The sequence below is a fragment of the Pseudoalteromonas sp. TP27 genome (assembly GCF_056470645.1).
In genome coordinates, this window is the sequence record NZ_JARDAK010000015.1 from 57,672 (window position 1) to 104,646 (window position 46,975).

At 38.0% G+C, this 46,975-nt stretch carries 48 protein-coding genes, 2 pseudogenes and 1 riboswitch (1 of these 51 running past the window's edge); of the genes and pseudogenes, 9 read left to right on the forward strand and 41 right to left on the reverse strand.

Annotated elements, in window-relative coordinates; translation table 11 throughout:
- Together PX700_RS16025 and PX700_RS16030 are read right to left on the reverse strand one after the other, a co-directional pair.
- Positions 1-269, reverse strand: partial view of a hypothetical protein gene (locus tag PX700_RS16025; protein WP_479521251.1) — the 5' portion only. 193 nt of this gene lie to the left of the window's left edge; the window shows 269 of its 462 coding nt (coding positions 1-269); it begins with the start codon at positions 267-269; its stop codon lies beyond the left edge, outside the window.
- A gap of 12 nt (positions 270-281) precedes the next feature.
- Positions 282-557: an EF-hand domain-containing protein gene (locus PX700_RS16030; RefSeq protein ID WP_479521252.1), complete on the reverse strand. Its 276-nt coding sequence runs from the start codon at positions 555-557 to the stop codon at positions 282-284.
- 300 nt (positions 558-857) lie between these two features.
- On the opposite strand from PX700_RS16030, the gene PX700_RS16035 reads away from it, so the two are divergent.
- Positions 858-1,715, forward strand: a complete 858-nt coding sequence (locus tag PX700_RS16035; RefSeq protein WP_415638317.1) for a PA4780 family RIO1-like protein kinase — start codon at positions 858-860, stop codon at positions 1,713-1,715.
- Between the two features lie 28 nt (positions 1,716-1,743).
- On the opposite strand, the gene PX700_RS16040 is transcribed toward PX700_RS16035, so the two are convergent.
- The 5 genes and pseudogenes from PX700_RS16040 to PX700_RS16060 all read right to left on the reverse strand — a co-directional run bounded on the left by PX700_RS16040 (position 1,744) and on the right by PX700_RS16060 (position 6,811).
- Entirely contained in the window at positions 1,744-2,418 is a 675-nt protein-coding gene (locus PX700_RS16040) for a response regulator (RefSeq protein WP_479521253.1), read from the reverse strand.
- Between the two features lie 91 nt (positions 2,419-2,509).
- Positions 2,510-3,955: an ATP-binding protein gene (locus tag PX700_RS16045; protein ID WP_479521254.1), complete on the reverse strand. Its 1,446-nt coding sequence runs from the start codon at positions 3,953-3,955 to the stop codon at positions 2,510-2,512.
- Positions 3,955-4,485 carry a hypothetical protein gene (locus tag PX700_RS16050; RefSeq protein ID WP_479521255.1) on the reverse strand — a complete coding sequence of 177 codons (531 nt, stop codon included), beginning with the start codon at positions 4,483-4,485 and terminating at the stop codon, positions 3,955-3,957. The genes PX700_RS16045 and PX700_RS16050 overlap by 1 nt, the downstream gene beginning before the upstream one ends.
- Positions 4,486-4,494: 9 nt before the next feature.
- Complete coding sequence (locus PX700_RS16055; protein ID WP_479521256.1) at positions 4,495-6,168, reverse strand: YHYH protein; 1,674 nt, start codon at positions 6,166-6,168, stop codon at positions 4,495-4,497.
- 33 nt (positions 6,169-6,201) lie between these two features.
- Positions 6,202-6,811 (reverse strand): annotated as a pseudogene (locus PX700_RS16060) (flavin reductase family protein).
- Between the two features lie 87 nt (positions 6,812-6,898).
- Here PX700_RS16060 and PX700_RS16065 point away from each other — a divergent pair.
- From PX700_RS16065 to PX700_RS16075, 3 genes are all read left to right on the forward strand, one after another.
- Entirely contained in the window at positions 6,899-8,440 is a 1,542-nt protein-coding gene (locus PX700_RS16065) for a cryptochrome/deoxyribodipyrimidine photo-lyase family protein (RefSeq protein ID WP_479521257.1), read from the forward strand.
- 2 nt (positions 8,441-8,442) lie between these two features.
- Positions 8,443-8,580, forward strand: coding sequence for a DUF2256 domain-containing protein (locus PX700_RS16070; protein ID WP_415638310.1), 138 nt, complete (start codon positions 8,443-8,445; stop codon positions 8,578-8,580).
- A 127-nt stretch (positions 8,581-8,707) separates the two neighbouring features.
- A complete protein-coding gene (locus PX700_RS16075) occupies positions 8,708-9,145 on the forward strand; it encodes an OsmC family protein (protein WP_415638365.1) in 438 nt (145 codons plus the stop codon).
- Positions 9,146-9,217: 72 nt separating this feature from the next.
- On the opposite strand, the gene PX700_RS16080 is transcribed toward PX700_RS16075, so the two are convergent.
- Positions 9,218-9,403 (reverse strand): 2TM domain-containing protein, encoded by a 186-nt coding sequence (locus PX700_RS16080; protein WP_415638309.1) that lies wholly within the window; start codon positions 9,401-9,403, stop codon positions 9,218-9,220.
- 218 nt (positions 9,404-9,621) lie between these two features.
- Between PX700_RS16080 and PX700_RS16085 the strand changes: the two genes are divergently transcribed.
- Positions 9,622-10,395, forward strand: a complete 774-nt coding sequence (locus PX700_RS16085) for an EAL domain-containing protein (protein ID WP_479521258.1) — start codon at positions 9,622-9,624, stop codon at positions 10,393-10,395.
- A 45-nt stretch (positions 10,396-10,440) separates the two neighbouring features.
- Here PX700_RS16085 and PX700_RS16090 read toward each other — a convergent pair whose 3' ends face one another.
- Positions 10,441-11,928, reverse strand: coding sequence for a dipeptidase (locus tag PX700_RS16090; RefSeq protein WP_479521259.1), 1,488 nt, complete (start codon positions 11,926-11,928; stop codon positions 10,441-10,443).
- A gap of 137 nt (positions 11,929-12,065) precedes the next feature.
- Here PX700_RS16090 and PX700_RS16095 point away from each other — a divergent pair, with 137 nt between their 5' ends.
- Complete coding sequence (locus tag PX700_RS16095; protein ID WP_415638306.1) at positions 12,066-12,257, forward strand: DUF2986 domain-containing protein; 192 nt, start codon at positions 12,066-12,068, stop codon at positions 12,255-12,257.
- Between the two features lie 2 nt (positions 12,258-12,259).
- Here the strand turns inward: PX700_RS16095 and PX700_RS16100 are convergent, their stop codons facing one another.
- The 3 genes from PX700_RS16100 to PX700_RS16110 form a co-directional block, all read right to left on the reverse strand.
- Positions 12,260-13,222, reverse strand: a complete 963-nt coding sequence (locus PX700_RS16100; protein ID WP_479521260.1) for a TDT family transporter — start codon at positions 13,220-13,222, stop codon at positions 12,260-12,262.
- 193 nt (positions 13,223-13,415) lie between these two features.
- Positions 13,416-15,572 carry a TonB-dependent receptor gene (locus PX700_RS16105; protein ID WP_479521261.1) on the reverse strand — a complete coding sequence of 719 codons (2,157 nt, stop codon included), beginning with the start codon at positions 15,570-15,572 and terminating at the stop codon, positions 13,416-13,418.
- A 133-nt stretch (positions 15,573-15,705) separates the two neighbouring features.
- On the reverse strand, positions 15,706-17,004 hold the full coding sequence (locus tag PX700_RS16110) for a methyl-accepting chemotaxis protein (protein WP_415638303.1): 1,299 nt from the start codon (positions 17,002-17,004) through the stop codon (positions 15,706-15,708).
- Between the two features lie 374 nt (positions 17,005-17,378).
- Between PX700_RS16110 and PX700_RS16115 the strand changes: the two genes are divergently transcribed.
- On the forward strand, positions 17,379-18,569 hold the full coding sequence (locus PX700_RS16115) for an MFS transporter (protein WP_415638302.1): 1,191 nt from the start codon (positions 17,379-17,381) through the stop codon (positions 18,567-18,569).
- Between the two features lie 66 nt (positions 18,570-18,635).
- Here PX700_RS16115 and PX700_RS16120 read toward each other — a convergent pair whose 3' ends face one another.
- The 3 genes and pseudogenes from PX700_RS16120 to PX700_RS16130 all read right to left on the reverse strand — a co-directional run.
- Positions 18,636-19,682 (reverse strand): NAD(P)-dependent alcohol dehydrogenase, encoded by a 1,047-nt coding sequence (locus PX700_RS16120; RefSeq protein WP_479521262.1) that lies wholly within the window; start codon positions 19,680-19,682, stop codon positions 18,636-18,638.
- Between the two features lie 139 nt (positions 19,683-19,821).
- Positions 19,822-20,535, reverse strand: a complete 714-nt coding sequence (locus tag PX700_RS16125; protein ID WP_479521263.1) for a DUF1499 domain-containing protein — start codon at positions 20,533-20,535, stop codon at positions 19,822-19,824.
- Between the two features lie 108 nt (positions 20,536-20,643).
- Positions 20,644-21,530, reverse strand: a pseudogene (locus tag PX700_RS16130) (DUF1501 domain-containing protein); the annotation flags it as partial.
- Between PX700_RS16130 and PX700_RS16135 the strand changes: the two are divergent.
- Positions 21,531-21,662 carry a hypothetical protein gene (locus PX700_RS16135; protein WP_415638366.1) on the forward strand — a complete coding sequence of 44 codons (132 nt, stop codon included), beginning with the start codon at positions 21,531-21,533 and terminating at the stop codon, positions 21,660-21,662.
- Positions 21,663-21,836: 174 nt separating this feature from the next.
- Positions 21,837-22,052, forward strand: coding sequence for a hypothetical protein (locus PX700_RS16140; protein WP_415638299.1), 216 nt, complete (start codon positions 21,837-21,839; stop codon positions 22,050-22,052).
- 113 nt (positions 22,053-22,165) lie between these two features.
- On the opposite strand, the gene PX700_RS16145 is transcribed toward PX700_RS16140, so the two are convergent.
- The 26 genes from PX700_RS16145 to fliD form a co-directional block, all read right to left on the reverse strand.
- Complete coding sequence (locus PX700_RS16145) at positions 22,166-22,630, reverse strand: nuclear transport factor 2 family protein (protein WP_479521264.1); 465 nt, start codon at positions 22,628-22,630, stop codon at positions 22,166-22,168.
- Between the two features lie 257 nt (positions 22,631-22,887).
- On the reverse strand, positions 22,888-25,314 hold the full coding sequence (gene hrpB / locus PX700_RS16150; protein ID WP_479521265.1) for an ATP-dependent helicase HrpB: 2,427 nt from the start codon (positions 25,312-25,314) through the stop codon (positions 22,888-22,890).
- A gap of 117 nt (positions 25,315-25,431) precedes the next feature.
- Positions 25,432-25,848, reverse strand: a complete 417-nt coding sequence (locus PX700_RS16155; RefSeq protein WP_415638296.1) for a hypothetical protein — start codon at positions 25,846-25,848, stop codon at positions 25,432-25,434.
- Entirely contained in the window at positions 25,838-27,190 is a 1,353-nt protein-coding gene (locus tag PX700_RS16160; RefSeq protein WP_415638295.1) for a FliI/YscN family ATPase, read from the reverse strand. Before PX700_RS16160 ends, PX700_RS16155 begins: the two co-directional genes overlap by 11 nt.
- Complete coding sequence (locus PX700_RS16165; protein ID WP_415638294.1) at positions 27,180-27,815, reverse strand: FliH/SctL family protein; 636 nt, start codon at positions 27,813-27,815, stop codon at positions 27,180-27,182. The genes PX700_RS16160 and PX700_RS16165 overlap by 11 nt, the downstream gene beginning before the upstream one ends.
- 2 nt (positions 27,816-27,817) lie before the next feature.
- Positions 27,818-28,837 carry a FliG C-terminal domain-containing protein gene (locus PX700_RS16170; protein ID WP_166378728.1) on the reverse strand — a complete coding sequence of 340 codons (1,020 nt, stop codon included), beginning with the start codon at positions 28,835-28,837 and terminating at the stop codon, positions 27,818-27,820.
- On the reverse strand, positions 28,818-30,554 hold the full coding sequence (fliF, locus tag PX700_RS16175) for a flagellar basal-body MS-ring/collar protein FliF (RefSeq protein WP_479521266.1): 1,737 nt from the start codon (positions 30,552-30,554) through the stop codon (positions 28,818-28,820). Before fliF ends, PX700_RS16170 begins: the two co-directional genes overlap by 20 nt.
- A 9-nt stretch (positions 30,555-30,563) precedes the next feature.
- Positions 30,564-30,887, reverse strand: coding sequence for a flagellar hook-basal body complex protein FliE (fliE, locus tag PX700_RS16180; RefSeq protein ID WP_479521267.1), 324 nt, complete (start codon positions 30,885-30,887; stop codon positions 30,564-30,566).
- 16 nt (positions 30,888-30,903) lie between these two features.
- Positions 30,904-32,217 carry a sigma-54 interaction domain-containing protein gene (locus PX700_RS16185; RefSeq protein WP_479521268.1) on the reverse strand — a complete coding sequence of 438 codons (1,314 nt, stop codon included), beginning with the start codon at positions 32,215-32,217 and terminating at the stop codon, positions 30,904-30,906.
- A 20-nt stretch (positions 32,218-32,237) separates the two neighbouring features.
- Complete coding sequence (locus PX700_RS16190) at positions 32,238-33,116, reverse strand: OmpA family protein (RefSeq protein ID WP_479521269.1); 879 nt, start codon at positions 33,114-33,116, stop codon at positions 32,238-32,240.
- A 101-nt stretch (positions 33,117-33,217) separates the two neighbouring features.
- Positions 33,218-33,299, reverse strand: a riboswitch (cyclic di-GMP riboswitch).
- A 147-nt stretch (positions 33,300-33,446) separates the two neighbouring features.
- On the reverse strand, positions 33,447-35,522 hold the full coding sequence (gene flhA / locus PX700_RS16195) for a flagellar biosynthesis protein FlhA (RefSeq protein WP_479521270.1): 2,076 nt from the start codon (positions 35,520-35,522) through the stop codon (positions 33,447-33,449).
- 16 nt (positions 35,523-35,538) lie between these two features.
- The gene (gene flhB / locus PX700_RS16200) at positions 35,539-36,669 is read right to left on the reverse strand and encodes a flagellar biosynthesis protein FlhB (RefSeq protein ID WP_479521271.1); all 1,131 of its coding nucleotides are present in this window, start codon (positions 36,667-36,669) and stop codon (positions 35,539-35,541) included.
- A gap of 3 nt (positions 36,670-36,672) precedes the next feature.
- A complete protein-coding gene (gene fliR / locus PX700_RS16205) occupies positions 36,673-37,452 on the reverse strand; it encodes a flagellar biosynthetic protein FliR (protein ID WP_197192685.1) in 780 nt (259 codons plus the stop codon).
- On the reverse strand, positions 37,449-37,718 hold the full coding sequence (locus PX700_RS16210; RefSeq protein WP_166378744.1) for a flagellar biosynthetic protein FliQ: 270 nt from the start codon (positions 37,716-37,718) through the stop codon (positions 37,449-37,451). The genes fliR and PX700_RS16210 overlap by 4 nt, the downstream gene beginning before the upstream one ends.
- Positions 37,715-38,467, reverse strand: coding sequence for a flagellar type III secretion system pore protein FliP (gene fliP / locus PX700_RS16215; RefSeq protein WP_166378746.1), 753 nt, complete (start codon positions 38,465-38,467; stop codon positions 37,715-37,717). Before fliP ends, PX700_RS16210 begins: the two co-directional genes overlap by 4 nt.
- A gap of 3 nt (positions 38,468-38,470) precedes the next feature.
- Positions 38,471-38,809: a FliM/FliN family flagellar motor switch protein gene (locus PX700_RS16220; protein ID WP_479521272.1), complete on the reverse strand. Its 339-nt coding sequence runs from the start codon at positions 38,807-38,809 to the stop codon at positions 38,471-38,473.
- Positions 38,802-39,725: a FliM/FliN family flagellar motor switch protein gene (locus PX700_RS16225; RefSeq protein WP_479521273.1), complete on the reverse strand. Its 924-nt coding sequence runs from the start codon at positions 39,723-39,725 to the stop codon at positions 38,802-38,804. Before PX700_RS16225 ends, PX700_RS16220 begins: the two co-directional genes overlap by 8 nt.
- Positions 39,726-39,752: 27 nt before the next feature.
- Positions 39,753-40,151: a PilZ domain-containing protein gene (locus PX700_RS16230; protein WP_479521274.1), complete on the reverse strand. Its 399-nt coding sequence runs from the start codon at positions 40,149-40,151 to the stop codon at positions 39,753-39,755.
- Entirely contained in the window at positions 40,144-41,136 is a 993-nt protein-coding gene (locus PX700_RS16235; protein WP_479521275.1) for a flagellar motor protein MotB, read from the reverse strand. The genes PX700_RS16230 and PX700_RS16235 overlap by 8 nt, the downstream gene beginning before the upstream one ends.
- Positions 41,137-41,138: 2 nt before the next feature.
- Positions 41,139-42,002: a flagellar motor stator protein MotA gene (gene motA / locus PX700_RS16240; RefSeq protein WP_166378756.1), complete on the reverse strand. Its 864-nt coding sequence runs from the start codon at positions 42,000-42,002 to the stop codon at positions 41,139-41,141.
- Between the two features lie 17 nt (positions 42,003-42,019).
- A complete protein-coding gene (locus PX700_RS16245; protein ID WP_479521276.1) occupies positions 42,020-42,742 on the reverse strand; it encodes a FliA/WhiG family RNA polymerase sigma factor in 723 nt (240 codons plus the stop codon).
- A gap of 12 nt (positions 42,743-42,754) precedes the next feature.
- A complete protein-coding gene (locus PX700_RS16250) occupies positions 42,755-43,204 on the reverse strand; it encodes a flagellar basal body-associated FliL family protein (protein ID WP_479521277.1) in 450 nt (149 codons plus the stop codon).
- A 26-nt stretch (positions 43,205-43,230) separates the two neighbouring features.
- The gene (locus PX700_RS16255; RefSeq protein ID WP_479521278.1) at positions 43,231-44,580 is read right to left on the reverse strand and encodes a flagellar hook-length control protein FliK; all 1,350 of its coding nucleotides are present in this window, start codon (positions 44,578-44,580) and stop codon (positions 43,231-43,233) included.
- Positions 44,577-44,894: a hypothetical protein gene (locus tag PX700_RS16260; RefSeq protein ID WP_479521279.1), complete on the reverse strand. Its 318-nt coding sequence runs from the start codon at positions 44,892-44,894 to the stop codon at positions 44,577-44,579. Before PX700_RS16260 ends, PX700_RS16255 begins: the two co-directional genes overlap by 4 nt.
- A gap of 217 nt (positions 44,895-45,111) precedes the next feature.
- Complete coding sequence (fliS, locus tag PX700_RS16265) at positions 45,112-45,504, reverse strand: flagellar export chaperone FliS (RefSeq protein WP_479521280.1); 393 nt, start codon at positions 45,502-45,504, stop codon at positions 45,112-45,114.
- 9 nt (positions 45,505-45,513) lie between these two features.
- A complete protein-coding gene (gene fliD, locus PX700_RS16270; protein ID WP_479521281.1) occupies positions 45,514-46,812 on the reverse strand; it encodes a flagellar filament capping protein FliD in 1,299 nt (432 codons plus the stop codon).
- Positions 46,813-46,975 lie beyond the last annotated feature (163 nt).

Below are 46,975 nucleotides of genomic sequence, written 5' to 3' on the forward strand. Positions count from 1 at the left end.
GGTCTTTGACCTTCTACTCGTCCTGCATCACCAATACTTTTAGCATCAAACTCAAGTTCGCCCATTAAATCAGCAAGCTCTTTTGTTGGTTCTATACCTTGTTCTTTAAACGCAGCTTGAATACTTTGCGCATCGTCGCTAGTTAAGTTTTCTGCATCAAACTCTGCAAGCGTTTCTTTAATAAAGTCGCTTTGCTCTGTTGTTAGTTTTGCAGCTTGGCTATTTTGCTGTGGCATATAGTTTGCTGAACTACTGATATTGTTAATCATTTTAGTATCCTTTCAACGTTCACGACGAGGTGGTTTATGTTCACTTAGCTCTTGCTCACTAATTTCGCCATTGCCATCAGCATCTATAGAATCAAAAATAGTTTGTGCATCACCGTGTGGTGGTTTTTTAGCGTTAAATTCTTCAAAGCTAATTACGCCATCGCCATCAGTATCAATACTTGAAAAGTCAGGTTTTTCAGGAGGATTATCACCGCCTCGTGCAGCAACATTAGCTGAAAAAGCAATAGATAATATTGCCACTGTGGCAAGGGTTGAAAAATGCTTCATAGTAATAACCTCGTATTTAAGAATTAAATTAAGATTACCCTTTAAAAATGCAAACAATGTGCAAATAATAAGGAAGTAATAAATTATTTTTAATAAAAACTGATGATTCAAAAAAGTTCTGGTTGATTGGTTTGCAATCAATATATAAGCTAATAAAAAATACAATTAATAACTCTCAAGCAGTTGCGTTACTGCCCTTAATTCTCAAAGCTGATATACTGCTTGAGCCAATTAAACAAACAAATACAGAGCACTTTCATAAATAATGATTAATAACCAACCCTACTTAGCAGGCAATCTGTGAAAATACCTAAACGCCTACAACCCCTTGTTGATGATGGCCTTATTGACGAAGTTATAAGCCGACTAATGAGCGGTAAAGAAGCCGATGTATTTATTGTGCGCTGTGGTGAACATATTCGCTGCGCAAAAGTGTATAAAGATGCGGTTAAACGTAGCTTTAAAAAAGCAGCACAATACCAAGAAGGCAGAAAAGTACGTGGCGGTCGCCAAGCGCGTGCCATGGGTAAACGTTCTAGCTATGGCCGTCAATTAGAAGAAGAAATTTGGCAAAATGCTGAAGTAGATGCTTTATCTCGCTTAGCCGGTGTAGGTGTACGTGTTCCTGATACTTACTTTTGTATTGATGGCGTGTTACTTATGGAGTTAGTGTCGGGTGAAGACGGTAATGTAGCTCCTCAGCTTGGGCATGTAGTTTTTAGCGAAGAGCAAGCTATTGAGCAACATAAACTCATGATGCATTACATTAAGCTTATGCTTTGCGCAGGTATAATACACGGTGACTTATCTGAATTTAATGTACTTGTAGATAATAATGGCCCTGTAATTATAGATTTACCGCAAGCAGTTAACGCTTCAGCAAATAACAGTGCACAAGCTATGTTTGCACGCGATGTAAATAACATCCGTCGCTATTATGGCGAATTTGCGCCAAGCATACTAAAAACTCAATACGCTAAAGAAATGTGGGCATTATTTGAAGAGGCAAATTTAACGCCTAATTCAACACTTACAGGTGAATTTGAAGACAGCGACGAACTTGCTGATGTAGATTCTATTCTTGATGAAATTCAGGCGGCAGAATACGAAGAGTTTGATCGTTTAGAACGAATTAAAAATGCTGACGACGATGAGTAGATCATCGTCATAGCTTACTAAAGCTCCTTTACTGCGGATACACAAATCGGTAGCCAACGCCATAAACAGACTGAATAACACTTTCAGTTTGTGTTACTTCATCTAGTTTTTTACGCAACTTTTTAATATGGCTATCAATAGTACGGTGGCTTACAATACGCTGATCGCCGTACATTGTATCCATCAAGCTATCGCGCGAATAAATACGGTTAGGGTTATTAAACAAAGGCTTAAATAACTGGAATTCAAAGTTCGTTAGCTCTATGCTGCTTGATTTGTATTTTACGCTGTAGGTGCTCTCGTCAAGCTTCATTGTTGACTCTGTAACATCACTTGCGCTACTTAATCGCCTTAATATAGCTTTAACTCGCGCCACCAGCTCAGCATAGCTAAATGGCTTACAAATATAATCATCTGCACCCAATTCAAGCCCAAGTAATCTATCTATTTCTTCTACTTTTGCCGATACCATAATAATAGGCACATTTGAAAAGCGCCTGATTGCTTTACACAATTCAATACCACTTTGACCTGGTAACATTATGTCGAGCAAAATCACACTAGGTCTGTTCACTTCAAGCCAAGGTAATACTTCATTTCCGTGATGTATTTGATGAGTTACAAAATGATGACTACTTAAAAAGTCACTCATTAAGGTAGCCAGCTTTACTTCATCTTCTACAATCAGTATTTGTTCGCTCATAGAGTTCTCTGTTACTAGTAATCCAAACTTAGGATAAAAATACCATATCAAACAAAGTTCAAGTTACGTACTTTTTATGAATCAACTAAAGCTAAATAGTTGGTAGCCTAATAATAATAGCAAGGCCGCCTAAACTGGCTTTTTCAGCGGCTATTTCACCTTTGTGTCCTTTAACTATGTGCTGACAAATCGACAAACCTAAGCCCGAACCGCCCTCTTGGCGATTACGCGAGCTATCTACTCGATATAAATACTCAAACAAATGCGATAAATGCGACTGTTCTACACCTACGCCATTATCTTCAATTATAAGCTCTAAGTAGGTTTGCCCTTTAATCCTTATATTTTTAGCCGTTAATGAAATAGTTGTGCATTGAGCATAATGTACCGCGTTCATTAAAATATTATCGAGTAGCTGTAAAAGGCGCGTTTTATCTGCTTGTACAGTTATATGTTTAGCGCTATTTAGTAGATAAATTTTTATATTATGTTGTTCAAGTATAGCTTGATACTTTTGCTCTACAGTGCTTAATAGTAACGCCATGTCAGTAGGTTGCATAGTGTAGTGCATGCCACCTAACTCTGCGCTATTGAGCATATGTAAGTCGTCTATTAAGCGTTTTAAATGCAAAGCTTCATCGTTAGCTGAACTGATATTTTTTGTATTCGGTTCGCGTATGCCAAGTAGCATAGCTTCAAGTTCACCGAGTAAAATGCTCATTGGCGTCCTAAGCTCATGAGAAATATTAGCAAGCCAGCGTTTACGTACTTGCTCGTCTTTAGCGAGTGTAAATGCAAGCGTATTAAAATCTTCGCTTAATTGGCCTAATTCGTCTTTTCGCTCAAGCGTAAGTTTGGTCTCGTAATTCCCTTGCGTTAAACGATGCATACCGTTTGCAATTTGTTTTACTGGACTAACTAAATGGCGAGACAATAAAAAGGTAACCAGTAACGTAAGCAGTACCGCAGCTAATGCAATAAACCATAAATAGTTAGTTTGCTGTTGTAAAAAATCAAGCTCATAGCCATCAACCAAGCTATCTCTTTTGGAAACCGCTAAGTAACCTACTATTTTATCGCCCACTGTAATTTCGGTTGTTATATAGTTTAGGTCGTTGAGGTATCTACCCACTACTCGTTGTTTATTTTCGTCAAGCAAAGCGTAGTGAGCAATATTTTCAGGTGGTAGGCGGCGCTCTCCCCCTAAACGAATATGATCGGGTGGCGGCCGTCGCATCATTCCCCCTCTGGGGCCTGGACCTTCTTGTAGTTTAGGTAAAAACTGGCTATTTTCTAATTGAGATTCAATAAGTGCTCTAAAATTTTCACCATCACTAACAATACGCTTCCACGACGGTGTTTTCTCGTATTGTTTAGATAGTTGCACAACAAGTGGCTCAAGTGCTTTGATCTCTTTTGCATTAACAAAATCAATTACGCCTTGACCAATACTCCATTGTATAAGTACCACTAGCCCTGCAATAACACTAAAGGTAAAACTAAATAGTATTAAAAAAAGTTTATTATGAATTTTCATTAGTGTGTGTTTTCAACCTTGCTAGGAAAGCTTTCAAATCGGTATGTTATAAACTCTTTGGTTTGGTCGTTAACATACAACGTAGCCACTATTTTTTTGCCTTGAGCGGTCCAATACATATGACCATGATTATTTAAAGTAACCGATATGGTATTTATACCACTTTTAAATAAATTAGCAGGTAAATGCAATGCATGTCCGTAAATTCGCTGTATTTTAACCCCGTTAATATATAAATGAGCATGACCCTGTAAAAAACCGGTACTGTCGTTTGTAGCCGCACTCATCATTTGTTGCATGTTCATTGCGCCCTCAGGAGGCACAGATAAATCATAACGCTGTGTATCCAACATTAAGTTGTAACCAGACATACTATCTTTTAATAACTCAAGACTTAATGCCGGAGTTAGTGCATCGCTTGGCACTGCGATAGGCATGTGACTATGATCCATTATTTCCTGCTGCGCAAAGAGCTTAAAGCTCAATAGCGCAGCAGTAGTTAGGAGCAGTGCGTATTTAAAATAACGCATAGTTACTCCTTACATTCCCGGTGGTGGACCCATTGTTTCGCCAGTATCACAGCGACCAATTGAGTTATCGGCTAATTGGCCTTTAAAGCGCGGCCCAATTTGATATGGGAACGAAGGTTGTAATTTACCATCGCTGTCTAGCGTTAGTGTTATATGGTAATGATACCCTTTGCCGTCATTAGTGTCGTGTCCGTTATGCTCATCTAATTGTGCACCAGTAACTGTTTTTTGTGCATAATAAAAATCTTCAAAATAATAACCGTCATCAGCGTTTAGTGTATTACCAGAAAGCGTCGTTACTTCTGCGCCAATAGCGGGGCCTGCATCACTTATTTGCGTACCTTGGCTTATATCGTATTGGTTTACTAAGGTACAGCTTCGCTCACCCTCAGTACCACAACCCCCTTCGCTTGTTGCTGCGCCATAATCACGCATTTCCCAGCCGCTTAGCGCAAGTTGTCCGTTACTTTCATAAGGACCGTAAAGCGGGTAGCCATCAGCTGCAAACCCATAAATAGGTGAATGTGCATCGCCATCATCTTCAAGTAAATCAGCTAAACAGCTCGTGTAAAAATGGTGATGATATTCACCGTTAGCAGCGTGGCCACCACATACATCAACATCGTATTGCTCAGCAATTGGCGCTAATGTATACCAAATATTATTACCGTAACTCATGCCATCGCCCCAGTTAAATATACTGGTGCCATTAACCATTAAGCCCACTGTACCTAAACCTGTTTCACAGGTTTCAGTGTCCGATAAGTCGGTAGGTGTTATGGGAAAATACGCCTCAACAGTTTGTTCTGTCGGGCAGCCTGGTCCCGGAGGCCAATAGCCTGCACCACCTGTGTCATCACAGTTTTCAGTACTGCTGTTATAGCCAATATCTTCACCAAACGAAATTATTTGCCCAACTTCTGCTGAAGTTACACCGTTATAAAAATCGGAAGCTGCACGCGGGCGGTTATTTAACGCGTCTACTTGGTCTTGTGTAAGCGTTACGTCATATTTAGGAATGTCGGTTGTTTGCACATACATGTATTCAACATCGGTATCGTCTTGTGCAACAGTAACAACCTCAACCGATTGCACGTCCTCAACCACTGCACCATTGTTTTGTATGTAAGTAGAGGTTGTATCGTTGTTAATTAACCAGCTGGTAAGTTTTGCACTATTATCAACTGCACCACTATCTGAGTCTGAGTCTGAGTCTGATGAAGCAATAACATTAACTATAACGGTATCTAAAACAACATCGTTTGTGCCGTCATCTGCACTGATTTCAAATACAAGTGCTTCATCGGTTAAAACTTCAGGTGCAACAAACTCAGTAGACGTTGCAGTACTTGAAGATAAGCTAACCGTAGTGCCCGATGTTTGTGACCAGCTAACAGATACGTCACCATCATCTTCAACCGTTGAACTTAAATAAACGGTATCACCCGCATTAACGGTTTGATCAATACCGGCATCAACTGCTGGAGCTATATTACTGACTGTTTCGCCTTCAGTCGTTGTGCTTGTTGAATCGCTGTTACATGCGCTTAGGGCGATACAAAGTGCACTTAATGCGAATAACTTAGCTACATTAGAAGTTTTTGTTTTAGAGAGTGTTTTCAATATTTGAACCTTTACATTAACGTTTAATAAAATAAAGTTAACAAGTAAAAGTGTAAACAATGTGCACAAACTAAGGAAGAATCACCATTAAGATTACAACAGCGGCCTTTTAAGCAAAAACTTATCTTTGGTTGTACTAAAGTAATCGCCGCCCATTTTGCCCACTGCGTTTAATAATTCAGGGTCAATATAGCCATTACTCATCACGCCATCGTTTATACAAATACCTACTACATCCAACAACATCATTTTTCCGCCGCCAGGCTCATTGGAAATACTAATAACCTCGCGTAGCTTACATTCAAACCGCACTTTTGAATCGGCAACACTTGGCGCGTTCACTAACTGACTTTTAGTTTGTGTGATATTTGCAGCATCAAACTCACTTACATCGCTTGGATAATTTGCACAACTTTGATTCATTTTTTCAACTAGTTCTTCACTTACAATATTAACCACACACTCTTTAGTTGCTAGTAAGTTACTGAGCGTATCTTTATTCTTTTTTATCACTTGGGTTTACTTGCGTAACACTTAAAACAGGTGGCTTGCAGCTAGCAACAGTAAAAAATGAATAAGGAGCGATATTTGCGATACCTTCACTATTTAATGTGCTTATCCACGCGATAGGTCGAGGGCTTATACCGCCTACTAAGTAAGAGTAAACATTTTGGTTGGTATTTTCGGTTAAATCTAAAAACATATTTTTCCTTTATTAAAAGTTACGCTGCAAATCTTAAAATAAGTTTATTACGTACAACATTCTAAAGCAGCAGCCATTTTTTAAAATATGCATGAAAAAATAAACATAGTCTGGTTTAAGCGCGATTTACGTCTTAGTGATCATCAACCATTAAAAAGTGCATTTAGTAATGGTTTACCTACCCTACTACTTTACAATTTTGAGCCATTACTACTTGAAGATGCCCACTACAATGAGCGGCATTGGCGCTTTGTATATCAATCAATAGTTGAATTAAATAATCAGCTAGCGCGTTTTAATGCACGCGTTTATATCTTTAATTTAGCTATGAGTGATTTACTTGAGTCGTTAAAAGCGCAGTTTGAAATAGTGAATATATTTAGCCATCAAGAAATAGGTTTAAACAACACCTTTGAGCGCGATAAAACAATAAAATTGTGGTGCCAGCATAACCACATAAACTGGCAAGAATCACAAACAGGCGCAGTTATTCGAGGCAAAAAAAATCGCGATAATTGGAATGAGCGCTGGCAGCAAACAATGCAAGCACCAATTGCAGTACCTGATTGGAAGAATATAAAAACAATTACCCTCAATAACTATCAAGCACCTGAGCTGCCAAGCGCTTACACGCAAGATCACGACAGCTTTCAGCAAGGCGGCCCTTTGCAAGCACGCACTGTAATGCAGAGCTTTTTTGCCGAACGGGGTAAAGGTTATCAAAAAGGAATATCAAGCCCAAGTTTAAGCCAAACTCATTGCTCTCGACTTTCGCCGTATTTAGCGTGGGGGAATATTAGCCTTAGGCAAGTGTATCAAATGGCAATAGATGAATATCATTCAAAACATCCTGATAAAAGAGGTTGGAAGCGCCCGCTTGCTGCGTTTGTATCTCGTTTGCACTGGCATTGCCACTTTATGCAAAAGTTTGAAAGCGAATGCTCTATGGAGTTTTTAGCCCTTAATTCGGGTTATCATGTATTTCCGTATCGCGATGATGAACATGTTAAAAACGATATTGAACGCTGGGCGCAAGGTCAAACAGGTATTCCAATTATTGACGCTTGCATGCGCTGTTTGAAAGCCACCGGCTACATAAACTTTAGAATGCGCGCGATGCTTGTGAGCTTTGTAACGCATCATTTAAATATAAGTTGGCAGCAAGCGAGCTTCCCTCTCGCTAATTACTTTTTAGATTTTGAACCAGGTATTCACTACCCGCAAATTCAAATGCAAGCCTCAGTAACCGGCATTAATACCATTAGGCATTACAACCCAATTAAGCAGTCGGAAGATCAAGACCCAACAGGATCCTTTATTAAAAAGTGGTGCCCCGAACTTGAAAAACTCCCTATTGAATACTTACATCAGCCGTGGCAGCAAACTCCGATGGAAGCGCTATTTAACGACTTTAAATTAGGCGAGGATTACCCAGAACCCATGCTTGATTTAACTGCAGCTTCAAAAGAAGCACGCGAGCGCTTATGGCAATACCGTGAGCGAGCTGACGTAAAACGCGCCATAGGGAAAATTCTTAGAAAGCACGTTGCAATTACACCAAAAACAAGCCAAGCAAAAAATAAAAACAACACTAAAAGTATTACTGAAAGTAACAATAAGGCTAAGTAAGTATGGCGCACAAAAAACTAAACTTGCCTCAAAAAATATGCCCTATTTGTAATAAACCTTTCGCGTGGCGTAAAAAATGGCAGCGCGACTGGGATAACGTTATTTATTGCTCAGAGCGCTGTAAGCGCAATAAACAGTAATCGAAATTAACTGGCGTCTATTTTGCAACATCATCTGTAATTAGTGCTTTTTCAGTCTTTATTTAAGCTTTTTTGTAAATAACGCTTATCTAATCTGAAAAGCTTACATTCAAGCAAGGAGAAGATGATGACGATTAAAAAAACGGCAAGTTCAACATGGTCTGGCGACATTAAAACAGGCAAAGGTAGCATATCAACTCAAAGTGGCGCGCTTAATAAACAACCTTATGGTTTTAATACCCGCTTTGAAGATGAAGCAGGCTCAAACCCTGAAGAACTAGTAGGTGCAGCGCACAGTGCATGTTTTAGTATGGCGCTTTCACTTGCATTAGGTGATGCAGGCTTTACTGCAGATAAAATTGATACTAAAGCCACTGTAAGCCTTGATGAAGTAGATGACGGTTTTTCGGTAACGCATATTGCTCTTGAGGTAAAAGCACGTATTGATGATATTCAAAATGAGCAGTTTCAGGCCCTATGTGAGCAAACCAAAAAGAGCTGCCCTATTTCAAAACTCCTAAATACCGAAATATCTCTGGATGCGGAACTTCAATCAACATTTTAACTATTTAGATTTAACTATGTAGATAGCCCTTTATAATAAACAAGCCAAGTAAGTTATTACTTGGCTTGTTTATTATAAAGAATTATTTTTAGGTTTATTCCTACTCAAAGTACTTACTAATAGCCCAATTCCCATCCCAAACGCTGGCCATACTACCCACATATAACTAGGTGAAGTCAGTAAATTTATAACGGTTAGTAAAGTTAAAATAAGTAAATATGTTTTAATTTTTTTGCCTAATGTAATTGTGCTGCTCATTTTTATTCTCCAAATAATGTATGCCACTATTATTGTTTTAATCAGCACCGTGCACAGCTGCTAAATGTCACTAAGTAATCTGACATTAGTCATCACTTTTCATTTAATTACATAGTTGTTTATTATGTATAAAAACATAAAAAACAATACTTTAATCTATTTGTGTTAGGATCTAATCTCAACTAACCTAAACAAACAAACATAAAAGGATGAGCTAAATGAGCGAAAAATCAAAAGATTGCGAAAAAGTGACATGTAGTAACTGTGCTGACGCTAACGATCTCGAATTTGATTTTTCTATGGCTTTTCAACCGATTATAAACTGTAAAACTAATCTTATTTATGGCTATGAAGCGCTGGTTAGAGGTTTAAATGGTGAGTCTGCTTATTCTATTATTTCAAAGGTGAATCAAGACAACCGCTATGCGTTTGATCAGCTTTGTCGTATTAAAGCCATTCAACTTGCTGCAAAGCTAGGCATAACATCAGTGCTAAGCATTAACTTTTTACCAAACGCTATTTATAAACCTGAGCGATGTATACGCACCACGCTAGAAGCTGCAAAAAAGTATAACTTCCCTATACAAAATATTATGTTTGAATTTACCGAAGTAGAAAAAATAGAAGACACCGCACACATAAAGCGCGTTGTTGATTACTATCAATCTCTTGGGTTTAAAACCGCGACTGACGACTTTGGCGCTGGTTATTCTGGTTTAAATCTACTGGCTGACTTTCAAACGGATATTATCAAGCTTGATATGGCGCTAATACGCGATATAAGCAACGATAAAAAACGCCAATTAATAGTAACTCATTGCTTAAATATGTTTCGCGACTTAAACATAACGGCACTGGCTGAAGGGATTGAAACCGTAGAAGAGTATATATGGCTTAAAAACGCAGGTGTTGAGCTTATGCAGGGGTATTTATTTGCTAGACCAAGCTTTGAAAACTTACCTGAGGTAAATTTTGGGGGACATAGGTGCTGATTAATACCCAGCACCTATTTTAAAGTTTATTGAAACTTAAGTAACTTACATATTACCCAGCTCTATCATCATCGCTGTGTACATGCGTAAATTAAGCTCTAGTTGCTCAATGGTCATAAATTCATGCTCTGAGTGACCCGTGTAACGCTTACCTGGCATTGAAGGACCAAACGATACTGCGTTATCAAACAGCTTTGCGTTAGTGCCACCACCAATTGATACAAAGTCAGCTTTTTCGTCGCCCGTAAAATGTTTGAAAATATCAAGCAGCTTTTGCGCATGCGGCGCGCCATCAAGTAGCATTGGTGTGCCAATAATTGTTTCTATGTTAGCAAGCGTTACATTGTTAGTGGCCTGCCAGTTAGCAAGTGCATCGTCAATTTGCTTTTGTAGTACAGCTTCGTCTTTACCCATAGGGCGACGCGCATTTACAGCAAGTGTTAGTGCATTCCCATCGCGCTCAATAACAGTCGGTGCTACCGTCATCGGGCCCATAAAGTCGTGCTTATAGGCTATTTCGCCAAACTGTTTACCGTGAATATCTAAACCAATTAATTGATTTACAAAGTCGATTAGCTCGCCGTCGCTATTATTTTCAAGCTCCACACCTTTAAATAACTCAGCTAAATAGGCAATCGCATTTATACCCGACTCTGGCTCTGATGAATGCGCAGACATACCTTTAACACTTATTGCTAAGCCATCACTTTTTTCACTAAAGTTAAACTCAACTTTATTTAATACTTTAGCTTTTGCTTTTAATGTATTAATAAGTGCAGCATCTGCATTATGCAGTACTAAGCTTGCATCTTCTGGAATTTGGCTTCTAAACGCACCGCCAGTTACATTTTTTACATACACACCCGTTTGTGGTGATGTTGCTGTAAATGTAGGGGCTATTAAGCTCCAACCTTTCTCTGCAACTACTACAGGGTATGATGCATCAATCGTTACTGCATATTTTGGTTGCTCATACGTTTTCATAAACTCCGTAAGCGGGCCCCAATCAGACTCCTCAGCCAAATAAATCATCAGCTCTATACGGTTATTAAGCGTTATGCCTTTATCTTTAATTGCCTTCATGGCGTAAAGCGCTGTCGCTATTGCGCCTTTATCGTCCTCAGTACCACGACCAACTAATTTACCAGGCTCAGACGTATCAATAATAAAAGGGCTTTGCTTCCATTTGCTAGCATTTGCAGGTTGCACATCGCCATGCGTTACTACCGTTACTTTTTCGCTTTGCTCGCCCATACCAATTAATACGGTGTACCCTAAATCTTGGTAGTCAAAGCCAAGCTCTGCGGCTTTCATTTTCAAAAGTGCTTTAAAGCCAATAAAATCTTGGTTTTGTGGCGTTTTTATATTCGCTTTATTAACCGTAGGAAAGGCAACTAAATTGGTAAGAGTGTGTATTTGAGCATTTTGGTAGGTATCTACTGCGTAATCGGCAACGCTATCAATATTTTTATTTAATTGCGCGTGAGCACCAAACGCAAATAAAGCAATACTGGCTAAAGCTAACTTTTTCAAAACAATTCCCATTTAATTAATAACTAAGAGTGGGAATTATAACGCTATGAGTTACTTACTTATAGCTCTTTACGCCAAACGCGCAGATTACTTAAGGTAAATATTTATATAGCAGCTTTTATGAGGATGACTGTATAATGCGCGACTTAAAATTAACAGGGCATTTAATTGTGAATCGTCGTAAAAAAATCGTCACTAAATTTCAAAAGAAAGATAAACGCACTAACGCTAAACTACACAAAAGCAACAAACCTGGTTATGTGTCAAAAGCTGAGCGCGAAAAACTAGCTGAACAAGAAAGTAATGAGCCACAGGTAATTCAAGAGTAACTTTACGTTACCTGTTGCTTTGATATTTTAAAATGGCAAAAGTACCGACCACTTATATAAACGACTACTGCTGTGGCAACTATAAGTTCAAACGTAGCTAAGTAATTAACTGCATCTACATATGGTATTAATAGGTTTATACTCTGCATCCAATCTGCCATTTTAAATAATGCAGTTGCCCCAATAACCATTGGAAACGTAAAAGCAGCGTAGCTAGGCGTAAAAGGTCTGCGTAATAATTTTATAAATAGCACATAAACAATCAGTGTTTTTATTATAGCTAATGTAAACACCCCCCCTACTATAGTTAGTGATGGGTTAGCTACTATATGAAAATATCCCGCTAACGTTAAACTGGCAGGCGCGGCTAAAATGGCAAGTGTTGGCTGTATTTCGTAGTCACTTTTTAATGCTAATAAAAAGCGATAAAACATAATTGGCAGCATAATACTGTACGTTGATATGCCAATAACCAACGCGCTATAAGCCAACCACGCTAATGTTGTATTGCCCGAAAAAGTAACATCTGCAATAATTATTCCCACCGGTGGCACGAACCAACTAGGCGCCATATCTTCAAAGTTAAACTTTTTTGCTCGCTGATATAAAAAGCTCACTAAAAACATGAGATGCAGCACAAAAGCTAAAACCCACATAATGTCGCCAGCTAAAGGATTAAATTGCCCCACTGAGTTTGAAATAACAAGATTTGCCATTGCAAATGTCGGGATCACACTTCCTGCAACGGGATGTGCTAAATCGGCTTTTAATAAATGAGGGTGTAGTAAAAACTTGGCTGTTAAAAGTAAAACTAATACAGAGGCGAGTAGCGCTCCCAAAAATTGCCCGTGATTATTTAAGTTAAAAACGTTTTCCCATGCCCACCCCATACTGGCAATGCCCAAAGCTAAACCGGCCATAGCTGTTGGCGCACCCATAACTTTATTTTTAAACTGTTTAAACACTGTATTTCCTAACCATTGGGTGATGAACAAGTTACTGCTTTGTTGTAAAATTAGTACAAGCTTTCCCAATAGAACGCTTTTTGCATACAAATATTTCATAAAATAAGTTTACGGCTTACATTATTAAAGCACATAAAAAAGCCATAACATGGTTATGGCTTTCGCTTTATTTTAAATTTGAATATGAGGTTATTTAAAACGCATAGCTAGCACTTATATTAAACGAGCGCCCCTGCCCTGCAAGCTGTTCAAACCCGTTGCTGCTATCTTGTTTAAGCGCTGCAATACTTACACCTCCAAGTGGGAGCTGGTAATATTCATCAAACACATTACTTATTTCAGCGTTTAGCGTTAATGCGTTCCATGTTGCTTTAGAGCTTAAATTTACCAAGCTATAACTGCCTGTCTGGTTTTCAAAACGATTATTGTCTACACGGCTTTTTGTATCTACCCACTGCCAAGACAATACATTTTCAAATCGACCTATTTGCTGGCTAATATCTAACTGAGTTTGCAATGGCTTAATTTGGTAAAGCGGTTGGTTAGTATCGTCTCGCTTGCCTCTGGTATTAGTAACATTAGCGTGTAACTGCCAATTACCTAAATTCTTAGATTCATAAATGTTGGCTGTTAAGTCTACCTTTGCACCATACAAAATCGCATCGACATTAGTAAACTGCAAAATGTTACGCGCTGTATTGTCCAAGTCATAACTATTAAAGCTTCTTACACTATCAGCATCAATATAATTGTTCACATCGGTATACCAAACATTGGTGCTTAACCGCCAACGCTCATCTTTAGCCGATTTAATATACGTGGCACTTATAGTATGGGCTGTTTCAACATCTAAATCGGGGTTACCAATATAACCGTTACCATCACCGTACCAGCCAATCATGGTGGTTGCCATAGTACTTACACCCCAACTGTATCGCTCATATAAATTAGGGGCGCGGTTTTTACGGGCAAGGCCAAATTGTAGCTCATCATAATTTGTTATTTGGTAGTTAATTAATAAATTAGCGTCAACTACAGTGTCGGTTTTATCTCTGTCGCCAGCATTAAAACTCTCAGCAGCAATTGTGTTATCTGTAGAAGTATCGCTCATAGCCATACCGCTCATGCTACTCATATCGTCCATATCCATCATGCTCATGCCATCGTTATAAGGCTGAACCTCACCTACTTGGGTATTAACACTTTCAATACGTACGCCTGCGTTTAACCACAGTTTTGTATTTATTTGGCTCTCGTATTCAGCAAATGCCGCTATGCGCTCTCGTTTGCCGTTATTTATATTTACGTAATCGTTTGGTCCCATCATGGTTGAGCCTTCAATACCTGGCCACCAATCATCAATGCTGTAATTAAAGTATTCTTGACCGAGTAAAATACTACTGTTTTTATCAAGGGCAATACGCCACTTTAGCTGTGTGCTTATATCTTGTGCATCGGTTTTCATTGGCATCATGCCTGTTTTTTCTTTACTGAAAAAACCCATTTCGTGCTTTACACTGTGCCAGTTAACCTGCCCTTCAAGCTCGCTGTTTTCAAAGGATCGTTTGTATTGAGCAATCGCACCGTAGCTGGTGTTATCGGTCATATCCATATATTGATTTGCAAACCCCTGATACGGAATTTTTTGGTGCGTTAGCTTTATAACTAATTGCTGTTTATCATCACGCATAGCTGCGGTTAAGCTGTGATTTTGTGCACGATACAACGTATCAAGCACTACATCGCCGTTACCATCTTCATAACTATCTGCATCGTTAAACGAGCCTTGATAGTTAAAACTAAACGTATCGCTTGCTAAACGAGCGCCTACGCCAAGTTTACGTCCGTTATCAACACTACTGTGTTTTGCCGACACATAACCCGAGTGCCATCTTAATTCACTGCTATCGCTGTACTGTGGTGAAATAGAATTAACGCTTATTACACCGGCAATATTATCGCCGCCCGCGCTTACTGGCGACACGCCGGCAACTACCTTGTAAGACGTAATTTGATTAGCCGATATATACGACAGCGGCGGGTTCATATGATTAGCACACGCAGCAGTTACATCCGCGCCATCAATTAACACTTTTACTCTATCGCCCATTAAACCATTTAAAACAGGTAAATTAGATACGCCACCCGCAGCCGAAAAATCGACACCTAAATCACTTAATAGCGATTCTGACGAACCAAGTGCTAAATGCTTATTTTGAGCATGTCCGTGAACTTCTATCACTTCTAAAGGTGTGTCGTCGGCAAATGCTAAAGGAGATAGCACGCTACTAATAAAAAATGCGACAGGGGTAAGTAAATATGTTTTTTGAGTTTTGCTTTTATAAACCATTGTTAATTTATGCCACTGTAATAATTGGCGTAATTATAGTATGAACTGCAAAAGCAAAAGCGCGACATATTGTCGCACTTTATCAATTTAGAATGATGTTAGATGTGTGTAATCGAAGAAGTTTTATAATAAACTAAACATTTAACTTTGCTACCGTTTGAGAAACAATATTTGCTCCGCGCTCAATTTCTTTAATAACCTCTGACACGTTAGCAATAAGCTCTCGCCCTTGCTCTGAAGAATCTGAAACAGATGTTATTTGCCTGGATATATCGTTAGTAAGCTCTTGGTTATTTTTAACAACTGTTGCTATTTCATTAGTTGAACTACTCGTACTGGCTGCGAGCTGCCTTACTTCATCAGCTACTACAGCAAAACCACGGCCGTACTCCCCAGCGCGTGCAGCTTCTATTGCAGCATTAAGTGCCAGTAAATTAGTTTGATCAGCAATACTGCTGATTGTAGAAACAATGGAACCTATTACAGCTGATTGTTCATTAAGGTTTTTAATTAAATCTACCGACTTAAGTACTTGGCTTACAATGGCATCGGAGTTTGCAACAGAACTTTGTAGTATTTCAGAGCCTTTTTTAGCTGTTTGCGCAGTAGCTAACGCCGATTCATACGCTATTGCAGCTGCCTCTGTTACTGCACTGTTATTATTAATTCGATCGGTAATATTTGATGCAAACTTAATTATTTTAATTACATTACCTTTGCTATCTAATATTGGATTGTAAGTAGCCTCAAGCCAAATTTCTGAACCATCGGCGGCAATACGTTTAAATTTTCCTGACTTAAACTGCCCCTCGGCTAACTCATTCCAAAAGCGTGGGTTTTTCTCATAAAACACTTTAGTACAAAACATTTTATGATGCTTACCTACAATATCTTTTAAGCTATACCCGATTGTTGTTAAAAAGTTTTGGTTTGCGCTTAAAATATTTCCTTCAGGAGTAAACTCTATCGTAGCTAACGCTTTATCAAGTGCACTAGCGATAGCTTCTTGCGCCTTTCGTTGTATGTAAGCTGCTGTAATATCAGAGGCTATTTTAATAACCTTAGTAACTACGCCGTACTCTTCTACCGGGAAGTAAGTCGCTTCAAGCCAGAGTTTATCGCCATTCGCTTTATATCTTAAAAACGATCCTGCTTTAGAGTTACCTGCCTTTAATTCTTGCCAAAATTTACTGTATTCGTTCGAGCCTGCATACTCACTTTCGCAAAACATACGATGATGCTTACCAATTATTTGCTCTTTGCTGTAACCAATGGTTTTTAAAAACAATTGGTTTGCGTCTAATATTATTCCTTCAGGTGTAAATTCTATATAAGCAACATGCTTATTAATTGCAGATAAAACAGACTGCTTTTGAATTAATTGAAGCTCCATTTCTTCAATTTTTGCGTTTCTTTTAGAAATACCAAACATATAAAAACCTTAAGGAGTAAATTAGCACTAGGGTTGTTGACCTAAAATTAGCAAATTAATGTAACATCAATATGTAATTATACTGTAAATATGAGCTTTAAATAGCCTTTCTGATAACATTTAATATCTTATAGGCGTCTGCTTTATAAATAGTTTTTTTATTTTATAAATGTTAAGTAGTATTTTATTCTAATTAACATTTTAAAAAGCTAACAAAACCACTAATTTATGCATGACTCTGTACTTTTTTTAACTTAAAATAACGCCCTCACAGATTACTCTCTCACACCAAAATTTAAGCATACACATGATATTTCCTATTCAGGATTTATTGTGCAATTTCATTTTTAAAATTAAACCTTAAGGGATCATCTATGACATCAGATGTAGCGTCGGCATCTAGTCAACTTAACAGAATCGCTATTTTACTTGTATTAGCGCTTGGCACATTTATTTTAGGATTATCTGAATTTTCGATGATGCCTATGCTGCCACTAATTAGCGAAACATTTGACTCAACGCCATCACAAAGTGGCTATGCAATTAGTGCTTACGCCATTGGTGTTGTTGTGGGTGCGCCTATTTTAATGCTCACTACTGCCAATATGAGAAAGCGAAAAGCATTGCTCATATTTATAAGCTTAATGTTTGTCTCAAACGGGTTAAGTGCGATGGCAACGTCGCTTGAGCAGCTGGTAATATTTAGATTTTTAAGTGGCTTACCACACGGTGCTTATTTTGGTGCGGCTATATTGTTAGCGTCGGATATTGCTCCAGAAGGTAAGCGTGCTAGCTTTATGTCAAAGGTGTTTATGGGCTTAACGGTGGCCACCATTGTGGGTGTACCAGTTGTAACACTTGTTGGTCAAAACCTGAGCTGGCGGTACTGTTTAGCTGGTGCTGCGGTACTGGCTTTAATTGCTTTTATTTTTGTTTATAAAGTAGTTCCAAATATTGATAATGCTAAACCATCTAACTTACTAAGTGAGTTTGGCGTACTTAAAAACAAACTGGTTTGGTCTATTTTGGGCATTGTAATTATTGGCTTTGGCGGTGTATTTTGTATTTATACCTACATTGCCGATACCATATTAGTAGTAACAAAAACAGCGCCTTATACTATTTCTATTGCTATGGTGATGTTTGGTATTGGTTGTACACTCGGTAACTATGTACTGGGTAAAGCTGCCGATAAATCTGCAATTAAAACCACTGGCCTTGCGCTTGTATGTACCATTGTATTTGCTTTTGCTTATGTAACAGCAAGCCACAATATTTGGATGCTTTACGCTGTTATCTTTTTTATTGGCTGCAGTGTAGGTTTAGCAACACTTATTCAAACACTATTAATGGATGTTGCTCCAGAAGGTCACGCTATGATCGGTGCTCTTGTACAGTGCGCATTTAATACTGCCAATGCTATAGGCCCTTGGGTCGGTGGAATTGCAATAGCACAGGGTGCTGCACCTAATCAAACAGGTTACGTAGCAGCTGCATTATTTTTAGGTGGTTTGGGTATGTGGCTACTAAGTTACTTACAACTAAACAAACCGCTGGTTAACTGAGTTCGGGTTAATTTAAAATAAAAAAGAGCCGCTAATTTGCGGCTCTTTTATTTTTTACAACTACAGTTAAGCGCTTAACGATGCCATATCAATAACAAAACGGTATCGTACGTCAGAGCGTTCCATTCGCTCATAAGCGGTATTAATTTCGTCAATGTTGATCATTTCGCACTCTGGTAGCACGTTATTTTCACCACAAAAGTCGAGCATTTGCTGTGTTTCTGCAATACCACCAATAAGTGAGCCTGCAATACGACGGCGACCCATTAACAGCGGCACCGTGTTTAGCTCTTCTACAGGGCCAACCTGTCCAACGATGATTAGTGCGCCGTCTATGTCTAATAAAGGGGTGTAGATTGAAAGGTCATGCTTAACAGGCACTGTATCAATAATTACATCAAAAGCCGACTGCGACTTTTTCATTTCATCATCGTTTGTTGAAACTAAGTAATGCTGGGCACCCAATTTAACGGCATCCTCTTTTTTAGATTCGCTACGCCCAACAACAGTAACAGTTGCACCCATCGCTACGGCATTTTTAACCGCCATGTGTCCTAAGCCACCGAGGCCAACAACTGCAACACGGCTGCCTTTTTTAACGCCCCATTTATGAAGTGGAGAATACGTAGTAATACCTGCACATAATAGAGGTGCAACGCGTGAAAGCTCTAAACTCTCTGGAATTGAAAGTACGAACTCTTCTCGTACAACCACACTTTTAGAATAACCGCCTTGGGTCATTTCGCCGGTTTCTCTATCCTTACCGGCATAAGTGCCAACCATACCCTCTCGGCAAAATTGCTCTTCGTTGTTGTCGCACTGATCGCAACTTTTGCATGAATCAACCATGCAGCCCACGCCAACAGAATCACCTTGCTTATATTTTTTAACGTCGCTGCCTACCGACATAACTTTACCAACAATTTCGTGCCCGGGTACTAGTGGATAGTCACTGCCACCCCAATCATTTCGTACGGCGTGTAAATCTGAATGGCACACACCACAGTATAAAATTTCAATTTCTACATCGTTATTTCGTAACTCGCGGCGCTCAAAAGAAAATTCAGTCAGCTCAGAACCTTGGCTTTTTGCTGCATATCCTACTGTTTTCATAATAACTCCATAGTTTGTAAAAATTTAAGTCAAGTTCACATTAACGTACAAGCCGTGAATACAAACTGACGCTAAAAACAAAAAAGCCCAACAATGTTGGGCTTTAATACGCTAATAACTTAATACAGGTTAAATCGTTTTATTTTTCAAGTAAGGTGTTTAGTTCATTAATAATTGAATGAATACGCTCAGCATTTTTACCTAAATCACTGCGCCCTACTCGTGATTTACTACGAATATCAACAAAACGTTGGCTGCCTTCATCTTTAATACGAATGACTACATCGTCTTTAAAACCAAACCATGTTGTTGTATCAGTCGCCTCAACAATACCCGTAGCCGTATTTGTACTTACTACAGCAAAACCAAGATTTTTAACTGCTTGCTCACTTGCTGTCATTAAATCAGCTTTAGATTGTGCAAAGCTTAACGTTGTCAGCTCAGGGTATGCTTTGCGTTGCTGTGCTGCAATTTCTTCACCCGCGTATTCTACTGGGTTAGATGCATTTGCACGTAGTGGCGCAATTGCTACAAATTTTGGTGGGTTAACTAAATCGGTTGAAATGTCATGAATTGCAGGTACGTCTTTAGCTTTGTTCATCATGTTAAGTGGCATAGCAATAGCCACAACCGAAAACACAAGTGCAATAACACCACTGCTTAGCGTTAATGTTTTACGCATAAATAACACTTGTACTATAAGTAGCACCAATGCAGCGCCACCAGCATAAACGCCAAATTTAAAACCCGCAAATGCAGTGCTAAGTTCAACAATTCCAAATTTATACAAAGGCCCTGGCAGTAGTACGAGTAAAAAAGCGATTAAACTAACTAAGCTCACTAAAATTTTCATTTTATGATTCCTATATTGTGTGTGATTTTTATTATTAAAACAGATAAGCACTATTAACGAGTAGCTTATACTGCTAACAAGTGCTTTTAGATTACTATTAGCGACTAATTACACAAAAAAGTCCAATGTTGTGTGATCAAAGTTACTCAAGCTTGGAAATATATCAACAAGCTCCGAGCTTGGCACACCAAACCACTGGGCTAATGTGGCAAAGTATTGCTCATTAGCAACACTTGGTATTAAACGTCCGCCACCGGTATCTTGTGGGCCGTCTAAATGTTGGCTTAGTAGCTCACCATATATATTGCCACCTTTTACAGCGCCGCCCATTACTATTTGATTTCCTGCCCAACCATGGTCAGTGCCATTGCCATTTGAGGTAAGCGTACGACCAAAATCAGACATAGTAAATGCAGTCACTTTATCAGCCATATCAAGCTCTTTCATTGCACTATCAAACTCACTTAACCCTTGAGCTAGCGTATTTAATAAAGCTGGATGCGTTGTTAATTGGTTGTCGTGCGTATCAAACCCACCCATAGAAACAAAAAACACTTGGCGCAGAGTACTCAATTTTGCCTGTACGCTAATTGTTTTAGCAACCGCTGCAAATTGCTCACTAAGGCTATTATCGCTAAATGGGGTAATAATAACGTGCTGTTCATTGCTTGAGTGTTATTTATCGCACTTGTTAAACCATTCGCGTAAGCAGTACTTAACGGATGACTCGTATTGCCTAGTAAACGGTTCATAATAGAAGTTACATGTTCACTACGTGGTTGATACCCGCCAAACGCGTTAATACTACTAATGCCACTTTTGTTAAGTGCAAATTCATCCTGTAATTCTAAGCGTTCTAAAAGCCGTGCACCCCAGCTACTGTTAAGCGATTGTTTTTCTCAGCCATACATCCAAGCAACTTGTTGATCGTTATGCGAAAATAAATGCTTAGGCAAACCTATTGTTTTATTTTTGTAGTCACTTAATGATGTAGGATGTCGCTAGGAATATCAGCGACTGACAAAATGGGGATTTTATTTCCGTTAACGGTTGGCGTATCATCTGAGCCTGAACCACCACAAGCGCTTAGTATAAAAACCGAGCTTGCGATCAGATCAAATTTATAATGCTGTAAAGTCGTCATCATTTGTTAATTAAGGTACGTTAGTGTGTACCGAGTTTAATGCATTTATTGAAACACAAAATTTACAATTTAACTCTTTATTTTTTGTAACCGAATCATGAACGCCCCATTAATAATGCATTAGCTGCAGGGGTAAACAGCCAGAGCTTTATTATTTATGAAAACAGAAATTCGCTATCGTTTTGAATATTCACAAGTTGCTAACCGGTTTTTACACGAGCTAAAAAACTGGCCAGTAAACGATGTGAAAACGCGGCTTTTTAATGGCGGCGACAGTGTAAAAGTAACATACGAATACGACGAAAGTGGTTTTGATTACACCTCAGCCGAGCTCGACGACCTAGCAGAAAAGCATGGCGGAAAAGAAGTTTAAATCCAATAATAACAAGGTATGGAGCCATTTTTCTTGGCGAACGCCGCTAAACATCAATATTGATAATGCGATCAGTAAATGTTTCATAAATATATCTTTATTGGCTTTATTAGTTATTCGTGATATTTGCGGATCATCGCCACTTTGCCGTTTTCAATTTCGATTACTTCCATCATTACTGATGTATATTCTATTGGTTGCTGATTTTGCGGATGAACACCTTTTACATCGTTTTTATAACGAATAGCAAAGCCTGTATCGTTAAACACAAATGTATTAAGCAGTGTGCTTTCAAACAATGTGTGCGCACCTAAGTAAAAGCTCATGCCTTTGCGCATTTGCTTTTTACCATCAGGAGTACGTGAGTCATCGGGTTGATAAGGAATATGCTGATTACCAATATCATCAGTTAACAATGCAAGATAAGCCTCAAGCTCTTTAGTACCTGCATTAGATGCTTGTGTAGCGGTCATTTTTTTATAGTACTGCTGCGCAAACGCATTTAAGTCGAGTGGCTTTTCAGCATAAGCCGAAAAAGCAGTTACCAAAGCCAAACCTAACGTTAAAAGTAGCCTCATTACTAATTCCCTGTAGTTAAAAGTATTGATTCATTTATAGGTACATTATATTAATATGTTCAATAATAAAACAAATAACTTTAAGTAATTAATACCAATTGCATTAAATTAGTGTTCATTATAGCGCTAAGAAAATAGCGTAATAACAAGGCAAAAATTACGACATATAGTTGTTCTATATGAATAATTTTTAACGCAGTGAGTGCGCTATTTAATACGATAAAATGATCATGCTTTTAATAAAATTGGTATAATATCTACATTTTGCTCTTTACTCTATTCGTTGCAACGCTGTTGGCTGGGTCGTCTGGCCAAAAATGTTTAGGGTAGCGGCCTTTCATTTCTTTTTGCACATCGCGATAACTGCTAGCCCAAAAATGCGCTAAGTCTTGAGTAAGTTGCAGTGAGCGTTTACCTGGCGATTGTAATTCCATAAGCAGTGGCAGTTTACCGTTGGCAAGCATAGGCGTACTCGTCAAACCATATACTTCTTGCATGCGAACGCTCAGTTTTGCGGGGCCATCAAGCTGATATTCTATTTTTACATTTGAGCCACTTGGCACCTTTAAACGCAGTGGCAGCAGAGCTTTTAACGTCGTTTGTTGCTGCCAATCAAAGCAGTTTTGTAATGCCTCAAAGTAGTTAAACTTTTTAAGCTGCGTGAGTGTTTTAATATCTTCTAAAAACACGCCTAGCCACTGCGCTGCATTTTGAATAAGTTGTTGCTCGCTTATTTGTGGAAATTTATCGGGCAATAACTTACTTGCCAAGCTCATGCGTATTAGTAATTGCTGGGCATCAGCTTGCTCGTTAAATAATGCAAAGCCTTGCTTTGCAAATAAGTTAAGCCACGCTTTGGCACGCTCGCTTTTGTCTAATTTGTGTTTACTAGGCTGACTGGTAAGCGTTATAGCACCAAGCTTTACTTCATCTTGATGAATAAAGCGTGCGGCTTTTTCGTCAAATTCGCAGCGAGTTAGTTCGCTAAATAAATGCGGTAAATAATCTTGTAACTCAAATGGGTTAAGCGCGGTGGCTGCAAATATACGCCCGCCTTTGTGCCCGCCCATAGTTGCAATGGCTAGGTAGTCGTCGTTGTGCCAGTAATCGGCATTTAATTCAGCCCCTGCACCATTGGCAAGTAAGTAACCATTACCGCGCTTTTTAGCAATACGATCGGGATAAGCAAGTGCCACCAGCAAACTTAAATGTTCTGTGTTCAAATCAGCATTTGACTCTTTTACTTTTAAGCGGCTTTGCCAATATTTTAACTGCTGCTTAAATACCGGATGCGGTCGTTGCTGTTGGCTATGAAGCGCTAAACTCAACTCGTTTGCACTGTTTACTCTACTCTCAAGTAATGACACTAAATAAATAGCAAGGCGATAAATACCTGTTAACTGCGTATCAAGCATATGGGCTTTTAGTAGCATATGCGCCAAGCGAATATCAGCACCAAAACCTAACATTTTACTGCCAAGTGGTGTGAGCTTGCATTTGCTATCAATAGCTTCAAGCATGTTAAGCAAGTTGCTTGCCTGTACACATTGCTGCTCAGTAGGTTTATCGAGCAAAGTTAATTCATCAATACTGGCACCCCACTGCTTTGCCTCAAGCATAAGTTGGCTAATGTCTGATGTTAGTATTTCGGGGTTGTCGTGGCTATTGCGCCGCTCAAAGGTTTGCTTTGAGCCAATTCGATAAACAATGCCTGGCTCTATTCTCCCTGCACGTCCTGCGCGCTGCACAGCAGAGGAGCGCGATATACTTTGTGTTGTGAGATCAGTAACCCCTGTTTTTAAATTAAAGGTCGCTGCACGGCGCTTACCGCTGTCAATTACAATGCGTATGCCTTCAATTGTTAAACTGGTTTCGGCTACATTGGTGGTAAGCACGACCTTGCGCATACCATTTGGCGCGGGAGCAATAGCGGCTTGCTGATTGGCTTTATCTTGCTCGCCAAATAACGTTGCTACTGTGCAGTTACCGGGTAAATCGTTAAGTGCTTGCTGCACCCGTAGTATTTCAAATTGCCCAGGTAAAAACACCAATGCGCTGCCTGTTTGCTCATTAAGTGCTTGTTTTATTATGCTAGGAATTGCATCAAGCCAGCGGCTTTCATCTTTTATGGGTATGTATACTTCGTCTATTGGGTAGCTGCGACCATTGGATTGAATTACAGGGCAATCAAAAAAAGCAGTGTAACGCTCAGTATCAAGCGTTGCCGACATAAGCATGATGGTTAAATCTTCACGCAGTGCACTTTGAGTTTCTAAAGCAAAGGCAAGTGAGGTATCGGCTGCAATTGAACGTTCATGAAATTCATCAAATATAAGTAAATCTATATCGCTTAATTCGGGGTCGTTTTGCAGCATGCGCGTTAGCATGCCTTCGGTGACTATTTCGAGGCGCGTATTAGCGCTTACTTTACTCTCGCCCCTAATTCGCAAGCCCACACTTTGCCCTACACTCTCGTTTTGGCACTTTGCTAAATAACTGGCAATATTACGTGCAGCTAAACGACGCGGCTCTAGCATTACAATACGTTTAAAATGCCCATCGCGCATAAGTTGTAGTGGTAACCACGTAGATTTACCCGCACCAGGCGGCGCTTGTAATAACGTAATAGGATTACTTTGTAATGTAGTAACGAGTTGTTGATATATGTCTTGAACCGGCAGCACAGCTATTTACCCTAAATTGCTTTGCAGGCATTGTAACAAAAAAAGGTATTAGTAGAGGGGAGAATGATAATGCTCCCGAAAAACAATTAAATAAATGAGTATAAAAATAATGCTAAACTACTCATAACGTTGGCGGATATAAGCCTGGCTAACCATCTCATCCAATACTTTTTCTTCTTGTTTATTGGTATAGCTTTGTTTAATCGAAACTCTATTTTTTACTATTCCTTCAATTCCTTTATTGAAGGTCATTTGCTTTAAACAAGCTTGTTGCTGTCGCAGCTCATCCTGTTGAGAATCCTTCAAGCGTGTACTTTGTTGATTAGACAAACCACTAAGAATCCCTTTCATTCCAGATAGGTTTTGTAAACTAATAGCTGATTTCATCTGTCTGCTTTTGTCCATACTATTAATATGCAATTGCAGTTGAGCTAATCGTTGTTGTTCTTCTAAACTTTTTAACTGCAATTGAGTTTGTTTAGCGAGCATAAGATCGAGTTTATCTTTTTGTATAACTAAGTACTTATTTAACATTCAGCTTACTCATCACTTCATTTAATTGTGTACATGATTGAATAAAGTCTACTTTTTCATTAAGACCTTGGCACAAAAATGATTCAATTTCAGGGTAAAGTGCAACAGCACTATCAAGCTCAGGATCTTTACCCGCTTGATAAGCACCCAGAGGAATTAGCTCATGTACTTGCATATACCGACTATATAATTTTTTTAACTTATAGCAGTATTCAAGTTGTTCTGGTGTAACAATATTGGGCATAACACGGCTAATAGATGCCCCTATATTTATTGCTGGGTAATGACCTTTTTCAGCTAATGTTCGATCAAGTACTATATGGCCGTCGAGTATTGCGCGAGCATTATCGGCAATTGGATCTTGTTGATCATCTCCCTCAGCAAGTACGGTATAAATCGCCGTCATTGACCCTTTGCTTTTTTCGCTATTACCTGAGCTCTCAACAAGTTGTGTAAGCTTGCTAAATACCGAAGGTGGGTAACCTTTTGAAGCAGGTAATTCACCTACTGATAAACCAATCTCGCGTTGAGCCTGTGCATACCTTGTTAGAGAATCCATTAACAACAATACATTTAAATTTTTATCTCTAAAAAAAGCAGCAAGACGATGACTTAACTCAGCAGCTTTAATACGCAATAAAGGCGAATCATCCGCTGGGGAAGCAATAACAATCGCCTTTTTTAAGCCTTCTTTACCTAAACTTTGTTCAATGAATTCTTTAACTTCCCAGCCACGCTCACCTACTAAGCTAACGATAACAACATCAGCCGATGTATATCGTGTCATCATACCTAAAAGCTTACTTTTACCAACACCAGAGCCTGCAAATAAACCTAACCGCTGCCCTTTTCCCACACTAAACAAACTATTTATTGCTCTTATGCCAACATCTAAAGGCTCGGTTACACCTTTACGCTCTAAAGGTGTTAGTGAATAATCTTTCGGTAATTTAGATAAATTAACGCTCTCGTCTTTATCTAAATCGCCTAAGTTGTCGATTGGTTGCATTTGCGCATCAACAACACGGCCAAGTAGCTTTTCAGAAATAGCGATTGTAGAAACTTTAGCAGCAGGACGTACTCGCCCCCCAGAGCATAAATTTTGCGCCTTTTTCAAAGGCATTAAATACGCTTCGTCTTGGTTAAAACCAATAACCTCTGCGTCATACCAAATCCCATCCACGCTCTCAACTTGGTACTTTTCGCCAATAGCAAATTGGCCGCCTGTGGCAGTTAAAGTTAAACCATTAACTCGAATGAGGCGACCATAGCTTTGAATTAAAGGGGGTGGTGTAAGTATGTCTAAGGCTGATTTTAAACGGGAATTTAAATCACTGTTCATCTGAATCATTTCTTAGTATTTCAGGGATAATAGTATCGAGCAAACTTTGTAAACGCTGAGAAAAAGAAAAACTATGGGTTTGCTGTTCAGCAATTAACTCGACATCTCCAGAGGTAAGTTCATCATCAAATTGAATCGGTATTGCAAAGTTTTTTAATACAGCTGAATCTAGCCATTCTTTATCCGCTGAAGAAAAAACGATCTTTGTAACAACATCTCTATCTGAAAGAAGTTCTATCGCTTTCTCTACTAATTTCAGTCTTATTTCAGGCTGTATTTTAAGCTCATTATCAATGACAAACTCAGCTAACTTAGTAATTATTTGAGTAATATCATTTTTTAAATCAGTAGAAAGTGCTAATAGTTCGTTATTAGTTTTTTCAAAAATCACATTAAAGTGATCTACTAATATTTTTTTTTCAGACTCTAAGCGCTCATTGACCAAAGTTTCAACCTTGGTCTCAATTTGTTGTTCTAAATTATTTTGTTTATCTAACGCGCCCTGCTCAAGCCCTTTTTCATATCCACTTTGCCAACCAGCACGTTCAGCAGCTTCCAAACGCTCATGGAGCGTTTTTTGCTGCTCTATTTTGTTTAAAACAGGAAAACGAAATGCTTCAGTCATAATTATCCTGCAGTTTCTTCTTGATACAAGCGGTATTCTATTTCCCCTCGCTTAGTCATATCTCTTACTATTGACATGATCTCTTTTCGGGCTGCTCTAACTTTACTTACAGGCTGAGATGTCAAACCTTCAATCTGCTGCTGGTAAACTTGAGCCAGTCGCTTAGGTAAAGAACCTAAAACTCTTTCAAGAAGCTCACTCTCAGCACCTTTTAATGACATAACCCATAACTCATCTGGAATATCATTTAACAACTGAGTTAATGTTTCATCTGTTTGTTTCGCCAAACTATCGAAGTCATACATTTTCTCTTGAACTTCGTCAGCAACAGTACTGTTGTGCTTTTTCATCATTTCGATAATTTGACTCTTATTACCGTTATAACGATTCATAATTTCAACAGCTTTATCTACGCCGTTAACTTGAGCTCCCACTTGGCGCCCAACGAATTCAATACATGCCTCTAGAGTTAAACGAACATCATCAATTACATGTTCGCTAACTTCCCTTAAGCTGGCAATCCTGTAAAGTAGATCGTCATGCTTCGATTCAGGAAATAAAGCGATAATGGCAGAGGCTTGCTCTGGCGGTAAAAAAGCTAAAAATAAAGCCTGCATTTGCACATGCTCTTGTTCAAGAAAACGAACAATAAGCTCAGGAGGGATCCACTCTAAACGACGTAAATCGTCGTTCATAGCTCCACCATAAATATCATCAAGCATTGTTTTGGCTAATTTTCGACCGACTGCTTTATCCAATGCTTTTTCTAAATAAGCCCTAGATGCACCATTAACACCGCTTTCATTTCGGTAGCAATCAAAAAATTCACCTAAGGTAGAGGCAACTTCTTTTTGAGTAACGTTAGAAATTTTAGCCATTCTTTCTGAAATAGCTTGAACTTCCCTACGACCGAGCTTGCGAATAACACTGGCTGCATTTTCTTCGCCCATGCTTAACAATAAAATTGCCGCTCTGTCTAATGCCGGTAACGGTGTTACCTTATCAAGCTTTTCTTGATTCAATTTCAACCCCTTGCTCTACCCAATATTTTATCACTGATGTAACACGCTCAGTCTCTCTACTCGCTAAAAGCTGCATGTGAGCAATCTGCTCTTCAAAATCATTACCTATTTGAGGAAGTGATATAGCCGAGTGTTCAACATTTGAGTCTTTAGAGCCTAAACTATTTACTTTTGCACTAGAGCTAATTGCGTCATCAAGTGGAGTAATTTTCCTATCTGTAACATCATTAGGTCTTACATTATTTAAGTCTTGAGCTGGCGATGCTGCCAATTCAGACGCACTCTTACCTTTAATCAAGTGGTTAACTAAAGGACGAACACCAAATAGAATAAGTAAAAGACTAATTAATGTACCGAAAATATAGCGAGCATACTCTCTGAATTCTGGCATTTGCCACCATTCAAGTCCTTCACCAGGGGCTAATACTTTTTCTTGCACAAACGCAAAGCTAGTTATATTAAACTGATCCCCTCTAGCCTCGTTATAACCCGTCGCCTTTTTAACCATTTCACCTAATGATGCTAAACGTTCATCTGTCCAGCCTGCATCTTCTAAAGATGCACCTTCATTAATAAGTACAGACAAGCTCATTGATTTAACTCGTCCTACTTCAAATTGTGTATGAGTAACAGAACGTCCATTTTCAAATTGTCTATTACTCTCACTTCTTTCTGAAGTTCGCTCGTTATCCTCACCTTCGGCTTGTGCATTTGGCACCGGAGGCTCATTTGCTAGAGAGCCAGGAATACCAGCTGCAAATTGGTCTAAGGTTGTATCTGACTTTACAAATTCTTGTTTTAACACATTTTGAGGATCGACAAGCTCTTTGGTTTCCTCTACGACACTAAAATCTACATCCGTGGAAACTTGAATTCTAAAGTTATTCTCACCCAATATAGGCAATAACATTATTGATGCTCTTTGCTCAATATTTCGTTCAACCTTCTGTGTAAATGCTAACTTTTTATCTGTTTCTTTGCCCACTGGGCTATTATCAAATAAATCACCACTTAACAATTTTCCACGTTGATCAACCACTGATACCGATTTAGGATTTAAACCAGGAACACTGCCTATCACTAAAGCGATTATTGCCTCTACTTGCTCCGGTTTAAGCTCATGTCCAGGCGCTAAATCAACCATAACTGAAGCGGCGGTTTTTTGTTCAGCGCGCCCAACAAATAGACTGCGTTTTGGAACAGCTAAATGCACTCGGGCATTTCGAATGCCTTGCATATTAATTATTGTTCGAGCGAGTTCACCCTCTAATGCATGCTGATACTGCATTGATTCAATAAATTGACTAGTTCCCATTGAAACTTTATCACTAATGTTTTCCATACCTTCTGGCATAGAAGCTTTTATACCCCTTGCCGCAAGAGTAATCCTTGCATCAGCCAACTTCTCTTGCGGAACCAAAATATTGCCGCTATCAGTATCAATACGAAATGTTATTTCTTCAGTATCTAAAATCTCAAGAATATTAGCTTTATCATAACTCTCTTGGTTACCGTAAAGAGGTACGTAATTTTTTGCTGATGTCCATAATATTAATACGATTGTCGCTGCTACAAGCGTTGCTAATAATGCTATTGTTGCAATGCTTCTATCACTACCAGCATTGAAGTTTAATTTATTAGAGAAGTTCACGACTTTTTCTTTTAACTTCATGTCGTTGTTATCTAATTCTGGAACTTTAGTTAATTCGCCCTTCATCATCAGCCTCTAGAGTGACATTCGCATTACATCATCAATACCATTGAGCACTTTATTTCGCATTTCCATAAGCATCGAAAAGCTTAAGCTTGCTTTTTGACTTGCGATCATAGCACCAACAACATCTTCACTTTGTCCCGTATCAACGGCTTTCATCATATCTCCAGCGATATTTTGCTGTTCATTTATTGATCGAACTACATGTTTAAAATCTTCACCTATATTTACATTTTCATTGGGGATTATATTAGGCTCAATTCGATCAGGTGCAGCTAACTGCTGCATTTCCATCATTTTACCAAGCATCAATCGTTGACTTTCAATTGGGGACATTAGAGTTTCCTTTAAATTATGCTATTGCATCTATATCAATGCCGTATTCACGCATAGCGGCAAGTTTGTATCTTAATGCTCGAGTACTCACTCCAAGCGCGTCAGCTGTTTGAGTTCTATGTCCTTTAAAGCGACTTAGTAAACTATAAATATAATCAAACTCAGCTTGTTTCTTATTTTCTTTTAATTGAGATGAGCAAAATGTAGCGGCAGCAGGTAAACAGTGAGGTAAGTTGAGATCGTCAGATTGAATCTCTGCACCACGAGCCATAACGAGTGCTCTTTGCATAACATTTTCAAGCTCTCGTACGTTTCCAGGCCAGTTGTAACAAAGCATAAGATCTTCAGCTTGTTTACTAATATGATACTCAGACGACCCGTATTTCTTAATGAAATAATGAGCCAAAGGTAAAATATCGTCTGTTCTATCACGAAGTGCTGGCCAACTAAGGGGTAGTACATCTAATCGATAAAATAAATCTTCTCTGAAATACCCTTTTTCTACTTGCTCTCTTAGTACTTTATTAGAAGCAGCAATAATCCGTATATCTAGATTAACTTTTTGATGACTTCCTAACCTTTCAACTTCACGTTCTTGTAAAACACGCAGTAACTTTGCCTGTAAATCAAGTGGTAGCTCAGTTATTTCATCAAGTAGTATTGTTCCTCCATTTGCAAGTTCAAATTTACCTGCTTGGGAGTTAACTGCTCCTGTGAATGCGCCTTTATTATATCCAAATAACATTGACTCAAGCATGTTCTCTGGTATCGCTGCACAATTGACAGCTACAAAAGGTTTATCTTTACGTTCTGAAGCTTTATGAATGAAATTGGCTAACTTTTCTTTACCAGTGCCTGACTCTCCACTAATCAATACACTTGCTGATGTTTGTGCCGCTCGATTAGCTAAGCGTAGAACTTGTTGCGACCTCGTCGATACAGCAATTAAATCTTCAACGCCGTGCTTCATTGAATTAGCATTACGGATTGTATTTTTCAGTTGTTGCTCAAAAAAAGGCTTTAATAAATAATCAACTGCGCCACCAATATTTATAGTTTTCGACGCAATTTGGCTCTGCGAAGAATCAACAAGAGAGACGACTTGAGTAATTGGACACGTTTTACGGATAAGTTTAATTAACTCAACTAATTCAATGTTTTTAATATCCGCGTCAACAAAAATAAGCTCTGGTTTAATACTAATACAATGGCTTACTGCTTCAGCAATAGAATTGGTATGCAAAAATCTAAAGTTTTCAGATATAACGGTTTCTATAAACTCAATATTCGGCTGCTGTTCACTTATCCATAAAAGGTACTTTTGGCTCATTTTATCTCCTACAAAACACATTAATTTGAATGTCGAAACAAACGAATCAAAACACGACGATTGGACGCTAATCCTTTTTCTGAATTTTCGACAATAGGATAACGTTGACCATGAGCGCGCACTTCTAACATACTTTTAGGCAAACCAAATTCTACTAATCTTGAGGCTACATCATCAGCTCTTTCTTTTGAAAGTAGACGATTCGCTAAAGGAGAACCAACATTATCAGTGTGCCCATCAACCATCACTTTAGTTACATCTTTATCTAGCGAAACGTAACGAACAAGATCCTTTAAAAAATCTAAATCGTCTTGCTGATAAACCGTACGTTTACCTGTTTTAAAGTGAATTTCATGATCTCTTGCCTGCTTCCAAGACAAAGGCGATAGGTTAGTTAAACAATGTTGATATTGCTCAATAACATCACTGCTGAAAATATTTGTAAATATAAGGCGTAATTGTTCATCTCCAAAACCTATAATACTATCAAGCCAACCACCTTGTTTTATTACTCTTAGTAAGGTGCTTTCGTTAATATCGAATGTAGCCGTATTATTTGTAATATCCGAAGTGAATAAATTAAGTTGCGGAGGGGAAATATTTTTCGACTGCCAATCAGCTTTTTTAGAGTAGACTTGGACATCAGTTACCGTTTTATCTGGTATTAGCCATTTAACAACTAGTTTTTGGGGTTCTGCAGGAACACGAACAATTTCTACAGATGCGAAGTTGTCAAAAGTTTGACCCAAGCGACAAGAAAAAGAACTTTCTTGTACAGACCATAAACCTTTTTCATAAGTTTGAGTAAAAACTTGTTCTTTTGCTGCAGCTTCATTAATTGTGGCAATAAAAAACAGACAACAAACTAAAAGTTTAATTGATGTGAAAATATGACTCATGAGTATTCCATACAACCTTGAACAGACCGACTAGGCCCTATTTAATATAAACAGCGAAATGTATAAAAATACATTTATAGTATTAAACGATGTCGCTAAGTTAATGTAGCCCCACGATCTTAGTTATCCCTTAGACTGGTGGCTTTGCGTCCTACACTTTCGTGAAGTTTGCTATTTAATTTACTTTATTGCACTTACTAACTGAACACTCAATAGCTTGATGCTAACCCATAAGGGCTACTTAATTTTTTAGGTTATAGTTAATTAGAACTAAATGCAACCATAATTGCATTTAGTTCATTACTTGTTCAGCATAGTCAATAAACGAGATCAACCTAATGACCCGAGAACATTAACTCTCACAAAATCTGGAATTTCGTTATAAGAGAGAACAACTAAACCACCTTTTGTAAAACTTTTCGCATAGCGAGCAAGCAAAGGCCTCAACTGAGGAATAACGATTAAAACAGGAGTAACTCCCCTTGTTTTCATGTCATCAACAAGTAAAGGCATCATCCGTTGAAATTGCCCTAATAAATTAGGATCAACAGGAAAGCTATCTAGTGCCACTTTCCCTGCCTGCATCGCTTGATCTAGTGAACTTTGCATTGTACTTTCAAGCTTTTCATCAAGACTGTAAGCGGCAAGCTCTTCTTTATTACCCATCACCTGTTTAACTAATACATTTTGTAATGCGCAGCGAACATCAGAAACCAATAAAATAGGATCTTTTGTTACTTCAACACTATCAATTAAAGTGCCTGCTATAGTCACAATGTCTTTAATACTAATATGTTCACGTAGTAATAACCGAATAACTTTCAGCTGTAAGTTAGTCGATAATGATTTTTCAAAAGTTTCAGCCAGACTAGGTGAAATTTCTTTCAATCTATCATTTAATCTCTGAACATCTTCGTAACTAAACAGCTCATCTAAGTGTTCTTTAATAATCTTACCTGTATGAGTAGCAATTACCGTACCAAGATCTACAACTGAATAACCCATATTTAAAGCTTTAGCTTTGCTATCATCTTTAATCCAAACTGCTTCTAGTCCGTAAGCCGGATCGGTTGTAATTTCTCCGTCTAGAGTTCCATAAACATCTCCGGTGTTTAAAGCGAGTAGTTCTTTGGCATTTAAAAAACCGTTTGCAACGGGAACGCCAGTTAGGTTAACTTTATATTCTTGAGGATTTAGCTTTAAATTATCTTTAATTCGGATTTCAGGTAATAAAAACCCTAATTGCTCCGACAGGTTTTTTCTTACACCTCGCAGAGTTTTAACCAGTTCCTCGCCTTTATTTTTATCAGCTAAATAAACAAGCCTGAACCCTAACTCCACTGACAATTTATCGACATGAGAAATGTCTCCCCACTCTAAACTGGCTTGTTGTTCACTTAAAATAGAGTCAGTTATTTGTTCAGCTTCGAGCAGATCTGTTGTGGGGAGTGACCTTTGTAATCGCCAAGAAACATAGAGTAAGGGAATTGCAAAACCCAAAAACGCCACAGTAGGCATGCCTGGTACTATGCCCAGGACTACCATAATTAAAGCTGCGGTAAAAATAACTCGTGGAGATGCAAGCAATTGTTTACCAACTGTTTCACTCATATCCCCTTCATCGTTCATTCGCGTAACAATGATAGCCGCCGCTACAGCAAGTAAAAGTGAAGGAATTTGTGCTACAAGGCCATCACCAATAGTAAGTAATGCAAAGCGCTGAAAAGCTTCAGCTAAACTAAGACCATGCTGGAATGCACCAATAGAGACACCACCCAGTAAATTAATTACTAGGATGATTAAGCCTGCAATAGCATCTCCTCGAACAAACTTTGACGCACCATCCATAGAGCCGTAAAAATCGGCTTCTTGGGCAATTGTTGCTCGTCTTTCTTTTGCTTGCTCTGGACCTATTAATCCTGCATTTAAATCGGCATCTATTGCCATTTGTTTACCTGGCATTGCATCTAATGTAAAGCGAGCTGCAACTTCAGATATTCGTTCTCCACCTTTTGTTATTACTACAAAGTTAATTACCATTAAGATGATAAAAACAACAATACCAACAACATAGTTACCGCCTATTACCACTTCACCAAAAGCTTGAATAACCCGGCCAGCTACGTCAGAACCTTCATGTCCATGTAATAACACAACGCGAGTTGAGGCTATGTTTAGGGTTAGCCTCATTAGGGTGGCAACAAGTAAAATAGTAGGGAATACAGAGAAATCTAATGGTCTCTTTGAGGATACGGCTACCAGAAGAACAATAACTGATAGCACAATATTGAATGTAAATAATGCATCTAATAGCCATGCTGGCAATGGTAAAATAACCATTGATAGTATAGCCAAAAGTATTAAAGGAATGGCTGTATAAGGCCGAGTAAAACTGCGCCAGTTCAAATTAAGACTCCAACATCTAAGATTTTTGTAAATTTTTAGGGATTTTTAATTCAGGTAATGGGGCCGGAGGCTGCCCACGACCTTGCTTATAAGCCTTTAGCTGCATAACATAAGTTAAAACGTACGCTACTGCGGTATATAAACCATTGGGAACTTCTTGGTCAATTCTGGTAGAAAAATATATAGCCCGAGCAAGAGCCGGAAGCTCTATGATTTCTTTGTTATTTTGACGTCCTACCTCTCTAATGCGTAATGCCATTTCATCAACTCCTTTTGCAACAACATAAGGAGCTTTAGCGGCACTTTCACTATACTTAATGGCAACAGCATAATGAGTTGGATTAGTAACAATCACATCGGCAGTAGGAACTCGTTCTTCAATTTTTCGATTTGCTTGCTGATATTGAATTTGTCTTATTTTGTTTTTAATTTCTGGGCTACCATCAGAAGATTTTCTCTCTTCTTTTACTTCTTGATGCGTCATTTTTATTTTTTTAGAGATTTGATGTTGCTGAAAAGGAACATCAATTACGGCAACAAATAACAATAATGTCACTGTGACCATTAATGATAAAAAGAGTAATTCAATACCTTGTCCTATAGCGACTTTAATGTCTAAGCTTTGCAAAAACATTAGTTGTCCCCATAGTTTGGTTAAAAATACATATAAACAAATCGCTAATAAGCTGATTTTTAGAATAGATTTAACCAGTTCTACTAATGACTGTGTCCCAAACATTTTACCTAAACCTTTTAACGGGTTTAGCTTACTAAACTTAGGGGATACTGATTTCATTGAAAAAACAAAGCCGCCCGGCAAAATCCCTGTAATCCACATAGCTAAAAATAATAAAAACAAAAATGGTGTTAAAGTTGAGATCATATCCATTACAGCCCTACCCATGGCAATAGGCATCATTTTAGTATTATTTATAATATTGTGATCGAGCTGCATACTCGTATTCATCAAATTTACAAATAATGTATAAAATAAATTTGAAAACCAGAGTAAACCTGAAATAGCAACCATCAACAGTATGGCCGTATTCAGCTCTTTAGAACGCGCTACCTGACCATCTTCTTTGGCCTTTTTTAACCTTTTCTCTGTGGGTTGTTCTGTTTTTTCTTGGGAGCTATTTTCAGACATAAATTATTGCATCGCTTGTGAAAAAACAGTGAGTACATGATACGCCAAGGAAGAGAAAGCACTTCCCATATATTCTAACGTCATAAACACACAAAAAAATCCCATCAAAAGGGACATAGGAAAACCCAATACAAATATATTAAGTGACGGGGCCGCTCTACTAGCAACACCAAATGTAAGGTTGACCAATAACATGGCTATAATACCAGGTAGCGAAAGAAGCAATGCAGAGGAAAACATCCAAGTAAATAGCATTACTATTGACTGGATATTAAATTCATAAATGCTCCTCCCAATTGGGAAAACATTAAAGCTTTCGACCATTACATTTAGAGTAATTAAGTGACCATCGACAGCAAAGAATAATAATGCCCCCATAATCCAAAATAACTGCCCTAGTAATGCAACCTGGTTTCCACTTCCAGGGTCCATCACCAATGCCATAGATAAGCCCATCTGCATTGATAATATAAGCCCAATGATCGCCATAACCTCAAATAGCATTCGCAGTGAAAGCCCCATCATTACGCCAAAAATAATTTGTTCCGCCGTTAAAATAACAGCATCCAAAGAAAATATATCAACTGCGGGGGCAAGGGGTAATTGTGGTGCAACCAAAAAAGCAAGCATCATCGAAAGGAGTATTCGTGAGCGTGGCGTCACTGCCGGGTTATCAAAAACAGGCATAGACCATAATAGTGCAGAAAAGCGCACAAAAGGCCACCATACCATGCCTATCCAACTAACTAAATCACCCGCAGTGAGCGATATTAACGAACTCACCCGAAGACTCCGGGAATCATAAATTTGAGTTTATCAAACCAATCAACGAGTATTTGAAGCATCCAGTGCCCAGCAAAAACTACCATTAGTAGAGTCAGTAACATTCTTGGCAAAAAAGTCAATGTTTGCTCTTGTATAGAGGTTGCACCTTGTATTATTGCTACAACAATACCTAAAATTAACCCCGGCACAATTAAAACTAAAATCAATTTAATAATTGTATAAACTGCAGAAGCAATAAGCTCTACAGCCATTTCTGGACTCATGGCGACATACCAAAGGTCGCTGCTAGCGTACCTGCAACCATCGACCACCCATCTGCTAAAACAAACACCATAAGTTTAAAAGGTAAACTTATAATTAAGGGTGACAACATCATCATACCCATGGACATCAACACACTACTTACAACTAAATCTATGATTAAAAACGGAATAAATAGCATAAAACCGATTTGAAAGGCTGTTGTTAACTCACTAAGTACAAACGCTGGCATTAATACTTCAAAAGGGATCTCTTGGGCAGTTAATGTTGTTGGTTCGTTTGCAATTAATAAAACCTGTCTAAGTTCGCTTTCTCTAGTTTGTCTTAACATAAAAGTACGAAGTGGTTTTTCAGCCCTCGCTAATGCTTCTTCCAAACCAATAGTTTCAGCTTGAAATGGCTTATACGCATTTTGATACATATCTTGCCAAACAGGTCTCATTATTAGCATCGTCAACATTAACGATATTCCAATTAGAATCTTATTCGGCGGGCTTTGTTGAAGCCCCATCGCTTGCCTTAAAATTGCTAATACAATAATAATTCGAGTAAATGAAGTCAGTACCATCAACAAAGCAGGGATCAAGCTCAATACCGTCATAAGCAACAAAATCTGCAACTTAACGTTATAATCTTGCCCTTGCGCAGTATCTTTTAAAGAAAATAGCGTAAGTTCTTCGGCATTTAACCAGCCTGGTATTAAAAGCAATATTAAAAGTAAACCAGTCTTAAAAATTACGCTTTTATTCATTTCTTATGCTTCCTCTTGCTCAGGAGCATCTTCTTTTATAAATTTAAGCGCATACTTACCTTCAGCCATAACAACTTCAGCTTTAGCAAAGAAAACCCCATTAACTTTAACATCTAAAGGCTCACCAGCAACTTTATCAAGTCGCAAAACATCACCGTCTTTGGCTTGGCTTAACTCACCCAGTGTAATTTCTGTGCTAGCAACTTCTAAAGTAACCAATAAAGGAACATCTTGGAAAAATGACATATTATCAGTATTGCCTTGCGCAACTGATTTATTTTCAAAGTCATCTATTCCATCTAAGTCTAAACCCGCTAAGGCACTATCAAGATTATCATTCATAATTTATATTACTCGTTTCTTTATTTGTTAATTCTGTGATTTGAAATGCTAAGCCTGAGTCTTGCTCTACCACTTGACCTTTAAATATATTTTTCTTACCTAATTTAAACAATGCAAGTTCATTAAGCTCTATAGGCAAAAGTTCCCCATTCATACACCCTTTTAGTTGCTTAAGGGTTACTTTCTTGTTTGCCATCTCAACTTTTCCTTGTACAGAAAATTGTGGCCAAACGTTCATTGCTATGTTTTCAGGGGAAGTACTTTTATCTTTAATATTCAGTTTCTTGTCACTAAAAAAAGATATAGGCAACCAAAGAAACCAGCTGATAACTTCGTTTTCTAAAATAAAACGAACTTTAAAAGCGATATAGTTTAACGGGTTTGGGTGCTTTTCATATTTTTGAACTTCGCCTAATAAAGCTGAGCGCTCTCTAAATAGTAACTTTTGCACCCCCTGAACTTGCCTTTGTAATAAACGACAACAAATTCTATTTTCTGTAGAGCTTAACTCAGTAGGAAGCTCTATAGACTCATCAGTTGAAGGATTTAAGCTATTAAACTCCCCGCCAAGACATAAGTCTGCTGTCTTATGAGCACTTTTATAGTCAAGCGCTAAGTAAGCAGAGTCCTCTTCAGGAACAAATAAAGGGCATTCAATAAAAATACGTGGAGACTCTTTAAACCAGCTTTCAATTACACCTTTACTACATTGAGTAATATCAACATTAAACCGCGTATCGTTAAAAAGTTGAGCGAGTTCAAGTTCGAAAACTTTTCGCATATTAACTTTCATTTCATCCGCTTTTTTTATTGCATGATCTAAAATACGCTGCTCTAGAGTAAGAGGGAAAGCAGTAAAGCTAGTTGCATCTTTAGCTTTAATTAACTTAGGCCTAACATTTAACTTTTTATGCATAAAAAAGCTTTCCCCGGTTTAGTTTCATCATTTCTTTCCTTGCTCTTTTCTATACTGAGCTTGTTGCTGTAATCGCGTTACAATAGCACTTCGTTTTCGCTCGTTTTTAGACGTCCATTCAACACCTAAAAACATCAGCTTCTCATTAACTTGGCGGCGGTACATTACCCTTCCTACTAATCGGCTATGTTCATCAAATACAACCGTAAAGGTATTAGGTATTGTCTTTTCTGCAGGTACTAGTATACCCACTCCACCCACACTTATATCTTTGGCAACTGCATGACAAATAGAAATGTCAATGAAAAAGTTGCGCAATAACTGAACACCCACTCCACCTCGCTGTAAAGCTTCTGGCTCATAGTTGTCTTTAGGATTTAAATTCCAACGTTTATAATTGCGTTTTGTTTCAATTTGGCTACTCATAACCACCTTCAAGGCGTAATACAGGCTTATTAGCAGTCGCTGCTTTAGCTGATTTATTTACAGGGCTATCGATATTGTTATCATTAAATAATGCATTAAGTTTTTCTTCTGCATCTTTAGTTAAAATTAACAACTCTACTCGTCGGTTCTCACTAGCTAACAAGTTATCTTTATTTAGGGGACGATTTGAAGAAAATGCATTTACTTGTAATACACTTTTAGTGGGCATCCCTCCTGCAGACATTATTTTTCTTGCTTGCTGCGCTCTTTCACCAGATAGGTCCCAGTTTCTTGAGCTACCATCTTTAAAAGTACTTGCGTCACTGTGTCCTGAAATAATTATTTTATTATCAATATCGCGAAACAAACCACCAAGATATAAAAATAAATCTTCAAAGAAAGGTGTCATATCATTTTTAGAGCGTTCAAACATTTTATGACTATCGTTATCTCTAATAATGACCCTCAATCCCGATGGAACCTCTTCCACTAATAAGTTATTTTTTAACAAATCTTCTTTTGATAAATCTTGAAAGCTTTTCAATAATAAACTTAGCTCAGACGACGCTTTAAAGTCACTATCAATTACTGAGTTAAGTTTATCACCTTTACCTGCTTTAGGGTCTATATCACCCTTGGGAACTTGTAAAAACTCACTCATACCTGGTTTAGGAGAGTCCGGAGGTACATCTCCTGATTCTAAGTGTTTTATTACTGACGGCGAACCGCCTAAATCAACAGGAAAAGGACTGTTTTGAGGGTCAAAAATAGCAGGCCCACCATCAAACACTGAATGAGTTCTCATATAGTGTGCTATTTCAACACGTTCAGATTCATTTGTAATAGCCATAATCCACAACACCATAAAAAAGGCCATCATAGCTAATGTAAAGTCGGCAAAAGCAACTTTCCAAGCACCGCCATGCGCTGCATGTTTTGCTTTTCTACGTCCTTTTTTTATTATTATTTCATTCGTTTTTTCCATAACTACGCAGCCTTATTATTTATCCACTCTTCCATAGTGGTAAAAGTAGGCTTAACTTCTTCATTTATTAATTTTCTACCCGAATCCGTAGCCACTATAGGAACATGCCCTTTAGCGTGAGCTACGAGCATTGCTCTTACACACTCAAGCATGGCCATTTGTTTTTTTACATATTGCTCCATTGCAGAAGCTAAAGGAGCAATTAAACAGTAACAAGCAAATATACCAATAAATGTACCTACTAATGCTGCCGCAACGTGGTAGCCAATTTCACTTAATGCCCCATCCAAATGTTGCATTGTAATAATAATACCGCCCACTGCGGCTAAAATACCAAAACCAGGCATTGCTTCGGCTATTCCTGCTAGTGCATGAGATGGCTTTAATTTTTGCTCTTCAATAGTATAAATTTCTTGCTCTAACATTGCGTCAAAATCATGAGATGTAATTTTACCCATGCTAAATAAGCGCAAATTATCACAAATAAAGGTAACCAGTTGAGGAAACTCATAAACCTTAGGGTAAGCAAGAAAAATTGAACTTGTTTCTGGGTTTTCTACATGTTCATCAAGGCCTTTAATACCTTTAATTCTGGCTAAATCCAAAAGCGAATAAATAACCAATAACAGATCATGATAAAGCTCTGAAGAATTACTCCCTTTACCACTTATAAATTGATATTTTAACTGACTTAACATTTCGGTTAAAACGTATTTAGAATTACCGACAATAAGTGCGCCTACACCCGCCCCTAAAATTATTACAAACTCAGCAGGTTGCCACATAGTAGCAACATTACCTCCAGCAAAAGCAAAACCGCCCAGCACTGCAGCAAGTACCACAATTAAACCTATAATTCTTTGCATTATTTATCCTTCAAATACTATGTTTGTTGAAGCTTTCTAGTTAGAGTTTCGAGTGCCCGTTTATGTAACTGGCAAACTCGTGCTTCTGTAAGTTCAAGTGTTAGCGCTATTTCTTTCATATTCATTTCGTGCGTGTAATACAACTGTAAAAGTAATTTATCGCGAGTATTCATATCACTCATTACATTTTTTAGCATTAGCGCGGTGTCGGTATCATTTTCAGAGTCTGGTGTACTAATAGGTAATTTAGGATTATCTTCAAGTAGACTTTCTAGGCTCTCAATCGTTTCTGCTTGGCCGCTATACTGTAATTGCACTAATTCATCGTGCTTAATATTAAGTGCTTCACATAACTCGCTGTCTGTCGGTTCACGGCCATATTCTTTTCTTAAAGCACGCGTCATATCTCGCAATTTATGCGATTGTTGCCTTAACTGTCTAGGTCGCCAATCTAAGCGTCTAAACTCATCAAGCATTGCACCACGAATTCGCTTAAACGCAAAAGCTGTAAACTTCTCATCTATATCTCGGCCATAACGCCTAAGTGAACTAAGCAATGCGACTAAGCCAATTTGCTGGATATCGTCGTTATCCACAAGCACACCCACTTGTGTTCGCATATGTGCAGCAGCTCGTTTAACTAAATAAGAGTACTGAGCTAATAGCTCAGTTTCTTTTGCCGGTGAAAGCGTTACAAATGAGTCTGATGCAACTTCACCCCACTCTTCATTCAGTAGCATGCTTAATGCACCTTACTGAATAAATACATTGGTAACGAGTACATTTTCTAGTTTTAAAGACGCCTTACTTTTTAAAACCATATTAAATTCCTCTAATAATGTTTGTTGCACAGCATCTATATCTTTAAATAAAACCTTAACATCAGCATGGCTCATATTAGCAAACTGCTTTACTAGTACATTACGTAACAAAGGCGTTACTTTTTCGGCATTTAATTTATTTTCAATACTAGGAGGGATAACCAGTACTAAATCTAAAACTAAATATCGTGCATAACTATCATCAGATACGCTAATTATAAAACGGTCCATTTCGTAATACTGAGATTCTGACACTTCGGTGATCGGAGCTTCAGAATCAGAGTTTTCATCAACTTCAGGACTACTATCGAGCAATTTACCGGCAAAAAAAGCGCCCGCAATTAAAATTAAAGCGCCAATCCCTAACAATATTTTTTTCACATTTATCTCACTTTAATCAATATTAATTATACTAATCTATTTAACCAATCTGACGATGTTTTTGACTGTTCTGGAGCATCTATTTCTGAGTTATCTGTAAACAAAAAGTTATCTGCTATTTTTTCATCGTCAGAATTATTGTTTTGCTCTTGTTGCTTATCACTAAAACTTAAATCAACTGAAACACTGCCATTTTGAGAAAGTGTTTGCCTTAACTGATCTAATGTTTGAGCAATAGCGTCTCTTACTTGTGGGTTACTGGTTACTAAATTAACGGATGTTTTGTCGCCATCAACACTAATTGAAATCTCTATTCGACCTAAATTAGGGGGATCTAACCGTATTTGAGCTCGTTGTACTTGCTGGCCAATTTGCAGATTAACCTTGTCACCTAACACATTTAGTAACCGCTGGCCCCATTCATTTGGGCCACCTTTAAGTTTTTCTTGTCGCCATTCAAATGTATCGACAGCCGCTGTACTATTAGAAACAGCACCAAGCAACTGCATTTTATGGTTTAGTAAATCACGATTTTCAATATTAAAAGCGCCATTAGAAAACGCATTAATTGAATGCTTTGCTAATTCGTTTTTACGTATTACTAATTGTTCATCACTTATTTCTGTAAATGCTACACTATCTGCATTAGGCTGCGAACTTAAAGAGCGAAACTCTCCTTGTGTAACAGGCACTTGTATTGTTTTATTTAATAGTGGCTGAGCAATTTCACTCGAAGTATCACCCTTACTAACAAGCACATTTAAATCAGCACTAATGGACTGCGCAATAGAGTTTGATGCTTCAGGCTTAAAGCTATTTGTATTATTTGAATTTAATCTATTTATACCAAGGTGAAGTCCGTTAGAAATGTTGCTATTTTGCGAAGAATTCAAAACCATATCACCTGTTGAGGTGGTTACTGCAGCTTGAGCTGTTTGGTTTACAGCTAATGGAAGTTCTATTGCACTTTCAGTACTGGGATTACTCAGTAAAGAGTCTTCAATTAAGGGCTTATTAGCTAAACTTTCATCCACACTTACTAAATCTTGCGCAGCATTAGCTGAGCTTTGTAAATTAACTTCAGGCTCGGCGATTTTTTGTTTTTGAATTGGATTGAGTAAGTAATGACTTTCAGACTTTTCATCTACATCAGCTGATTCTGCAGATACGTATTCATCACCAGTAATCTCGTCATCAGCAACATCATTTATAGTGTTGCTTTCATCCATTTCTTTTTGACTAGCTAAAGCGTGTTCATTAAACTCTTTACCTTGCACCTCAGCGTCTTCTGAAGTTGAAGCATTTGCAATAACTCTTTTACTATTTACACCTTCAAATTCAGCTTTAGGTGCGGCATTGCCTACTTGAACATTCATAAATTACTTCCTTCAGAGAATTCCTTGTAAGCAGCAATACCTTCTTTATTTTCTTGATGGTTTTGCATTTTCACTTTAACTATCGATTGCTGTTTAGCAATTAAATTAATTATATTTTTATAACGTTTTTTTAATAATTTTCGCTGTGGCTCTGTCGAATTAAACCATGGCATTGTTTGCGAAATACTAAGCAACGAATGCATTATTTTATCAGCTTGTTTTACCTTAAACCAATTACCGTCTTGCACAGCTTGTTCCATATACGCCAGTAACTGCTCTATTTTTTTTTCAGTTTCTTTACTTGATAAAACCATGAACAGCACTAAACCTATGAATAAACAACACAACATTAAAGCAAAAAACAAGCCAACTTTAAGGCACTGTTTTTACTAAATAAAAATATATAAAAACCCCAAAAGCGGAAACCACCCTTCCGTAGCGGAAGCAAAGTGGAAGCGATTGCGATTGTAATAAAACATCTCAAAAAAAAACCAGCCAAATTAGCTGGTTTAATATTACATATAAAATGCGTTAACCTATTTGCGTGCCTAAACCTTGCCAACCCTCTTGCAGATTAGTCATTACTACACGAGTAGAGTCAATAAACGACAAATCATTTTTTAAGCTTGCTTGAAGTAAAGCTTGCCCACAATGCTCATAAAGCTTTTGCATATTTTGTGCAACTTCGCCGCCTTTATCAAGATCAAGTGACGCTTCTAACCCACCTAAAATACGCATTAATTTTTCAATACTTTCAGCTTTTTTATCGTAACGTTTTTGATTAATATGCCCTGCAGCTCTTTCTAGTTCATCTAAAAAACCATCAAACAACATTAAAACAAGTTTATGTATATCTGCACTGGCCGCTTTGGCATCAACCGATGTGCTTTTATAAGCTGAAAAGCCATCATTTAAATCTAACATAATTAGTCCCTAACCAAATTGACCCATTGTAGATTCTAATTGCGCAATAGTCTGCTGCATTTGCGTAAATTGCGATAAATAACGTTGATATACTTGTTGCATTGATAACTCATGGCTTTCTTGTTGCCTAATAACAATATCTAAACTAGCTTGCAGGGTATCTTTTTTGTCATTCATTATCCCGTAACTTTTTGTATAAGGTTCTATTCTTTCTTCTAATTTGGACATTATGCCATTGTCACCGGTTAACATCTTAGTTAGCAAATCAGGATCAGAGTTTAATGCCTTTTCTAATCTTTCACTATTAATTTGTAAATTACCACTACGATCAAATTCAATACCGACAGAATACAATGTTTTGCCTTCAAATGTACCCTGAAGATCGTTACGTAATGAGTTAGCTAAACCACTGGCTAGGCTATCTCTTTTTAAGTCATCGTTTGTTGTAATGCTACTCACTAAATTATTATAAGCATCAACAAAACCTTGAATATTACTCTTAGTATTTTCTACATCTTGTCCAATCGAAACATGAGTAGGGCCATCGGCTGGATCCTGTACCTTGGTAAGATTTAAGGTTACACCTTCAATAACATCTTCAAGTGTATTACTTGTAGAGGTAACTGTAATCGCAGAAGTTGTCCCCAACTTCACAATAGAATCTTGTGCCGCTGCAAGCTCAGTTTGTCCTGCAATAGCGTTAGTAATATTGGCGCCATTACCATCCGAGCCAGGCGTAAAACCCATTGTTACTAGGTTTGCCGCCCCTGAGTCTTCACTAGTCATCACTAAAAATGTTTCAGTACCTGATCGTATAACACTCGCTTTGACACCAGTGTTATCAACATGTGTGTTTATCGCACTTGCAAGGTCAGTTAATGAAGCCGATGCTCCTAATGTTGATAAATCGACATTAAATGATTGTCCTGCTAAATCAATATTTAATTCACCATCGGTACTTAAAGGTATAGTGGTATCAAAATTAAGGGCAACTTGGTGTGATTGCGCTAACTGCTCAACAAAAATATCATACTCACCTGATGTAGCACTGCCAGTTGTTGTAATGCTAAGCGCAGCTTCATCAGACACATTAGCTGAATTCGCTAAAAAATTACTATCACTATCTAAGTTGTCTGATACGCTATCATAAAAACTTGACAGCGTAGTTTTTAAGGCGTCAAAAGAACTTATTTTACTAGAAAACTCATCGTATTTATTGCTTAAAAGTTGATCTTTTGAAGCACGCTCAATTTGTGTGTATTGACTTGCTAAGTTTTGCGGGTCAATTCCTAATGCTGATAAAGACATTTTATTCTCCAAGTGTTTATTTTAATAAATAAAAACTCAAACGAATTTTTATTTATTAAAATAGCTATAGATACTATAGCTATTTTATTTTAATGAACTCATTAGTTCATTTAATGATAAACGATTAGTTAAGTAATGAGCCAATCATTTGTGTTGTACTGTT

Coding starts and splice junctions, on each gene's coding strand:
- fliE (WP_479521267.1), bottom strand. CDS start 30,887: ATGTCCCCAATTGAAAGTCAACGATTGATGCTTGGTAAAATGATGGAA.
- PX700_RS16045 (WP_479521254.1), bottom strand. CDS start 3,955: ATGAAAATTCATAATAAACTTTTTTTAATACTATTTAGTTTTACCTTT.
- PX700_RS16160 (WP_415638295.1), bottom strand. CDS start 27,190: ATGAACAGTGATTTAAATTCCCGTTTAAAATCAGCCTTAGACATACTT.
- PX700_RS16140 (WP_415638299.1), top strand. CDS start 21,837: ATGAAAACAGAAATTCGCTATCGTTTTGAATATTCACAAGTTGCTAAC.
- fliS (WP_479521280.1), bottom strand. CDS start 45,504: ATGTTAGATTTAAATGATGGCTTTTCAGCTTATAAAAGCACATCGGTT.
- PX700_RS16125 (WP_479521263.1), bottom strand. CDS start 20,535: ATGAAAATTTTAGTGAGCTTAGTTAGTTTAATCGCTTTTTTACTCGTA.
- PX700_RS16190 (WP_479521269.1), bottom strand. CDS start 33,116: ATGAGTCATATTTTCACATCAATTAAACTTTTAGTTTGTTGTCTGTTT.
- PX700_RS16225 (WP_479521273.1), bottom strand. CDS start 39,725: ATGCATAAAAAGTTAAATGTTAGGCCTAAGTTAATTAAAGCTAAAGAT.
- PX700_RS16105 (WP_479521261.1), bottom strand. CDS start 15,572: ATGGTTTATAAAAGCAAAACTCAAAAAACATATTTACTTACCCCTGTC.
- PX700_RS16155 (WP_415638296.1), bottom strand. CDS start 25,848: ATGTTAAATAAGTACTTAGTTATACAAAAAGATAAACTCGATCTTATG.
- PX700_RS16065 (WP_479521257.1), top strand. CDS start 6,899: ATGCATGAAAAAATAAACATAGTCTGGTTTAAGCGCGATTTACGTCTT.
- PX700_RS16085 (WP_479521258.1), top strand. CDS start 9,622: ATGAGCGAAAAATCAAAAGATTGCGAAAAAGTGACATGTAGTAACTGT.
- PX700_RS16145 (WP_479521264.1), bottom strand. CDS start 22,630: ATGAGGCTACTTTTAACGTTAGGTTTGGCTTTGGTAACTGCTTTTTCG.
- flhB (WP_479521271.1), bottom strand. CDS start 36,669: ATGTCTGAAAATAGCTCCCAAGAAAAAACAGAACAACCCACAGAGAAA.
- fliD (WP_479521281.1), bottom strand. CDS start 46,812: ATGTCTTTATCAGCATTAGGAATTGACCCGCAAAACTTAGCAAGTCAA.
- motA (WP_166378756.1), bottom strand. CDS start 42,002: ATGCAAAGAATTATAGGTTTAATTGTGGTACTTGCTGCAGTGCTGGGC.
- PX700_RS16135 (WP_415638366.1), top strand. CDS start 21,531: ATGTCGCTAGGAATATCAGCGACTGACAAAATGGGGATTTTATTTCCG.
- PX700_RS16165 (WP_415638294.1), bottom strand. CDS start 27,815: ATGACTGAAGCATTTCGTTTTCCTGTTTTAAACAAAATAGAGCAGCAA.
- PX700_RS16095 (WP_415638306.1), top strand. CDS start 12,066: ATGCGCGACTTAAAATTAACAGGGCATTTAATTGTGAATCGTCGTAAA.
- PX700_RS16260 (WP_479521279.1), bottom strand. CDS start 44,894: ATGGTTTTATCAAGTAAAGAAACTGAAAAAAAAATAGAGCAGTTACTG.
- fliP (WP_166378746.1), bottom strand. CDS start 38,467: ATGAATAAAAGCGTAATTTTTAAGACTGGTTTACTTTTAATATTGCTT.
- PX700_RS16070 (WP_415638310.1), top strand. CDS start 8,443: ATGGCGCACAAAAAACTAAACTTGCCTCAAAAAATATGCCCTATTTGT.
- PX700_RS16115 (WP_415638302.1), top strand. CDS start 17,379: ATGACATCAGATGTAGCGTCGGCATCTAGTCAACTTAACAGAATCGCT.
- PX700_RS16030 (WP_479521252.1), bottom strand. CDS start 557: ATGAAGCATTTTTCAACCCTTGCCACAGTGGCAATATTATCTATTGCT.
- PX700_RS16235 (WP_479521275.1), bottom strand. CDS start 41,136: ATGGAAAAAACGAATGAAATAATAATAAAAAAAGGACGTAGAAAAGCA.
- PX700_RS16220 (WP_479521272.1), bottom strand. CDS start 38,809: ATGAATGATAATCTTGATAGTGCCTTAGCGGGTTTAGACTTAGATGGA.
- PX700_RS16120 (WP_479521262.1), bottom strand. CDS start 19,682: ATGAAAACAGTAGGATATGCAGCAAAAAGCCAAGGTTCTGAGCTGACT.
- PX700_RS16245 (WP_479521276.1), bottom strand. CDS start 42,742: ATGCTACTGAATGAAGAGTGGGGTGAAGTTGCATCAGACTCATTTGTA.
- PX700_RS16080 (WP_415638309.1), bottom strand. CDS start 9,403: ATGAGCAGCACAATTACATTAGGCAAAAAAATTAAAACATATTTACTT.
- PX700_RS16110 (WP_415638303.1), bottom strand. CDS start 17,004: ATGTTTGGTATTTCTAAAAGAAACGCAAAAATTGAAGAAATGGAGCTT.
- PX700_RS16040 (WP_479521253.1), bottom strand. CDS start 2,418: ATGAGCGAACAAATACTGATTGTAGAAGATGAAGTAAAGCTGGCTACC.
- PX700_RS16210 (WP_166378744.1), bottom strand. CDS start 37,718: ATGAGTCCAGAAATGGCTGTAGAGCTTATTGCTTCTGCAGTTTATACA.
- fliF (WP_479521266.1), bottom strand. CDS start 30,554: ATGAAGGGCGAATTAACTAAAGTTCCAGAATTAGATAACAACGACATG.
- PX700_RS16230 (WP_479521274.1), bottom strand. CDS start 40,151: ATGAGTAGCCAAATTGAAACAAAACGCAATTATAAACGTTGGAATTTA.
- PX700_RS16185 (WP_479521268.1), bottom strand. CDS start 32,217: ATGAGCCAAAAGTACCTTTTATGGATAAGTGAACAGCAGCCGAATATT.
- PX700_RS16050 (WP_479521255.1), bottom strand. CDS start 4,485: ATGCGTTATTTTAAATACGCACTGCTCCTAACTACTGCTGCGCTATTG.
- PX700_RS16075 (WP_415638365.1), top strand. CDS start 8,708: ATGACGATTAAAAAAACGGCAAGTTCAACATGGTCTGGCGACATTAAA.
- PX700_RS16255 (WP_479521278.1), bottom strand. CDS start 44,580: ATGAATGTTCAAGTAGGCAATGCCGCACCTAAAGCTGAATTTGAAGGT.